The organism is Kitasatospora aureofaciens (assembly GCF_019192735.1).
GTDB lineage: Bacteria > Actinomycetota > Actinomycetes > Streptomycetales > Streptomycetaceae > Kitasatospora > Kitasatospora aureofaciens_A.
In genome coordinates, this window is the sequence record NZ_JAHTKP010000057.1 from 1 (window position 1) to 51,165 (window position 51,165).

Consider the following 51,165-nt stretch of genomic DNA (forward strand, 5'->3'; position numbering starts at 1 on the left):
ACTGGGACAAGGCCATCGCGCACCCCCTGGTGAACTCGCCGTTCTACTCAGAGAGTTGCGCGATGGCTCTCCTATGACCAGGGGTTACTCCAAGATCCTTGCTACACCACTCCACGGGACGCCATCACTCTGCACGGCCCATGCTTCGTACGATGCGAGATGGGCTACAACGGGGACGTACAGGTCGACCTCAGCTGACGGCTGTCCAACCCCATGGCCGTGGACCGTTCTCTCCTTGCAGACAGGCGAGACGGTAGTGGGCTTCCGCTCGGTGTCGGGTCGGATCGGCTGCCGCGTGCTGGAGCGCGAAGCAAGTGACCCGGAGCTCACGGATATTTCGCAGCACTTGGTAACCGGCCCAGACCATCACGTCAGCCCCGTATGCCTCGCAGAAGGCGTCGTATTCGCTGTCCGAAACAGTGCCGAAGGTGCCGTAGCCGACGGCGGTGGCAGTGAGGTCCCACTCGGGAGGCCCGAGAGAGGCCCGTTCGAAGTCCAGCAGATACGAGGTGGTGGGTGTGACGGCGACGTTGCCGCCCCAGGCATCGCCGTGGATGACGCTCGTAGGCAGGCCCGGCGGAAGACTCAGCCATGCCGTCTGGAGTTCGGCTAGGCGGTCGCGCAGCCACTGCCGCTGCGAGTCATTGAGGGTGGCCGCGCCGTCGATCCGGAAGTCCAGCCGGACGAATGGGTCGAGGCGGCCCAACGGGAAATCCGGGACAGGTAGTTCGTGGATGCGATGGAGGAGTGGCGCGATGTCGGCGGCGCGACCGGGTCGGTGTGGCGGTAGCTCGTGCCAGAAGGTCACCGGGTTGCCGTCCACATCCAGCGGCTCTGGCAGGTGATCGAGCGGGCGCACCGCAGGCACCCCGCAGTCGTGCAGCCATCGAGCGACCGCTAGTTCGCGTCGAGCGGCAGTCGACTGCCCGGGGCGGCTGATCCGAGCCACGATCCCATTCAGCAACCGCCACAGCGCGTTCTCCCCGATCCGGATCGGCTCCGCGCCGGTTGCGGACAGGCCGACCATGGCGCACGCCTTGACCAGCAGGGAGTGGGACGCCTCGATGTTGCTGCTCACACTGCCACCGTAGCGGCGATCTGCTCCCGCAGGTCCCGGATGTCGGCGAGGTTGCGGTGGCGATGGGCGACCCGGCCCAACTCGGCCAGCTCGTGATTGGCACGCAGCGAGCGGAGGTCGCTGACCTCGGCGAGTGCGCTGCGACCCTCGGCCAGAGCCTGCTCGGGGTCGCTGGCCGCCATCTGGAGCGTAGCGAGCTTGGTACGGGAGAACGCGCGGGACCTGGCGAAGCCATCGTCGTGACCGTCCACCGCGGCCTGCAGCCGCCGGAGTGCCTCCTGCGGTGGGTGGCCGGCAAGGGCGAGGTCGAACAGGGCGTGGCCGGTGTCGCCATGGTGCTGCGCAATGTCGTAGTACGCCATCCACGGCCCTTCGGCTGCCGGAATGATCGAGGCGAATGATTCGTCGGACGCGCCGATCGCGGCCAGGGTCGGTTGGGTGCGGCCCATCTTGGCCAGGGCTCGGGCGCGGGCGTTGTGGAGCATGGACTGTTCGGCAGGAGAGAGTCGGTCGGCGCGGGCAAGGCCGAGTTCCGCGAGCGTGAGGCCGGTATCGGGATTACCACACCAAGTGGCCTGGCGGGATCGTAGGTTGTAGGAGATGGCGCGCAGTGGCCAGTTGTCCACTTCCTCGGCGCACGAGGTGGCGAATGCGAATAGGCGGTGGGCGTCGTCGTGAGCGAAGGCGTCGAAGGCCGAGGCACCGACAACGGTCGCCAGGCGGCTGACGGCGCCGAACAGCTCAGCCCTCAGCGGAGCAGGGCATCCGCTGTTCAGGAGGCCTGCGGCCCAACGGAGTTGGGCGAGCGCGGTATCGCGAACGACGCCGGCGCCGCCGTAGAGGTTGTCCCAGCTGCGCAGTGTGGTCGCGGCGGCGCGGATCTGCTCGACATCGGCGGTCCGAACTACCACCGGCACCGCAGTCGCCGGGCTGAAGATCAGTAGCTGGGTCAGTGGGCCTGCGGCGAGAGCCGCACTCGTCACGGCAAGGAAATTCCGTCGTTCCATGGGGTCGGACTCGTTCCACTTGAGGGCGGGCGATGGCTCTTCCAGCGTGCCCCCGAGCAGATCCCCTCGGGGAGGCTTGACGGCCCCACCGCGTCGTTTGTCCATTTCCCTTGAGCGGTTGTCCATTTCAGCCTCGGCCAGTGCCACGCTTCGCGAGAGCACTCCACCAGTGTTCAAGGCCGCGTCTAACGCCTGGGCATGGTGAAGCTTGCAGGGCCGCTCTGCCCGCTCGATCTTGCTGATCAGGTCCCCACTCAGGTGGACCAATTGTCCAAGTCCGTCCTGACTCAGTTTTCTGAGCTTCCGCCAGTACTGAAGTTCCGCGCCGAACCAGTGGGCCGCGGAGCGGGTGGGGTCCAGAGGCTTTAGTGGTCGCGGCATTTGATCCCCCAGGGCGTCTCTAGTGGACAGCGACCGCTGTCCGAATGCCGGCACTGGTCGGGCGGCTCACCGGCAGGGCTGAATGTCTCCGAGCGCTCAGCGCCCATTACACACCGCTACAGGTCTGACGTGCGGGTGTTCGGCACATCCGCACGACGAAAGCCCCTGCCCGAGCACCGCAGCCGGACCAAAGGAAGAGGAGATCGTCATGCAACGCGTCAGCACGAAGGTGCGGAACAGCAGCATCACCATCGAGACCGGGCGTCCGCTCCCCACTGATCTCGTCCTGTTGGAACGCAAGGGGATCGGCCACCCGGACACCCTCGCCGACCACCTGGCCGAGGAGCTCTCCCGTGCGTACAGCCGCTACACGCTCGACCGCTTCGGTGCCGTGCTCCACCACAACTTCGACAAGCTCGCCCTGCTCGGCGGCTCCTGCGAGGTCCGCTACGGCGCCGGCCGGATGACGGCCCCGGTGAAGGTGCTGATCAACGGGCGGGCCGCGTACGCCTGCGGAGGCGAGGACATCCCGGTGCGGGAACTGGCGGAACAGGCCGTCCTGGCCTTCTTCCAGGACCGGCTGCCCGAGCTCGCGAGCCACCTCGACCTGATCTTCAACATCACCAGCAACCCCAGCCCCGGCGCGGTCGTGACCGATGAGGGCGGCACCGACCGATCGCGCTGGTTCGCGCCCCGCTCGGTGGACGACCTGCGCGAGCGCCACGTCCTGCTCGCCAACGACACCTCGCTCGGCACCGGCTGGGCGCCGATGGCCCCGTTCGAGCAGTTCGCCCACGCGCTCGTCAACCACCTGTCCGGCGTCAGCGAGTTCACCCAGGCGAACCCGTGGTGCGGCTCCGACGTGAAGCTGATGGGTCACTTCGACGGGACGAAGGCCGAGGCGGTTCTGTGCGTCCCGCAGAAGTCCGCGCACGTTCCCAACCGGGCCGCGTACCTCGCGAACAAGAAGGAGGTCCTGGCCGAGTGTGCCCGGTTCGCGGAGCAGCACCTTCCGGGCGTCGAGGTCACCTTCCTCCTCAACGCCCGCGACGTTCCGGACAAGGACGAGCTCTACCTGACCTACACCGGCAGCTCCATCGAGTCGGGCGACGAAGGGGTTGTAGGTCGCGGCAATCGGGTCAACGGCCTGATCACCCCGCTGCGCCCGATGAACCTGGAAGGGGCCAGCGGCAAGAACCCCGTCTACCACGTCGGGAAGCTGTACAACTTGGCGGCCACCCGGCTGGCCCAGCGCCTGTACGAAGAGACCGGCAGCTACGCCGAAGTGCACCTGGTCAGCGCCACCGGCCAGCGCCTCGACCAGCCTTGGAAGGTCCTGGTCCGGCTCGCGGCCGAGGACCCGGAGATCGAGAAGGTGCAGGCTCAGGTCGCCCTGGCCCTCGGCGGCTTCCCGGAGCTCACCGCCGAACTGGTCCACCACGGCGTCCGGCTCAGCTGATGCGCGCTGAATCGCACACACTCCTGCCCCCGCGCACCGCACGGCAGCGCCTCCGGGAGCACTACGGCCCGGGGGTGCACGGGTGGCTCGCCCACGCCCCCGAGCTCTTCAACGAAGCCTCGCGCCGCTGGCAGTTGACTCTCGACAGCTACCACGACGCCGGCCACGCCTCGCTGCTGATGGTGGCGCGGGAGCAGAACAAAAAGCGCGAGGTCCTGTTGAAGGCATGGCCCGAGCACAGCCGCTACCACAACGAGATGATCGCACTGGGGATCTGGGCAGCCGGGCCGGCCGTCAGGGTGCTCGACCACGCGGACGACCTCGGGATCGCCGCCTTGGAGGTAGTGGCGTCCGTGCCCGGCGGCTCCACCGGACCGGAGAAGGACGAGTACGAGGCAGTGGCCATCGCACTGCGGCAGCTGCATTGTCTCGGCCGAGGCGCGAACACGACGGCCGCAGCGCTTCCCAGCCTCCAGGACTTCCTCGAATGCGAGCTGGTCCCGCGGGTGCACCGCCGCCTGGTGGCGCAACGTCCCCAGCTACCGCTTGACTGGGCGGGGCTCGGAGAGAGGCTGGTCACCCGGTTGCACCCGGACGTGGCACGGGCATCGGTCCTTCACGCGGACGTCTATCGGGAGAACGTCCTCTTCGACCACGATCGGAAGCCCATCCTGGCGGACCCCCTTCCGATGGTCGGTGACGAGATCTTCGACTGGGCGTTCTGGACCGTCTACTACGACCTGGGCACTGGTACCCGGGACCGCTTCGAGATCGCCGCCACCAGCGCCGGCCTCGATCCGCGGCGGCTGCGCCAATGGAGCCTCGCCCTCTGCGTGGACGGGCTCCTCTACTACCGCGAAGTGGAAGACAGCCGCGCCTCCGTGATGGAGCGGGTGATCGCAGGGCTGGCCGGGGGCCTCGATCTCACGGTGGTGCCGGAGAGGAGCGGCCAGGCATGACCACCTACCTCCTGCGCCATGCCAGTACCCGCTACAGCACGGCTCACCGGGTCAACGGCGACCCGACTGTCGATCTTCCACTTGATCCGGAGGGTCGCGTCGCCTGCCGGACCGGTAGCGGCGTCACCGCTGCCGTCCAGCCGCGTATCTGGCTTACCTCGGGTTTCGCCCGGACGAGTGAGACGGCCCGGCTGTTGATGGGCGAGACCGACCAGCCCATCAGGGTCGAGCCTGCCCTCGGCGAAGTGGACTACGGGCAGTTCGAAGGCGGCCCCTTCACGGAGTACGCGCGCTGGCTCGTCGCCGCCGGACCATGGGAGCGTCCGCCCGGTGCTGGTGAGTCCCAGCGTGGAGCCATCCTCAGAATGTTGGTCGGCCTCCGGAGCGCAGTCCCGATGCCCTCACCTCGGGTGGTGGTCGCGCATGGGCTGCTGGCCTCCGTGCTGCGCTGGCAGAGACAGACCTCGCGCGCGAGCCCGGGCCGGACCATGCCGATCTTCTTCGATGAGGTGCCCTGTCTCTACGTGATCAGGATCGAGGACAGCGAACTCGAAGACCTCACTGTGGCCCTGCTCGAACTCCTGGAGGCGGAGGAGATGGAGACCGTGGCATCGGGTGCATGGTCTTCGCGGCCAGAAGACGAGCGCGTGCTTGCTACCTTCGATGGACCATCAGTCCAGCTGGAGGAGAAGAACTCCCATGCATGATCCCCGCGCCCTCATCGAGATGGGCTCCGAGGCGGTCCGCCGCCTCGCCCGCCGCGGCTACACCCTGGATCTCTCTGTGTTGGAGTCTCTTCAGTCCCGCCGATCCCAGCTCATCACCCGCGTGGACGAGCTGCGGGCCGAGTCGAAGCGGGTCGCCCAGGAGGTCCAGCAGGCGGCCCGCCAGGGCGGTGACACCGAGGCGTTGAAGGACCGGGCCCGCGAACTCAAGGAGGAGATCCGCTCGGCCGAGGCGGAGCAGGAGCAGGTGCAGCAGGAATTGCGCGACTTCCTGCTGACCATCCCCAACCTTCCGCTCGACAGCACCCCCGACGGCGACTCGGACGAGCACGCCGTCGAGGTAAGGCGGGTTGGTACGCCGCCGTCCTTCTCCTTCGAGCCGAAGGACCACGTGGACCTCGGTGAGGCCCTCGGCATTCTCGACTTCGCCCGTGCCAGCAAGCTCTCCGGCTCCCGGTTCAGCGTCTCGCGCGGTGCCGGCGCCGCCATCGAGCGCGCCTTGGCCACGCTCTTCCTGGACCTGCACACCAAGCGACACGGCTACGTCGAGCACGCGGTCCCCTACCTCGTCACCCGGCAGACCATGACCGGGACCGGCCAGCTCCCGAAGTTCGAAGAGGACCTCTTCGCCACCGGCATGGGGGAGCGCGAACTCTTCCTGATCCCGACTGCCGAGGTCCCGCTCACCAACCTCTACGCGGACGAGATCATCCCGCCGGCCGAACTTCCCCTGGCCCTCACCGCGTACACCCCGTGCTTCCGCTCGGAGGCCGGCTCGTACGGCCGTGACACCCGCGGCATCCTGCGCCAGCACCAGTTCTCCAAGGTCGAGATGGTCCGCATCTGCGACCCCGACGACTCGCAGGCCGAGCTGGAGAAGATGCTCAGCCACGCCGAAGCCTGCCTCAAGGAACTGGGACTGGCCTATCGGGTCGTCCAGCTCGCCGCAGGAGACCTTGGCTTCTCCGCCCAGATCACCTACGACATCGAGGTCTGGCTGCCCAGCCAGCAGACCTACCGCGAGATCTCTTCCGTCTCGGACTGCGGTGTCTTCCAGGCCCGCCGCGCGGGCATCCGCACCCGGGACGAGCACGGCAAGACCAAGCCCGTCGCCACACTCAACGGCTCCGGGCTGCCCATCGGCCGCACCCTGGCAGCCCTCCTCGAACAGTGCCAGCGGCAGGACGGCTCCATCGTCCTGCCCGAGGCCCTGATGCCCTACCTCGGATTCCGCCGGATCTCGGCGGACGGAACAACGGAGGCATAAGTGTTAGTCGGCATCTGCGACTTCCCCAGCAGTTACATCTTCCCGCCCGCCGGTTACGGCGGGATCGAACGCTGGCTCTGGGCAGTGGCGGAAGGCGCCCGAGCCGCAGGCGCCGACGTACACCTCCTCGGTCCCGGCTGGAGGACCGACCTCGCAGGCGACTGGGCGCTGCGCTCGGTCCGCCTGGAGGAGCTCCAGCCGGGCACCCAAGCCGCACGCGAGCTGCGCACGACCGGCTACGACCTGCTCGTCGTCGGGCATGAGTACCCGTCACATCCTGAGTGGCGGAAGATCTGGGCCGAGCTCGACTGCGACGTTGCGACCTTCCAACACTCACCGGTGTTCCAGCACGCGGCGGACGCGTTCGACGGTCGGCGCTCCAGGCTCTACTGCTACTCGCCGGAGATGGCCGCGCTCTACGCGACGCACACGCCGGCCCTGGAGCACGCCGTCCACCTCGGCCTCGGGGAAGCCGAGCCGCCAGCCGTTCCTGGCCGCGACCTGATATGGGTCGGCCGGATCGACGAAGAGAAGGCGCCGCATCTCGCGGTTCGGGCGGCCCAGTTGCTCGGACGACGGATCAGCATCGTCGGCCCTGTGTTCGACACGGACTACCTGCGCAGGCACCAGGCCCTCCTCTCGGCCGACCACGTCACCTGGGTCGGCGAGCTGGGCGGCGCCGCCAAGGCCGTGGCCTTCTCCGACGCCGCCGCATTCGTCTACACGTGCTCCCGAACCTACGTGGAGGCTGGCGCCGCAGTGTTCGGCGAATCGCTGCGGGCCGGCACCCCGGTCGCGGCGCTCTGCTGGCGGGAAGGCACCTGCGCCGAGGCGGCGATCTGCGACGCCACCGGAGCCGCCGTGTACGCCAACCCGGACAGCGACGACGAGGCGGCCGCCTGCGCCCTTGCTGTGGCGATCGAACAGGCCCTGACGCTGGACGCGCCCGCTGTCCAGGAGATCGGGTTCCAGCGCTTCGACCCGGTTCGCCACTTCCGCGCTCTGGCGACCCGGCCATGCTGATGGCCGACATACCGTCGAGGCAGGTCGGCCTCCTGGACGGCGACCGCCTTGGGCTCGGCCCGAAGTGGGAGATCACCCAAAGCCCCGACGGACGCTTCGACATCCGCCACCGCGACAGAGGAACGCCGTACCGGCCGACGACTCGACCCCACTCGTGGGCCGGCCTGCTGGACCGGCTGGAGAACAGCTTCCGCACGGCAGGCGTGGTACGAGCCAGACCCCTGCCAACGAGGTGCGGCCGGGACACGGAGTTGACGATCTCGGCCGTCCAAGCGCTCGACCCTCTTCTCAAGGACGGCGAGCCGTACGTCCTCCGCCGCGGCTACCTTCCTCAGCCAGTCGTGAGGATGACCGGCGAGAGGAACGCCACCGGCGTCCTCCGAGACGGATTCCTCACTTCGTTCGTCAACGTCTCGCGTATCGAACCCATCACCCAGGATGCCGAGTTCACCGACATCCTCGACCACTGGCTCACGGTGCTCTCTGATATCGGGCTCCACGCCAGGCACATCACCATCCACGGGCGCAACGCCGTGTGGAGACGACGTGAGGTCTGCGGGTTCACCGTGCACTTCCGCCACCTGGACCTGCCGATCGGCGACATCGTCCTGCTCTGGAACGCCGAGGACCCCAGCTGTATGGCGGTTGACCTGGGCTCCGGACTCGAACGCCTCGCGTGGGCACGTACCCGCCAACCCTGGTGGGAGATGGTTCTCGGTCGCTTCGCCACGCCTGGCGCCGCACCCGATACGCTCGATGCGATCCGGACCGCAACCCTCCTCGTCGGCAGCGGCATAAGCCCGGCAGCACGAGGTGCCGGCAGCGTCCTCCGCCGCCTCCTTGCCTGCGTCCCTGAGGATGCCGCGCCGCTTGGAGTGAGCGCCTTGGTCCGCACGAGCCATGGCTACTGGAACCTCACATCGCCGATGGCCGTGCCGTGGCCAGAAGTCGCGTCCGTCATCGAGCGCGAGATCCACCGACCTACGCCACAGGGCAAAGCCCATACCTCATTGCCGCCAACCATCAGGCGCGGCAGCTGAAGGACGTGCTCCTGGGGCCGTCCGCAGCGGTGGCTGCGGACGGCCCCAGCCCCATCGAGGCCTCATGCCGGACCTGGCTCGATCGCAACCGGCCCCGCCGCGAGTGGCTCACTAGGGGGTTCTACCGGAAGGCCGGGAGGTTGCGCGCGACCCACTCGTCGAAGGACCTGGCCGGACGGTGGAGGACGTTCTCCACGTCGGGGCTGATCTCCTGCTCGGCCGGCAGCGGGATGCCGAGGACGTCCAGGGTGCCGCCGATGACCTCCTGCGGCATGAACTGCGCCATGTGGGCGTGGGCCTCCTGGCGGGAGAGCTCCACGAAGGCCACCTCCTCGCCCAGGGCCTCGGAGATCACCGCAGCCTGCCGGCGCGGGCTGATGGCCTCGGGGCCGGTCAGCTCGTACGTACGGCCTGCGTGACCGCCGTCGAGCAGCGCGGGGGCGGCGACCTCGGCGATGTCCGCCGGGTCGATGACGGGCAGCGCGACATCTGCGAACGGGGCGAAGACCGTGCGCTTCGTACGGACCGACTCGGCCCAGGCGAAGGCGTTGGAGGCGAAGCCACCCGGGCGCAGGATCGTGAACTCCACTCCGGACGCGCGCACGGCAGCCTCGAACTCGCGCAGGCGGGTGTGTGAAGGGGCCTCCGGTCGGGTGGAGTTGAGCTGGGAGGAGAGCAGGACGACCCGCTTGACCCCGGCGGCCCCGGCCACGTCCAACAGGGCGTTCGGGCTCTCGCCGTGGCCGTTGAGCTCGCCGCCCAGCAGGATGAAGAAGGCGTCGGCGCCATCGAGGACGGGCCGCATGCTCGCGGCCTCTCCGACGTCGGCCCGGGCGTGCCGGACGCCGGCCGGAAGCCCGGCGGGCTGCGGCTGCCGCGAGACGGCCACGACCTCCTCGCCCGCCTCGGCCAGCAGCGGCACCAGCGTCCGCCCGATGTTGCCGGTCGCACCCGTCACGACGATCATTGCTACCCCCAAGTAAGTTAGTCGGCTGACTTGAAAGACCTTAGCACGGCCCCCTCGGGCGCTGTCTATAGTTGGTTGGGTGACTGACTCAGTGAAGCCCAGGGCGGCGCGGGCGGCCGACAAGCGCCGACGGCTCACGGCCGCGGCAGCCCAGGTCCTGCATGAGCAGGGCGTCGAACGGACCACCCTCGCCGACATCGCGCGCGTGGCCGACGTCCCCGTGGGGAACGTCTACTACTACTTCAAGACCAAGGACGAGCTGGTCCAGGCCGCGCTGTCCGAGCACAGCGCACACCTTGACGAACTCACCGGCCGACTGGACCAGTTGTCCGACCCGCTCGACCGCCTCAAGGCGCTGATCGAAGCCTGGGTGGGGCAGCGCGACCTCGCCGCCCGCTACGGCTGCCCCACCGGCACCCTGGCCGTCGAACTCGACAAGCGCGCGGACGGGAGCCTCGACGCGCAGGCCGGCGCCGTGATCCGACGGCTGCTCGACTGGGCCGGACACCAGTTCCGTGCCCTGGGCCTGCCCGACCCGGACGACCTCGCCGTCACCCTCGTCTCCGCCTACCAGGGCATGTCACTCCTGGCCAACGCCCTGCGCGACCCGGACATCATGACCCGCCAGGGCGCCCGCCTCCTCCACTGGCTCGACTCCCTGAAGGCTCCCGCCCAGACCCCTTGAACCAGGCCCTCCAGCGGGAACTCCGCATCGACCACCCGAACCGAAACCGCGTTTGACGCGCGCACCGCCGTGCCGGCGAGTGGTTCACTGTCGAGGCGGGGCCGGAAGGGCAGTGCGTGGGCTACGTCTGCTCGGACAGGTCGTTGAACCGGTGGTTGCTCTGAAGGAACGTCACTTCTTCGGCAGCAGACCGATGTCGGAGACCGGGCCGAGGTGGGCGAGCTTGTCGGGGTTGGACACGGAGTGGACGGCCTGGATCGCGCCGTTGGCGATCTCAAGTTCGAGCACGCTGGCCACGCGGCCCTCGGCGTCGTACAGGACGGCGCCCGGGCGGCCGTTGACCGTGGCCGGGCTGAGGGAGACGCCGAGCTTCCGGTTCCGGCGGATGCCGCCGATGAGGAGCTGGGCGACGCGGCGCAGGCCGGTGAGTGCCTTGCCGAGAGCGCGGGCCTTGCCGCCGCCGTCGCCGTGGAACACGACGTCCGGCGCGAGCAGGTCGAGCAGCGCGTCCATGTCGCCGCCTGCGGTGGCCTCGAAGAAACGACGGGCGAGTTCCTCGCCTTCCGCACGCCGGGCCGGGGGCGGCGGGGTGTCGGCCGCCTGCGCGGCGGGAGCGATCCGCTTCCTGGCGCGGGCGAAGATCTGCCGGCAGTTCGCCTCGGACTTGCCGACGGCCCTCGCCACCTCCGGGTAGTCGTATCCGAAGGCCTCGCGCAGCATGAACACCGCCCGCTCCGTCGGAGAGAGGGCCTCCAGCAGGACGAGGAACGCCATCGACAGCGAGTCGGCCAGCTCGGCGTACTCGGCGGGCCCCGGCCGGTCGGCGGACACGACGACGGGCTCGGGCAGCCACTCGCCCACGTAGGTCTCCCGCGGTACCCGCGCCGAGCCCAGGTGGTTGATGCCCAGCCGGGTCACCGATGTGGTCAGGTGCGCCTTCAGGTTGGTGATCGTGGTCCCCGACTGGTCCGCCCGGGTCAGGCCGAGGAAAGCGTCCTGGACGATGTCCTCGGCGTCGCCCACGGAACCGGTCATCCCGTAGGCGATGGAGAACAGCAGCGGCCGGTATCCGGCTGCATCCGTCGCAACTGCCGATCCCGGCATGGAACCCCTCCCTCAGCTCGCCCAGCAGGGTATCCGACGACACCCCGGCGGCAGTGACGCACGTCACACCTGCACCTGTCACGGGGCGCCGGGGTGCCCTGTCCTAGAGGGGCGACAGCGGACAACGACAAAGGAGTCCACGATGGAAGCCCGCCTGAACCCCTTCGCCAGCCCGATCATGGGCAAGGTCTTCAAGCACCTCATCGCGGCGAACAAGCTGCTCGCGGAATCGACGCTCCCCTGGGCGACGCAGGAATTCGTGAAGCTGCGCGCCAGCCAGATCAACGGCTGCGGTTTCTGCGTCGACATGCACTTCAAGGACGCCGTTCACGCAGGAGAGGAGGCGACGCGCCTCAACCTGGTCGCGGCCTGGCGGGAGGCCACGGTGTTCACCGACGCCGAGCGCGCCGCCCTGGAGCTGGCGGAGCAGGGCACCCGCCTCGCGGACGCAGCCGGCGGGGTCACGGACGAGGCCTGGGCGAACGCCGCCAAGCACTACGACGAGGAGCAGCTCGCCGCCCTGGTCTCCCTCATCGCCGTCATCAACGCCTTCAACCGCGGCAACGTCATCGCCCGCATGCCCGCCGGCGGCTACCAGCCCGGCCAGCACGCCTGACCGACCAGAGGCCCGTACGTACAAGGGAGAGAGACCAGTGAACCTCGCTCTGTGGATCGTCGCCGGACTGCTGGCCGCCGCCTACCTGCTCGGCGGCGCCTTCAAGGTGATCACGCCGAAGGAGAAGATCGCCGCTGCCGGGCACAGCGGGCAGTGGGTCGAGGACTTCAGCTCCGGCGGAGTGAAGGCCATCGGCGCCCTTGAGGTCCTGGCCGCGGTGGGCCTGATCCTGCCCGCCGTGCTCGACATCGCGCCGGTCCTGGTGCCGCTGGCCGCCCTCGGCCTGGTGGCGATCATGGTCGGTGCGGCGATCACCCGGATCCGGCGCCACGAGTTCAAGCTCATGGTGGTGGACCTGGTCTACATCGCCCTGGCCGGCTTCGTGGTGTGGGGCCGCTTCGGCCCCGAGTCCTTCATCGGCTGATCGGGGCGGCGCCGCTGACCGGGAAGTGATCTTCCCGGTCGGCGGTTTCGGTCGCCACTTGTGGGGAGCAAGTGGCCACCGGGGAAGGGGTGTTGTCCCCGGAAGGGGCCTGTCGCAAGGTCCGGGCAAAGCCGGGACGGGATTGTCCAGGACATGTACGCTGCCGAAGGCGGCGGGGCTCAACTGCCGTCGTAGACAGGTCGCATGCTGCGTAGGGGGGGCGCATGGCCGGTCGCTGGAGGCGTTTGCCCGAGGAGTTGTCCGCCGAGGAGCGGGAACTCGTCGAGGCGCTCAGGGAGATGAAGGACCGCAGCGGGCTGAGTCTGGTCGAGCTCGCGGCGAGGACGCACCACAGCAAGTCGTCCTGGCAGCGCTGGTTCAACGGCGAACGGCCGGTGACCGAGCAGGCGTTGCGGCGACTGGCAGAAGTATCCGGCACCGAACCGGAGTCGGTGCTGCCGGTCTTCGCCGCCGCCATGCTGCGGGTGGCGGACGGTGCGGGCGAGCCTCCCGAGGAAACCCCGGAGGGCGTGGCCGACGAACCGGGCGGCGGATTGCCTCCAAGGCGGCGACAACTTGCCTACGCAGCAATGGCGTTGGCGCTCGTCGCGGCCGTGGCGGGGCTGATGGCCGCACTGTGGCCGGGCCACGCGCCACGGCAGGCGGCGGACGGTCCGACGGCGCCCACGACCGCTACGGCCACGACGACCGCCACCACCGCCCCCAGCGGCTGCCTGGGGGTCTCCTGTTCCGGGCTCGACCCGAAGACCACGGGCTGCGGTACCGATGCCATCACGCTGATCACCGCGAATGTTCAGCGGATGACCATCCATATGCGCTACAGCCCGCACTGCCGAGCCGCCTGGGCCAAGATCACCAACGCCACCCCCGGCGATGCCGCCTCGATCACCGCAGCCCAGGGCGGTCACCAGACGGCCCTGGTGCACTGGGGGTACGACGCGTACTCACCGATGCTCGATGCCTCTGCCTCCAACAGCGGTCTGCAGGTGTGCGGCGAGCAGGGGGCGGCTCGGGGGTGCAGCCAGGTGATCACCGACCCGGCGACCGCGCCGGTGGCACCAGAACTCCTCGCTACGCCGCCCTCGGGCCCCGGCGCCACCGCGAGCACGGCCGGGCCGGAGCACTGAGCCCGGGCAGGGGGCGGCCCCCCGTCGGTCCTGCCGCCGCCCCCCGCCCGGGCATCACTCACCTACGCGTCAGCACACGTAGTTCGGGGACTGGTACCAGTAGTCCAGCGAGCCCCAGGTGTTCGGCCCGACGATGCCGTCCACCGCGAGGCCCGCACAGGCCTGGAACTGGCGGACGGCGGTCTGGGTGGCCGGCCCGAAGCTGCCGTCGATGTTCAGCGGGGTGTGCGTGCCGGGGTCGAGCGACAGGTTCAGCTCGCACTGCAGCTGACTCACCGCGGCACCGCTGGAGCCCCGGCTGAGGGTCGGCTCGGAGTTGGTGTAGTTGCACGCGGAGCTGGCCTGGTCCGGCGTGGCGGTGGTGGCGGCGGCGCTACCGGCCGTCCCGATGGCCGTGGCCAGCACGAGGCCGGCTCCCGCGAGGCTGAGCACGATGCGGTTCTTGCGCATGACGCTTCCCTCCCTGATGCGCCGCACGCCTCTTGCGGCGTGCGGTCGTCGGTGTCCGGCGAGCGAGTGCCCGGCCCGGACAGCAGTAACTCTGCCGCGGTCCGGGGGGTCCCACAGCGTTGGGACGAGGCGGGGGACGACCCGGGGAATGTCCCACGGGGTGGTCCGGCCGGGACCGTTCGGCGGCGCAGCTCAGGGAGCCGAGCCGTCGGACCGCTCGATCGCCGGGCCCGGAGCGGTCCCGCCGGTACGCACACCACCCAGCCCGCCCGCTGCTGGCCCGTCGCCCAAAAACCGACCGATAAGGTGTTAATCCAACATTCATCCATGCCGCATAGCCTCCGGGGGCTAGCCTCATGCTGAACGCCATCGTCCGACCGGGAGGCGAAACCCCCGTGCAAGGCACTGTGACCACACCAGGCGGCTCCGCGGTGGCCGGCGGCCCGGGCGAGGCCTTCCTCCTCGTCGTCGACGACGAGCCCAACATCCGCGAACTGCTCTCCGCCTCCCTGCGCTTCTCCGGCTTCCGGGTCGCCTCCGCCGCGTCCGGCACCGAGGCCCTCCACCTCATCGCCGCCGAACGCCCCGACCTCGTCGTCCTCGACGTGATGCTCCCCGACCTCGACGGTTTCACCGTCGTCGAGAAGCTGCGCGAGCAGACCAGCCGCGGCCGGATCGCCGGCCCCGCGCACGGCCACCCCGGCGACCACCTCCCGGTGCTGTTCCTCACCGCCAAGGACGGCGTCGGCGACAAGGTTCAGGGCCTCGCGGCCGGCGCCGACGACTACGTCACCAAGCCGTTCAGCCTCGAAGAGCTGATCGCCCGGATCCGCGCCATCCTGCGCCGGGCCGGCGGCCCCGCCGAGGACGGCCGGCTCGTCGTCGCCGACCTCAGCCTCGACCCGATCGCCCACGAGGTCACCCGCGGCGGCATCCCGGTCTCGCTCTCCCCGACCGAGTTCAAGCTGCTGCACTACCTGATGGCCAACGTCGGCCGGGTCGTCTCCAAGACGCAGATCCTCGACCACGTCTGGGCCTACGACTTCGGCGGCGACCTCTCCATCGTCGAGTCCTACATCTCCTACGTGCGCCGCAAGCTCGACTCCGGCCCGGCCCACGGCCCCAAGCTGATCCACACCGTGCGCGGCATCGGCTACGCGCTGCGCCGGCCCCCGCAGAGCTGACCCGCACTCGTGCTCACGCGCTTCACCTCCCGGCTGTCGCTGCGCGTCCGGCTGCTCGTACTCGCGCTCGCCCTGGTCACCACCGGGCTCGCGGTCAGCGACACCATCGTGCTCGGCACCGTCCGGGTCCAACTGGTCGAGCAGATCGACGAACAGCTCCAGCGCTACGGGCTGCCGATGTCGCACCGGCCCCCCGCCCGGCTCAGCCCGCCGGACGCCGGGGGGCGGCCCGTCGTCGCCGGCCGGCGCGGGCAGTCGTCCATGCTGCCCAGCCAGTACCTGGTGCAGTACCTCTCCTCCGACGGCAAGGTCCAGGCCGTCATGCGCCAGCCCGTCTCCGACAGCGACCCGGCGCCCCAACTCGCCGGCCTCGACCCGGCCGCCACCGCCCCCGACGTCCCCTTCGACCTGCCCGACCAGCGTGGGCAACGCACCTGGCGGGTGCTCGTCCTGCCGCTCCAGCCGGCGAGGACGCCCGCAGCCGGCACGGGCACGGGCACCGGCACGGGCACGGGCACGGGCACCGGCACCGGCACCGGCACCAGCGCCTACGCCTCGCCGCTCGCCACGCCGGCCTACGTGATGGTGGCCGTCTCCCGCGAGGACATCGACGCGACCATCGGCAAACTCCGCACCTCCTTCCTGGCCATCGGCGGCGCGGTGCTCGTCCTGATCGCCGCCCTCGGCTTCTTCGCCGTCCGGACCGGACTGCGCCCGCTGCGCCGGATCGAGGCCGGCGCCGCCCGGATCGCCGCCGGCGAACTCTCCCACCGGATGCCCGGACTCTCCCCGCGCACCGAGGTCGGACGGCTGTCCATCGCGCTCAACGGCATGCTCACCCAGATCGAGGCCGCCTTCGCCGCCCGCGCCGAGTCCGAGGCCCGGATGCGGCGGTTCGTCGCCGACGCCTCGCACGAACTGCGCACCCCGCTGGCCGGCATCCGCGGCTTCACCGAGCTGTACCGGATGGGCGCGCTGCCCACCGACGAGGACGTCCGCCGGACCATGGCCCGGATCGAGAGCGAGGCCGTCCGGATGGGCGCCCTGGTCGAGGACCTGCTGGTGCTCGCCCGGCTCGACGAGGAACGCCCGCTCGACCTCGCCCCGATGGACCTGCGCACCCTCGCCGCCGACGCGCTGCACGACCTCACCGCCCTCGACCCCACCCGCCCGGTCGCGCTCACCGGCCCGGCCGGCACCGGCGCCCCCGGCGCGGCCCCCGTCCTCGGCGACGAGGCGCGGCTCCGCCAGGTGGTCACCAACCTGGTCGGCAACGCCGTCAAGCACACCCCGCCCGGCACCGCGGTCCGGATCGGGGTCGGCGGCGGCCCCGACGGCGTCTGCCTGCTGGAGGTCGCCGACGCCGGGCCCGGCCTCACCGAGGAGCAGGCCCTGCAGGTCTTCGACCGCTTCTACCGGGTCGATGCCTCCCGCAGCCGCCACGACGGCGGCGGCGCCGGCCTCGGCCTCGCCATCGCCACCGCCCTCACCCGCGCGCACGGCGGGACCCTCACCCTGGACACCGCCCCGGGCGCCGGCGCCACCTTCCGCGTCGAACTGCCCATGACCTCGGCCTCCTGACCTCGATCGGGTGAATGCGAGCCGATCACCCGATCGTCGGCCGTCAGCTGTGCAACGGTTCGGGCGATGAACCCCGAGGCCGAGGAGAGCGTGATGAGCCCTGAGGAACGGCTCTGGGAAGCCTGGAAGCACATCAAGGTCCCGGAATACGCCAGGGTGGAGATCGATGACGACGGCATCACGCTGACGGTCATCGGCGGAGCCCGTCACGCGGCGGTCGGCCGTAGCCTGGCGAACGCGCTGCGCGATCACCTGCGCGACACGGGCTGGGGGCCCGGACACGGCCACGCGGTCATCAGCGGCCGCAAGGCCGTGCAGCCGGATCTCCTCGTGCTGCCCGATGACGTGGAGCAGATCGCGGACCCGGAAGGGCTCGGAGTCCTCGCTTCCGGCGTCGCCCTGGTGGTCGAGATCGTCTGGCCGAGCGCCGAAGGCCGCAACCGGGACCACGTCATCAAGCACCGCGCCTACGCCACCGCCGGCATCCCGGTGTACGTGATCGTCGACGACGACGACCACGGTGGCGCGGTGACCATCCTCACCGACCCGGACACCGAACGCCGGGCCTACAACCGCTCGGCCCGGATCCCGTACGGCGAGGAGGCCCTGATCCCGGAGGGCCCGGCCAAGGGGTTCGTGATCGGCCCCGAGATCACCGGCGAGCGCCGGACACAGAGCTGAAAGGCGAACAATTGGTTTCGTTCCGGCAGGACTTGGCCGAGTGGCGGGTGGCTCTGGTCGCGTGGCGGTTGCTGGTGTTGCAGGGGGCGCATCCGGTGGTGGCGGCGGGGATGGCCGAGCACTCGACGTATCACGCGCATCCGTGGCGGCGGGTGGAGCACACCCTGGGGAGCGGGCGGCGGCTGTTCCAGCAGGACGCGGACACGCTGCGGCGGGAGATCGCCCGGCTGGAGCGGGCGCACAAGCGGATCCGGGGGACGGACGCGGAAGGCCGCGCGTACGACGCGAAGGATCCGGCGACCAGGGCGTGGGTGCTGCTGACGCTGTTCGAAGCCGTCGTCGCCATGCGGCAGTTGGGCGGTGACCCGTACCGGGGCGCTCAACTGGAGGAGGCCTACGCGGAGTTCACCGACGCGATCGCCGCATTCGACCTTGACGGCGAACTCCCGCCCACCGCCGCCGACTTGCCCGGCTACTTCGCCCGAGTGGCGCGCGAGCAGCTGGAGTTCAGTGAGCCGGTGCGCTACCTGCTGTACGACATCCTGCACGAGGCGCCCCGGCCGCGTCGGCTGTGGTTCCTCGGGGACGCGGGGTGGCGCGGGGTGCGGGCGGTGGTCGCCCGGGTGGTGACCGCGCTGACGGTCGCCGACCTGCCGCCCGTCGTCCGGGAGCGCTTCGGGCTGGTCCGCACCCGCCGGGCCGCGCTCCTCTCCGTGCTGCTGCACCGCGGCGTCGGCGCCGTCCTGCGCAGCCTGCCGGACCACCTGCGCTACCGCTCCCCGGAGCAGCGGCCCCCGTCCCGGTGGCGCCCGACGCAGCGGGACACCCGCCGGCCCCGACTGGACCAGTTCTTCCGCGAGGTGCTCGACCAGACCGGCGACGGCTACCTCACGGTGCACGACCTGCGGGCGATGGCCCACAACGTGTGCTGGCAGCTCGAGCTCGACGAGGCCGCCGAGGCCCGGGTCCACGCGGCGTTCGAGGGCTGGTGGGAGCAGCTGCGCGCGAGCATGGACGCCAACGGCGACGGCCAGGTGAGCCGCGAGGAGTTCGTGGCCGCCACCATCGCCGGCTGCGACCGTGACCCCGCCTACCTGGAGGGCGGCCTGCTGCCCGCCCTGCGCGCCGTCTTCGCCGCCGCCGACACCGACGGCAACGGCCACCTGGACGCCGACGAGTACCGCGCGGTCTTCGGCGGCCCCCGGGTGCACCCGGCCGAAATCTCGCACGGCTTCCGCCAGTTGGACACCGACGGGGACGGCCGGATCACCCTGGACGAGTTCCTGCAGGGCTTCACCGCCTTCTTCACCGCCCGCGCCGCCTCCACCGCCGGCACCCAGCTGCTCGGCCGCCCGTAGGACCACGCTCCCCACCCGTAGGATCAGCCCCCATCCCCTGATCTTGCGCGGGAATCCCGGCCTTCAGGCCGGGCGGGAAGCGCATCCTTGGCACGGAGGCGCGCAGCGCCGTAGGTCTCTGCGTCTCTGGGGTGACCGTGCATATTGTCTGTGGTGTGTGGCATGTTGATTACACGTCAGCCCGATGGAGAGGGGGGTGGGTCGGATGATCCGTGCGTACAAGTTCCTCATGCGGCCCACCGTGGGCCAGGCCCAAGCCCTCGGCGAGATGCTGAGGGATCACTGCTCCCTCTATAACGGGGCATTGCAGGAACGCCGCGACGCCTACCGGCACCCGTCGAAGACGAGCGTCAAGTACGGACAGCAGTCCGCGCAGCTCAAGGACATTCGGGCGTTCGACCCGGAGCGTCAGGGCCGCTGGTCGTTCTCCTCCCAGCAGGCCACCTTGCGCCGTCTGGACAAGGCGTTCGCCGCGTTCTTCCGCCGCGTCAAGTCCGGTGACATGCCCGGCTACCCCCGGTTCCGGGGCGTGAACTGGTTTGACACGGTGGAGTTCCCGGCTGACGGGGACGGCTGCCGGTGGGACTCCACCCCGCACGATCCGCAGACGCGGGTGCGGTTCCAGGGTGTCGGCCACGTCAAGGTCAACCAGCACCGGCCGGTGGCCGGCAAGATCAAGACCGTCAGCGTCAAGCGCGAGGGCAAGCGCTGGTATGTGGTGCTGACCGCCGAGCAGGCACAGCCTGAGCCGCTGCCTGCGACCGGCAGCGTTGTCGGCATCGACCTGGGCATAGCGAACTTCCTCGCCGACTCCAACGGCGAGTTCGTCCCCAATCCCCGCCACGGGCGCAAGGCTGCCGCGAAGCTCGAAGCCGCGCAGCAGGCCCTCAGCCGGTGCAAGCGCCGCGGCAACCGGCGACGCAAGGCTGTGGCCAAGGTCGCCGGTCTGCACCGCAAGGTGCGTCGTCAGCGGCTCGACCACGCCCACAAGACCGCACTGGACTTGGTCCGGGCGCATGACTTCATCGCGCACGAAGACCTCAAGATCCGCAATATGAGCAAGGCCCCCGCGCCGAAGCCCGATCCCGAGATGCCGGGCGTTTTCCTGCCCAATGGTGCGGCGGCCAAAGCCGGGCTGAACAAGTCGATCAATGATGCCGGTTGGGGGGTGTTCCTGACGATCCTGCACGCCAAGGCTGAGAGCGCCGGACGGGAAGTGATCGCCGTGGACCCCCGCAACACCTCCCGCACCTGCCCGCGCCCCGAGTGCGGGCACACCGCGAAGGAGAACCGGCCCACACAGGAGAGGTTCCACTGTCAGTCCTGCGGCCACACGGCGCACGCTGACACCGTGGGCGCACTCAACGTTCTACGGGCCGGGCTGGTCCGTCGCGAAGCCCAACCGGCATAGCGAGAAGCCCCGGCGTTCACGCCGGGGAGGAGTCACGGGGGAGAGCTTCCGGGCGGGGGACGTGCTGCGGGTGTCCTGTCCGTTCACCGAGGCGCGGGTCGCGGGGTTCGGGCGCGGGCACGAGTGGAACGGCCAGGTGGCCCTGCCGGTCGACCAGGACGGGGACGGCGGGCTGTTCCGGACCGACCCGGCGCCCGCGCAGCTGCGCCCCGGCGACCCCTGCCGGGTGGGGATCCCGCCGACCGTCGTCCACGTGATCGACGTCGAGCACTACGACCCACCGAGGGAGACCGGCCGGCTGCCCCGGCCGCGGCTGGAGGTGGTGGTGCTCCCCTACGGGGAGTCGCACGACCCCGCGCGGGAGCACCAGGGCGAGGGCCTGAACCCCGGTGACGGCATCCCCGTCCGCTACGAGCTGCTGTTCCGCCCGTACGCCTGCCTGTCGGCGGGGGACGAGGTGGCCGACGCGGCGGGCCGGGCCTGGCGGTTCGACGGTCCGTGGAGCTGGCACCCGTTCGACGGGGTGGCGGACGGGCTCCCGCGCTGGCCGCTGACGCTGCTCACCCGGGGCGGCCGCGAACCCGCCCCGCCGGAGGCGGCGGAGGTGGCCCAGGTGACGGCGGCGGGCGGCCACGACGATGAACTCGCCCGCTGGTCGAAGGCGTTCGGCGCTACGCCCTGAGCGCCGCAAGGGTGTCGGTGACCAGTGTGCGGGCTTCGGTGATCGTCGCCGTCAGGGCCTCCGGAGTGGTGCCGACGGCGGCCAGAAGCCCAGACGCGCGGGCGGCGAACCAGGGCGGGGTGGCGGCGAGGGCGCCCTTCTCGTTGAGGCACCAGCGGCGGGCGTCGGCGTGCAGGGCTTGGACCAGGATGCCGATGGCGCGCGAGAGGCAGAGCGAGACGTGGAGGACGTCGGCCCGTGCGGCGCCCTTGGCGGCTCCGGTGACCAGGAACTCGGCCTCCCAGACGCTCCCCAGGAGAGCCGTCCGGAGAGGCTCGGGGTACGTCCCCATCTCCGCCTGCAGGGCGGCCAGTTCGCCGGTGGGGTCGGCGAGCAGCCGGCCGAGCGCCAACTCCCCCGCGTAGCAAGGCGACCAGAACCCGAGCGGATGTCCGGCCTGGACGCCCACCTCGTAGCGGCCCTCGCGGCAGTCGGCCCAGACACGTTCGACGCGGTCGAGGTCGCGCAGGATCCAGTCGACGGCGTCGCCGTCCACGGTGAGCCAGGCGCCGCCGTTGACCCACGGCCCCCAGCCGCCGGGGCCGGCCACCTCGACGTCCGGCCCGGCGAGGGCGCGCAGGGCGGCGAGGTCGAGCTCGCCGCGGTAGTAGACGCCGAGGTCCCAGTCGGATCCGGGCCGGTGCTCGCCGCGCGCCCGGCTGCCGCCGAGGGCCACCCCGACGACGCCCGGTACCCGGGCAAGCTGTTCGGCCATTCTCGTGATGATCCCCTGCATGCGGGCGAGTCTGGCACGGACGGTCATCGGCCCGCCCGGAATTCCGGCCGCCGTACAGTCGAACCGGCGCTGCTGCCAGGCCCGTTGGCGGCCCGCGAGGCGCTGCCGGAGGAGATCTATGCGGTGGTGCCCGGGCGGATCTCGGCCTAGGATCACAGGTACGGCATCGCGTGTCGGTCACCGGCTGGGTGAGGCATGGAGGTAGCCCGTGAGTGCCTTACGGAGGCATTCCGCACATGGCAGTTCAGTTCGATCACACCATCGTTTCCGCCCGGGACAACCGGGAGTCCGCCGAGTTCCTGGCGAAGATCCTCGGGCTTGAGGTCGGCACCCCGTGGGGGCCGTTCGTCCCGGTGGCCACCGACAACGGGGTCACCCTCGACTTCGTGAGCGCTCCGCCGGAGTCGATCGTCCCGCAGCACTACGCGTTCCTGATCTCGGACGAGGAGTTCGACACGGCCTTCGCCCGGATCGAGGCGGACGGCATCCAGTACTTCGCCGATCCGCGGATGGAACACCCGGGGGAGATCAACCACCACCACGGCGGCCGGGGGCTGTACTTCCTCGACCCGGCCGGGCACGGCATGGAGATCATCACCCGCCCGTACGGGAGTCGCTGAGCAGTCCTGTACGGGAGTCGCCGAGCAGTAGCGTGACCGATGCCCCGCACCGGCGGTGTGGGGCATCGCCGTGTCAAGCGCCGGTTCGTCCAACACCGTGCCGCCGGCAAACCTACCCCGCTTGTGGATCACCTGTAAGGATGATGGATACTGCTCCTTGTGAACGTGTTCACGTTCACAAGCGGGCAAGCTTGCGTGGGTAGGCAGCGGTCTACGGCCATAGATGAAGTTAGTCCGGAATGTGCCCTGAAAGAGGGCCGGTTGGAGAGAGGGCGACGACGTGGAACTGGCAATCGCTCACGAAACCATCGCGCGATGGCAATTCGGCATCACGACCGTCTACCACTTCCTCTTCGTCCCGCTCACCATCAGTCTGGCCGCCGTCGTGGCCGGGCTGGAGACCGCCTGGGTGCGGACGAACAAGGAGAAGTACTTCCACGCCACCAAGTTCTGGGGGAAGCTTTTCCTGATCAACATCGCGATGGGCGTGGTCACGGGAATCGTCCAGGAATTCCAGTTCGGCATGAACTGGTCGGACTACTCCCGGTTCGTCGGTGACGTATTCGGTGCCCCGCTCGCGATGGAGGCGCTGATCGCCTTCTTCTTCGAGTCCACCTTCATCGGTCTGTGGATCTTCGGCTGGGACAAGCTGCCGAAGAAGCTGCACTGCGCCTGCATCTGGATGGTCGCGCTGGGCACGGTGCTCTCCGCCTACTTCATCCTGGCCGCCAACTCCTGGATGCAGCACCCGGTCGGCTACGCGATCGACCCGGCCACCGGGAAGGCGCAGCTCACCGACATCACCAAGGTGCTGTTCCAGAACACCACCCTCACCGTCGTGGCGCACACCCTGACCGCCGCCTTCCTCACCGGCGCCGCCTTCATGGTCGGCATCGCCTCCTTCCACCTCTGGAAGACCAAGCGCAGGCCGGAGACCGCCGACCCCAGGAAGACCGCCGTGATGCGCACCTCGCTGCGGCTCGGCCTGGTGCTCGCCGTGGTCTTCGGCCTAGGCACCGCGCTCAGCGGCGACTCGCTCGCCAAGGTCATGTTCCAGCAGCAGCCGATGAAGATGGCCGCCGCCGAGGCCCTGTGGGACACCCAGTCGCCGGCGCCGTTCTCGATCTTCGCGGTCGGTGACGTCAGCAAGGGCCACAACTCGGTGGAGCTGGAGGTCCCGGGGATACTCTCCTTCCTTGCCAACAGCGACTTCAGCTCCTCCGTCCCCGGCATCAACGACACCGCCAAGGCCGAGGCCGCCAAGTACGGCGGCGACCCGAAGAGCTACATCCCGAGCATCTTCGTCACCTACTGGGGATTCCGCCTCATGATCGGCTTCGGGATGACGTCCTTCGTGGCCGGCCTGATCGGCCTCTGGACCACGCGGAAGAAGAGGTTCCTGCACCCCGAGTTCCGCACCGGCGAGACCGAGGTGCCCCGGCTGATGCTCACCCCTAGGCGCGAGCTCGGCCCGTTCCTCACCAAGTGGAGCTGGCGGATCGGCATCCTGACCATGGGATTCCCGCTGATCGCCAACAGCTTCGGCTGGGTGTTCACCGAGATGGGCCGCCAGCCCTGGGCCGTCTTCGGCCTGATGACCACGGCCAGTGCGGTCTCCCCCAACGTGGGCGTCGGCACCCAGATCGGCGCGCTCGCCACCTTCACCGCGCTGTACGCGGTCCTCGCCGTGATCGAGGTCCGGCTGCTGGTCAAGTACGCCAAGGCCGGCCCGGTGGTGACCGAGCAGCCCCCCGCCGAGGACCCGTCCCTGCGGGGACCGTCCGCGGACGGCGACGCCGACAAGCCGCTCGCCTTCGCCTACTGAGGACCAACGAGGACCAACGAGGACCACTGAGGATCTGACATGCAACTCCACGACGTCTGGTTCGTCCTGATCGCGGTCCTGTGGATCGGCTACTTCTTCCTGGAGGGCTTCGACTTCGGGATCGGCATCCTCACCAAGCCGCTCGCCCGCGACACCGCCGAGCGGCGGGTGCTGATCAACACCATCGGCCCGGTCTGGGACGGTAACGAGGTCTGGCTGCTGACCGCCGGTGGCGCCACCTTCGCGGCCTTCCCCGACTGGTACGCCACCCTGTTCAGCGGCTTCTACATCCCGCTGCTGATCATCCTGGTCTGCCTGATCGTGCGCGGCGTCGCCTTCGAGTACCGGGCCAAGCGGTCCGACGCGCGCTGGCAGCGGAACTGGGAGGAGGCCATCTTCTGGACCTCGCTGGTCCCGGCCTTCCTGTGGGGCGTGGCCTTCGCCAACATCGTGCGCGGCGTCGACATCGACGCGCACAAGAACTACGTCGGCACCTTCTGGGACCTGCTCAACCCGTACGCCCTCCTCGGCGGCCTGGTGACGCTCAGCCTGTTCACCTTCCACGGCGCGGTGTTCGCCGCGCTCAAGACGGTCGGCGGGATCCGCGACCGGGCGCGGACGACGGCCCTGCGGGTCGGCGCGGTCACCGCCGTGCTGGCGCTGGTCTTCCTGATCTGGACCCAGGGTCACAGCGGCAACGGCCGGAGCCTGGCCGCGCTGGTGGTCGCCGTCCTGGCCCTGGCCGGCGCGATGGCGGCGACCCGACTCGGCCGCGAGGGCTGGGCGTTCGTCCTCTCCGGGGCGACCGTCGTGGCCGCGGTCGCGATGCTCTTCCTGGCGCTCTTCCCGAACGTCATGCCGTCCACCCTGAACGACGGCTGGAGCCTGACCGTCGGCAACGCGGCGTCCTCGCCGTACACGCTGAAGCTGATGACCATCGTGGCCGCGGTGTTCACCCCGCTCGTGCTGCTCTACCAGGGCTGGACGTACTGGGTGTTCCGCAAGCGCATCGGCGTCCAGCACATCCCCGGGCACAACCCGGCCGGCGCGCTCGACCAGGCCTGACGCCGTGAAGCCGGTCGACCCCCGACTCCTCGGGTACGCCCGCACCACCCGTGCCTTCCTCGCCGGATCCGTGCTCCTCGGCGGGGCGGGCGCGGCCCTGGTGGTCGCCCAGGCGAGCCTGATCGCCGAGATCGTCGTCCGCGGCTTCCAGCGGCAGGCGACCCTCGGCGAGCTCACCACCCCGCTGGTGCTGCTCGCCCTGACGGCCGTCGGGCGCGGGCTGGTCGGCTGGCTCACCGAACTCACCGCGCACCGGTCCGTCGCCCGGGTGAAGTCCACCCTGCGGCGCCGGCTGCTCGACCACGCCACCGCGCTCGGCCCGTCCTACCTGGCGGGCCGGCGCACCGGCGAACTCACCACCCTCGCCACCCGCGGCATCGACGCGCTCGACGACTACTTCGCCCGCTACCTGCCGCAGTTGGCGCTCGCCGTGGCCGTCCCGGCGATCGTGCTGCTGCGGATCGCCGGCGCCGACCTCACCTCGGCCGCGATCATCGCCGGGACGCTGCCGCTGATCCCGCTGTTCATGGTGCTGATCGGGATGGCCACCCAGTCCCGGATGGACCGGCAGTGGGACACCCTCGCCCGGCTCTCGCACCACTTCCTCGACGTGGTGGCCGGCCTGCCCACCCTCAAGGTGTTCAACCGGGCCCGGGCGCAGGCCGCCACCATCGCCCGGATCACCGCCGACTACCGCCGGGCCACCCTGCGCACCCTGCGGATCGCGTTCATCTCCTCGTTCGCGCTGGAACTGCTCTCCACCCTGTCGGTCGCGCTGGTCGCGGTCTCCATCGGCTTCCGGCTGGTGGACGGCTCGCTCGGCCTGGAGACCGGGTTGCTGATCCTGATCCTCGCCCCCGAGGTGTACTTCCCGATCCGCCAGGTCGGAGCGCTCTACCACTCCAGCGTGGAGGGGCTGACGGCCGCGGACGAGATCTTCCGGGTGCTGGAGACCCCGCTGCCCGCCGCCGGTACGGTGCCCGCGCCCGCGCTCGCCGGGGCGGCCGTCGCTCTTTCCGACGTCGTCGTCCGGCACCCCGGCCGGACCGAGCCCGCGCTGGACGGCGCCGCGCTGACGCTGCGTCCGGGCGCCACCGTCGCCCTCACCGGCCCGAGCGGGGCCGGCAAGTCCACCCTGCTCGCCGTCCTCCTCGGCCTCACCGCGCCGGACGCCGGCACCGTCCGGATCACCGCCGCCGACGGTCGGACGTACGACCTGGCCGAGCTGGACCCGCAGACCTGGCGACGGCAGATCGCCTGGGTGCCGCAGCACCCGCACCTGTTCGCCGGGACGGTCGCGGAGAACCTGCGGCTCTACCGGCCGGAGGCCACCGACGAGGAGCTGTGGACGGCGCTGCGGTCCGCACACGCCGCGGATTTCGTGACACGGCTCGACGCCGTCTTGGGGGAGGACGGCGCCGGGCTCTCCGCCGGGCAGCGGCAGCGGCTCGCGCTCGCCCGGGTGCTGCTCGCCGCCGACCGTCCGCTGGTGCTGCTCGACGAGCCGACCGCCCACCTGGACGGCGCCTCCGAGGCGGCCGTCGTCGACGCCGTCCGGGCGCTGGCCGAGGACCCGGCGCGCACCGTGCTGGTCGTCGCGCACCGGCCCGCGCTGCTGGCCGTCGCGGACGAGCGGGTCCGGCTGGCGGGGGCATCCGTTCCGGTCCTCGCTGCGAACGAGCCCTTGGCGCACAGCGGGCGTCCGGTGGCCGTCACGCCTGTGGAGGACGAGCCCGCCGCCGGCGCCACCACGCCCCGGCTGGCGCTGTCGATCCTGCTCGGCGCACTCGCCCTCGGCTGCGCCGTCGCGCTGATGGCCACCTCCGGCTACCTCATCTCGTACGCCTCCGAGATGCCGCCGGTGCTCTACCTGATGATGGCCGTCACCTCCGTCCGGGCGTTCGGCATCGGCCGCAGCGTCTTCCGGTACGCCGAGCGGCTGGTCTCGCACGACGCCGTGCTGCGCACCCTCGGCACCCTGCGCGCCGCCGTCCACCGGCGGCTCACCGAGCTCGCCCCGGCCGGGCTGCCCGCCTTCCGGCGCGGCGACCTGCTCTCCCGGCTGGTCGCCGACGTCGACGCGATCCAGGACCACTACCTGCGCTGGCGGCTGCCCGCCGCCGTCGCCGGCGTGGTGTCGCTCGCCGCGGCCGCCGCGATGGGCGCCTTCCTGCCCGCCGCGGGCGTGGTCCTCGGCCTCGGGCTGCTGCTCGCGGGCGCGCTGGTGCCTGCGCTGGCCGCCCGCTGGTCGGCCGGCGCCGAACGGCGGCAGGCCCCGGCGCGCGGGCGGCTCTCCACCTCCGTCGTCGACGCCTTCACCGGCACCGCCGAACTCACCGTGGCCGGCGCCCTGCCCGGCCGGCTGGCCGCCGTCCGCACCGCCGACGCCGCCCTGACCCGGCTCGCCGCCCGCTCGGCCGCCACCACCGCGCTCGGCACCGGGCTGATCGCGCTGCTCACCGGGCTGACCGTGACCGCCGCCGCGGCCGTCGGCCTCCGGGGCATACACGGCGGCGCGCTGGCGCCGGTCTGCCTGGCCGTGGTCGTGCTCACCCCGCTGGCCGCGTTCGAGGCCGTCACCGGGATGCCGCTCGCCGTCCAGGCCCGCCTGCGCAGCCGGGCCGCGCAGGCGCGGCTGGACGAGGTGCTGTCGGCCGAGCCCCTGGTCGTCGAGCCCGCGGATCCGGTGGCGCTGCCCGACCAGCCGCTGCCGATCGCGGTGCGCGGGCTGGTCGTCCGGCACCCCGGCCAGGCGGTGGACGCGCTCGCCGGGGTCGACCTCGACCTCACCCCCGGGCGCCGGATCGCCGTCGTCGGCCCGTCCGGCTCCGGCAAGACCACGCTCGCCCAGGCGCTGCTGCGCTTCCTGGAGCCGAGCGCGGGCAGCGTCAGCCTCGCCGCCGATTGTCCACAGGCTGTGGACAGTCGTGCGCTCGCCGGGGACGACGTCCGCCGGGTGATCGGCCTCTGCGCGCAGGACGCCCACGTCTTCGACAGCTCGCTCCGGGAGAACCTGCGCCTCGCCCGGCCGAGCGCGAGCGAGGACGAGCTGCGCGCGGCCCTCGCCGCCGCCCGGCTGCTCGACTGGACGGACGGCCTGCCGGCCGGCCTGGACACCATGGTCGGCGAGCACGGCGCCCGCCTCTCCGGCGGCCAGCGGCAGCGGCTCGCCCTCGCCCGGGCGCTGCTCGCCGACTTCCCGGTACTCGTCCTCGACGAGCCCGCCGAACACCTCGACCTGCCCACCGCCGACGCGCTCACCGCCGACCTGCTCGCCGCCACCGAGGGCCGCACCACCGTCCTGATCACCCACCGGCTGGCCGGGCTGGATGACGGGACGGTCGACGAGGTCCTCGTCCTGGACGGCGGCCGGGTCGTCGAGCGGGGCCGCTGGTCGGAGCTGCTCGCGGACGAGGACGGGCGGCTGCCCGCGATGTGGCGGCGGGAGCGGGAGGCGGACGGGCTGCTGGAGCCGATGGGGACGGCTCGCCAGTCGCGTCACCCTTCGGCTGAAAACCGTACAAACTAGGCTCTTCTTCATGGACCCCACGCCGGACCTCGCCGCCGCCACCCCCGAGCCGACACCTCACCGGGTGCCCGAGATCGCCTCGCTCGGCCTGGACACCCTGGTGACCGAGGTCGCGGAACGCCTGCAGTCGGCCGCCGCCGTCACCGACCGGATGCAACGGCTGCTGGAGGCCGTCGTCTCCATCGGCGCCGGACTGGACCTGCACGCCACCCTGCACCGGATCGCCACCGGCGCCGCCGAACTCGTCGACGCCCGGTACGCGGCCCTCGGCGTGATCGCTCCCGGCGGGCACGGCCTGGCCGACTTCATCCACGTCGGCATCGACGACGAGACCGCCGCCGAGATCGGCGAACTCCCCACCGGGCGCGGCATCCTCGGGGCCCTCATCGACCGCCCCGAACCGCTGCGCCTCGCCGACCTCGGCACCGACCCGCGCTCCTCCGGGTTCCCGCCGCACCACCCGCAGATGAAGACCTTCCTCGGCGAGCCGATCCGGGTCCGCGACGAGGTGTTCGGCAACCTCTATCTGACGGAGAAGAAGGGCGGCGGCGCCTTCACCCCCGAGGACGAGCAGGTGGTGCACGCGCTCGCCGCCGCCGCCGGCGTCGCCATCGAGAACTCCCGTCTGTACGAGGAGGGCCGGCGCCGCGAACGCTGGATCGCGGGCGCCGCCGCCGTCACCACCGCACTGCTCTCCACCGACCAGGCCGAGGTCGCGCTGACCATCGCGGCCGAGCAGGTACGGGAGTTGGCGGACGCGTCGCTCGGCATGATCCTGCTGCCGACCGCCGCGGACGGGGACGACTTCGGCCAGATGCGGGTGGCCCACGCGTCGGGGCAGGCCGCCGAGTTCGTCCGGGGCGAGCTGCTGCCCAAGGACAGCTTCGCCGCCCGGCTGCTGGCGGGCGAGAGCGTCTACCTCGACGACATGTCCAGCGACCCGACCGTGGTGATCCGGCTCGCCCGCAGCTTCGGCCCGTCCATGGCCGTCCCGATGGTCGCCGCCGGCCGGGTGCTCGGCGGGCTCTGCGTCTGGCGCCCGCGCGGCGCCCTGCCGTTCACCGACACCGAGAAGCAGCTCGCCGAGACCTTCGCCTCGCAGGCCGCCCTCGCCCTGCGGCTCGCCGAGGGCCAGCGCGACCAGCAGCGGCTGGCCGTCTTCCAGGACCGCGACCGGATCGCCCGCGACCTGCACGACCTGGTGATCCAGCGGCTGTTCGCCACCGGGATGATGCTGGAGAGCGCCGCCCGCCGGTCCGTCGTCCCCGAGGTGAAGGTCGGCATCGGCAGGGCCGTCGACGAACTGGACGCCACCATCCAGGAAGTCCGCACCACCATCTACGCGCTCCAGCACGACAACCACGGCGACGCCCCCGACACCCTGCGCACCCGCGTGCTCCGCGAGGCCAGCCAGGCCGCGGCGGCGCTCGGCTTCAAGCCCTCGGTGAGCTTCGTCGGGCCGGTGGAGAGCCTGGTCGGCGAGAAGACCGGCCGCCAACTCCTCGCCGCCCTGCGGGAGATGCTGTCCAACACGGCCCGGCACGCCCGCGCCTCCCGGGTCGGCGTCGAGATCGACGCCACCGTCCACCTGGACGACGCGGGCCACCCCGTGAGCGGTGATCCGGAGTCGTTGGACCGCGGCGGACGGCCGGGCGTGCTGCTCACCGTCACCGACGACGGCGTCGGCATCCCCGAGGGCGGCCGGCGCAGCGGACTGCGCAACCTGACCCGCCGCGCCGAGGCCCTCGGCGGCGACGCGTGGCACGAGGCCGGTCCGTACGGGAAGGGCACCATGGTGCGGTGGACCGCGCGGCTCTGATGAGGGGTCCGATGAGGACTCTGCCGAGGACTCCGGGGAGGGTTCGGGGAAGGGCCGTGGACGGGCGGTGAAAGCTGAACGGGAGAGAACTTCCCGACCAACACGGCAAGTTGTGTACTCACGCCCCTTCCGGCGTGTCCGTGTGCACACATAGCTTTGCTCCCGTCGCGGAGGGGAACCGGACGGGGGGAGCAGTGGACGCGTCGGGCCGCGGTCAGGCCGCAGCAGGAGCAACGAGCCGAGGGGGGTTCCGCGCGGAACGGGCGCCGGACGGGCGCTACCGCTGGCAGCTCAAGGCGCCCAACGGCCGGGTGGTCGCCATCACCCCGGCCGCGTTCGAAACCGCCGGCGAGGCCGAGCGCGGCTTCGACGGCCTGCGCGCCGGCGCCACCGAACTCACCGCGCGCATCACCCACGTCCGGGACGGCATCGGCTGGATCTGGGTCGTCCCGGGCTCGCGCAGCCTCCCCGAAGTGCGCTCCAGCCGCGCGTACGAGCGGTACGCCACCTGCCAGAACGCGTTCCGCCGCTTCGTCGTCCTGCTCGCCAAGCAGCCGGCGCGCGAACCGTCGCCTCGCGAACTGCCCGATCATGCTGTGTCGTTGAGACGCCCCGATGGCCGCTGAGCGTCGCGGTCCCCGGCTGCTGATCGTCCCGGCGGCCGACCGCTGCCTCGGCTGGGCGCTGCGCGCGGCCAACGGGCGGCCGTTGGGGGTCGGTGTGTGCACGTACCGGAATGAGGAAGAACTCGCCGATGCGGTACGGGAGTTGCTGATCGAGAGAGCGGCGCTCCGGTGTTCCGTCGGACAGTCCGAGGGGCGTCAGTGGGCCTGGGCCGCCTACCTGCCGGTGCGCAGCACCCGGCCGGGGGCGGCCGACGCCGTTCCGGTGGCGCGCAGTGCGCGTGGGTACCTGCGGCGCGACCAGTGTCAGGCGGGGGTGGAGGGGTTCCTGGCCGGACTGCAGTGGGTGGGACAGGAGTTGCGGCGGTCGGGCCGCGACGGTCGCCGGCCGCTGTAGGGCGCTGTTCTTCGTGCTGTTCCGGTGAAGCGCAGGTTTCCGGCAACCCCCCGCGCCGCCACCTGGAGAAGAACGTCCACGGCCCCTGAGCTGGTTGTTACGGGACTGTCGCGTCCCCGCTGACCAGTCGCTAAACCTCGCCGAACCGACGAGTCGACATTCTCAGGTCCGTCCCGACCACCCTTCCGGCGAAACCTCCCCGCCGGACAGGATCAGCACTGCCGGGCGGGCCGCAGCGGACGCGGCCACCGGCCCCGAACTCCCCCGGAGTGCGGGTTCACGCGATGGACGTCTCTCCCACCGGAGGAAGAGGAACATGCGTAAGACCGCTGCCAAGCTGCTCACCGTTGCCGCCCTGGCGACCTCGGTCGCCACCGTCTTCAGCGGCACCGCCGTGGCCGACCCGGCCGCCGGTGTCACCCCGGCCGCCCAGGACATCGTGGGCGTCGGCTCGGACACCACCCAGGTCCTGCTGAACCAGTTCTCGGCCGACTACAACGCGACGCTCCCGGGCACCGACACCACCACGCCGCGCCTGTACAGCTGGGACGCGACCGGCTCCTCGCCGATCACCACCAAGACCGGTGCCACCCCGATCGCCCGCCCGAACGGCTCCGGCGCCGGCATCAAGGCCCTGGTCGCCAACACCAGCGCGACCGTGGACTTCGCCCGCTCCTCGCGCGCCCCGCAGCCGACCGACGCGCACGGCCTGGACTTCGTCGCGCTCGCCAAGGACGCGGTGACCTGGTCCGCCAAGTCCGGCGGCGACGCCCCGGCGCAGCTGACCGCCGACCAGCTGGCGGCGATCTACAACTGCACGACGACCACCTGGAACCAGATCGACCCGAGCCTGCCCGCCAACACCATCAAGCCGTTCCTGCCGCAGGCCGACTCCGGCACGCGGGCGTTCTTCCTGGGCGCGATCGGCGTTGCCACCCCGGGCTCCTGCGTCGCCAGTGGCCCGGAGGAGAACGAGGGCACCGACTCGCGTCTCAACGACCCCGACGTGGTCTTCCCCTACTCCGTGGCCCACTTCCTCGGCCAGACCGTCGGTGGCCACACCACCACGACCGACGCGCCGGGCAACCTGACCCTGCGCAACATCGTGGTGAACGGCACCGTCCTGACCCCGGTCACCAACAACGTGATCGACACCAACTTCGCCAACTCCCAGTTCGGCCGCGTGGTCTACAACGTGGTCCGCGACGCCGAGTGGACCGCGACCGACCCGCACGGCCAGGCGCTGCAGGCGATCTTCGGCTCCAGCGGCTGGATCTGCACCAGCACCGCCGCCGCCAACGACCTGGCGAGCTACGGCTTCCTGGCCACCCCGGCCTGCGGTGTCGCCACCCTCACCTGAGCCACTCCCACCTGAGCCACCCCCACCTGAGCCACGCGCACCATCCGGCGGCCACGGGCCTCGCGCCCGTGGCCGCCGGCCCGTCACCAGGACCCTCGCAGCGAAACCTTCCTCTCCCAAGGAGACAGCATGTCCCGTACTACCGCCCGGTTCCTCGCCGGCGGCGTCGCGGTCGTTCTCGCCGTGACCGGCCTCAGCGGCGCGGCTGCGGCCGACACCACCGCCACTGCCCCCACCGGTAGCGCCGTGGTGGTCGAGAGCAACGCGTTCCTGCAGTCCGCGGCCACCAACGGCGTGGTGATCGTTCCGCTGCCGAACGCCGGCGTTTCCTACGACACCACCACGGGGCTCTCGACGACCCTCCCGGTGACGGGCGGCAGCGTCAACCTGCGCGGCTACTACGGCAACGTGACGCTCGACGGCAGCCTGCTGTTCGTCGACGTCCTGACCGGCAGGAGCGTGTGCTTCAAGCAGCTCGCGTTCAGCGCCGACAAGTGGCGGCTCACCGGCGTGCCGGACGGCTCCACCACGCCGGTCTCGCTGCTGAAGCCGGCGGGCATCGAGCGCAGCGCCCAGAGCGGTACCACCCAGACCCTGACCGCGACCGGCTTCACGGTCGACCCCACGGGTGCCCAGTTCCTCGACACCCAGCTGAGCACCACGTTCTTCACGGGCGGTCAGTCGGTGGGCTCCTTCTCGCTCACCTTCAACGGCTGAGTACCGTCGGCTGATTGAGTCGTAGGCCCGTGTCGAGAGGCGCGGGCCTACCCGCATGGAGGGATCAACTCCGCTACGGAGTTGCCGCGTTGGGGCCTCGTACACACGGGCGACCGGATCCGGCCACCTGCGGCTGGCCGAATGGATGCGTACCGGAATCGTTGCCCGCTCGCAGCCCGCTCCCCCCTTGTGCCGCGCATTTCGGCGGCGGCGCGGAATCGCACGGAGGTGCCCGCCATGAGAGTCCGACTGCCCGACCGGAGGCATCCGGGGTGGTGGCATCGCCGGCTGCCGGCGACCGCGTTGGTGTGGTCGGTGGTCGTGGCGATCGGGGTGGCGCCGATCGGTCTGGGCACGGCGCCGCAGGCCGTGGCGGCGACCGACTCCGCCGTCACGGCGAAGGGGCCCAAGGTCTGGATCCCGAAGGACAAGAAGTACGGCCCCGAGGGAAAGGTCACCGTCGCGCAGACGAAGAACCTGGTCGACCAGGTGGTCCATGTCAGCTGGAGTGGATTCACCCCGTCGACGGACGCCATGGGAGGGCTGTGGAACAACGGGCCGCAGCGAGCCGTGCGCCAGCCGTACTACCAGGTCAGGGTGTATCAGTGCAGGGGGACAGACCCCAAGATCACCGACTGTTACGACAGCACCTTGTTCAACGCCGACCCGACGGCGGGATTCCAGCAGAAGACGCCGCCTGCGGGGACGACGTTCCCGGACTTCCCGTCCAACATGGCGATTGCGGTCACGGACGGGAACGGCTCGGGATTCGCGGACATCGAGGTCTACACGGCCGACCAGAGCCCCTCCCTCGGCTGTGACGACAAGCACCCGTGTTCGCTGGTGGTCGAGCCCAACTACGGTGGCGACACCGCTTCCTTCACGGACACGACGAGGAAGGGCGTGGTCAACTGCGACGACCACAGCCTGGATCAGGCTCTCGACATGGCGTCCGACCAGGTCCTTCAGGGCTACACCAACAAGTGGACGAAGTTCAAGACGTCCGAGCAGTGCTCCTGGGAGCGTCGTGCTGTCGTGCCGCTGGAGTTCGCGCCGACGCCGGCGGCCTGCTCGGACCGGCGGGCGGCCTTCACGGCGGCCGGCCTTGAGCCGGCGAAGCGGGCGATGCAGCAGTGGCAGGCCGGGTTGTGCCAGGGCAGTGATCCGATATCGCTGCAGTACGGCTTCGCGAACGGCGATTCCCAGTCGCGGGCGGACTTCCTGGCCGGGCGCAAGGACATGGCGCTGACCGCCCGGCCGGACACGCAGGTGCCGCCGCGGCCGTATGTGTACGCGCCGCTGGCGACATCGGGGATCTCCGTGGTGTTCCTTGTGGATGACCCGAAGTCGAGTCGGCAGATCAGGGACATGAGACTGAATGCGCGGCTGATGGCCAAGCTGCTCACGCAGTCCTACGCGCCGCAGGGTTCTGCGCAGGTCGCCTCGGTGGCGGGCAATCCGGGCTGTATCTTCGACGACCCGGAGTTCGTGAAGCTGAACCCGGTGCCGTCGGAGAGCAAGCTCACCTGGCCGACGCTCTGCGCGTACTTCAACTTCAGCCCGACGGTGCTCGGTACGACGGCGGACATGACGTACCAGCTGACGTCGTGGATCGCCTCGGATCCGGACGCGGTGCGGTTCCTGGACGGTGAGCCGGATCCGTGGGGGATGCACGTCGACACGTTCTACCTGCGTCCGGCTTTCTCGGGGTACCCGGTCGACGCCTTCAGCCGGCAGGACTCCTCCGGGCTTGTGAAGGCCAAGGAGGATCCGTTCGACCGCTGGAAGCAGTACGAGTGGAATCCGGTCATGACGGGACTCGTCGACGTGGCGCGCAAGGTGCTTCAGAACAGGCCCAACTGCATCAATGCGCAACGGAACACGGACGGAAGTCACGATCAGTGCCCGGCACTCATGCCCGGCAGGCGGACCCTGTTCGCGATCATGGACACGGCTCAGGCGAAGGCGTACTCGCTCCCCGAGGCGCAGCTGCTCAACCCGGCGGGCGGTTTCGTCCCGCCCGACGCGCCCGGCTTCCAGGCCGCCGTCGCCGACATGACCGTCGACCCGTCCACCGGCGTGCAGTCCATGCCCTACGGCGCGTCCGACACCGCCTTCTCCCGTGACCAGAAGGCCTACCCGCTGACCACCGTCCAGTACGCGATGCTCCCGACCAAGGACGTCCAGGACACGAAGGCGGCGGCGATCGCGAAGTTCATGCGCGCGGTGACCACCACCGGCCAGGTCTACGGCTACGAGCCCGGCCGGCTCGCGCCCGGCTTCCTCGCCCTGACCGCCGCCCAGCGGACCCAGGCGGCGGACGCCATCGGCCACCTGGAGTCGCAGGACGGCAAGCTGCCCGGCAACCAGGCGGCGCCGCCGAACCCGCCCGCGGCCGGTTCCGGTGACGGGGGCGGTTCGACCGCCGCCGGCGGTGCGTCCGGCGGCACGGGCACCGGTCCGGCCGCCGCGCAGGTCAGTGCCAACGGTTCGTCCGGCGGGACCGGGGACGGCTCCTCGGGCAGCACCGGGCTCGGTGCCGGCAGCGGCCTGACCGGCTCCGGTGCGGCGACGGGCGGTGCCGGCGCGCCCGCCGCTCCGGCGCCAGGGGCCAAGCCCTCGGCGACCCCGAGCGGCCCCGGCAAGTCGCTGTCCGCCGCGCCGGTGGCCGCGGGCACACCGGCGGCCGACCGTTCCGGCACCGCCCGCCTACTCCTGCCGATCGCGCTGATCGGCGGCCTGGTGCTGCTGGTCGGGGGTCCGGGGGCGCTGATCCTGGGCGGGACGCCCGCCGGAGAGAAGGCACTGGCCGGCGCCCGGAAGGGCTGGGCGCGGGTGCGTCGTCGCCCCTGACGGAGTGACGTATCGCCGAGGACTCGGCGGGGCCGCCGTTCCGGCCCCGCCGATCCGGCCGTCGATGAAGCCAACGCCCGTGCAGAGGAAGACAGGAGAGCAGACCATGACAGCCGCCGCCGAGCCCGCGGCACCGTACGCCGGGGCGCCGGGCCAACCCGACCGAGGGCCCGACAAGGACGTCCCGCGCATCATCACCGCCCCCGCGACCCCTGGGGACCGGGTGTTCCGCGGGGTGCTGCGGATCGCCGGGTACTCGGTCTTCGCGATCATGGGGCTGATCGCGTTCTTCCTGATCCTGCGGGGCACGGACGCGCTGCGGTCGGTCGGCTGGTCGTTCCTGACCGAGGAGAAGTGGCAGACCGCCGCGCACAACTTCGGCATCGCCGCCGTCCTGCCGAACGGCCTGCTGATCGCCGTCATCGCGCTGGTGATCGCCGTCCCGGTCGCGCTCTCCACCGCGATCTTCATCTCCGAGTACGCGCCCGTGCGCCTGCGCGCCGCGCTGGTCTCGCTGGTCGACCTGATGGCGGCGATCCCGAGCATCATCTACGGCCTGTGGGGGCTCTTCTTCCTCCAGCCGCGCATCATCGGCTTCGTCCGCTGGCTGGCCAACCACTTCGGCGACGCGATCCCCTTCCTCAAGGTGCGCACCGGTGATATCGGGACGTCCTACACCTCGTCCACGTTCATCGCGGGCGTCGTCGTCTCGCTGATGATCATTCCGATCGTCACCTCGCTCAGCCGGGAGGTGTTCTCGCAGGCCCCGCAGGGCGAGCGGGAGGGCGCCTACGCGCTCGGCTCGACCCGCTGGGGGATGGTGCGCACGGTGGTGCTGCCGTTCGGCCGGGGCGGCGTGATCGGCGCGATCATGCTGGGCTTCGGGCGTGCGATGGGCGAGACGATCGCCGTCGCGTTGATCATCTCGCCGAACTTCAAGACCATCACACACATCCTGGAGAACGGCGCCAACTCGATCTCGGCGCTGATCGCGCTGCGCTTCGGCGAGTCGGACGCGCTCTCGCTGTCCGCGCTGATGGCGGCCGGCCTGGTGCTGTTCGCGCTGACCCTGCTGGTCAACGTGGCGGCCGGATTCGTGATCAACCGGTCCCGCTCCGGCGCCTCCACCGCGGACTGAGGCGGCGCACCGGCATGACCCACCCCGTAGAGGCGGCGGACCGACATGACCCACCCCGTGGAAGGGACGACCCGATGACCACGCTCGACCTGCCGCCGGTCGCCGCGTCCGAGCCCGCAGGCCCGGCCGGTCCTGCCGGGGCCGACGCCGACCCGGCACCGCCGCGCCCCGAGATCAAGGTGCGGCTCGGCGGCGTCACCCGCGACGACGTGTTCACCGTGGCCGGCTCGCTGGTCGGCTCGCTCGCGCTGAACTGGATGCTGTACGAGCGGATCCTGCCGTTCAGCGGCGCGTTCGGCTTCCTGGTCTGCTGGTACCTCCTGTTCCTGGCCGGCTACTTCGTGCTCGGCCGGCTCCAGTGGGGCAGGCTCATGGTGCGCGACCGGCTGGTGTCGGTGGTCGCGTGGAGCTCCGGGCTGCTGGTGGTCGCGCTGATCGCCGACCAGATCGGATATGTGGCGAGCCGCGGCTTCGAGGCGGCCCAGCATCTCAACTTCTTCACCGAGTCGATGGAGCAGACCGCCGCGCTGTCCCCGATCACCTCCGGCGGCGCGCTCAACGCGATCGTCGGCTCGCTCGAACAGCTGGGCCTGGCCACGTTGTTCGCGGTGCCGCTGGGCATCGCCGCGGCGATCTTCATGTCCGAGGTCGGCGGCCGGATGGCCCGGCCGGTGCGGACCCTGGTCGAGGCGATGACCGCGCTTCCGTCCATCGTCGCCGGGCTGTTCGTGCTCGGCGTCGTGATCATCACCCTCGGCTTCGACAAGAGCGGCTTCGCCGCCTCGCTGGCCCTGACCGTGATGATGATGCCGATCGTCACCCGGGCCGCCGAGGTGGTCATCCGGCTGGTGCCGGGGACGCTGCGCGAGGCCTCGTACGCGCTCGGGGGCAGCCAGTGGCGGACGGTGTGGAACGTCGTGCTGCCGACCGCTCGTCCTGGCCTCGTGACGGCGGTCGTGCTCGGCATGGCGCGCGGCATCGGCGAGACCTCGCCGGTGCTGCTGACCTCGGGCTTCACCTCGCAGTTCAACGCGGACCCGTTCCACGAGCACCAGGTGTCGCTGCCGCTGTACATCTGGAACTACGTCAAGCAGCCCTACCCCGACATGATCGCGCGCGCCTTCGCCGCCGGCCTGACCCTGATGGTCCTGGTGCTCGTCCTGTTCGTCACCGCGCGCGTGCTCGGCGGGCGCCGCCCCGGCGAGTTGACGCGCCGCCAGCGGCGGCGGATCGACCGGGAGGCGCGGCGGGCCGAGGCCTCCGCGCGCTCCACCGTGCCGACCGCCGTCCAGTCGGCCGCCGTGCACCCGGCCGCCGCGCACGCCGCGACGCCGGCCGCCGTCCACCCGGCCGCCGTCCACCCGGCCGCCGCACTGCCGGGGAGCAGCTGATGTCTCACCCAACCGCCCTCCGTACCAGAGGAGTTCTCATGTCGTGGGAGGCCGCAAGCCGCCCCGTGGCCCGCGTGCTCGCCGTCCTGCTGTCCCTGCTGCTGGTCGCGGCCCCCTCGCTGCTGGGGCAGGGCACGCCGGCGTTCGCGGCGACCGTCGCACTGAGCGCCGACGGCTCCAGCTGGGCCGGTCCGGCCATCGACCAGTGGCGGCAGGACGTCGGGCCGCAGGGCATCCAGATCAGCTTCAACCCGGTCGGCTCGGCGGCGGGCCGCAACGCCTGGACCCTCGGACAGGACGACTTCACCGCCTCGGACGTGCCGTTCCGCTCCACGGACGACACCGGCGTGAACGACGCGGGCCGCCGGAACGGCCAGGGCGGGCGGGAGAACCCGGTCTACGGCTTCTCCTACGTGCCGATCACCGCCGGTGGCACGACCTTCATGTACAACCTGGTGGTCGGCGGCAAGCAGGTCCGCGACCTGCGGCTCTCGCCCCAGACCATCGTGGACATCTTCACCGACAAGATCACCAACTGGAACGATCCGAAGATCACCGCCGACTACGGCCGGGCGCTGCCCAGCCTGCCGATCACCCCGGTGGTCCGCTCCGACGGCTCCGGCGCCACCGCCCAGTTCACCCGCTGGATGGAGCACACCCACCAGGCCCAGTGGGACGACTACTGCAAGTCCGTCAACGGCACGAGCTGCGGTGACTACACCGAGTTCTTCCCGCCGGCCGGCCGGATGGTCGCCCAGAACGGCTCCGACGTCGTCGCCGGCTACATCAAGGCCTCGTCCGGCCTCGGCACCATCGGCTACGACGAGTACGCCTTCGCCAAGCGCAGCAACTGGCCGGTCGTGAAGGTGCTCAACCAGGCCGGCTACTACTCGCTGCCGACCGCCTCCAACGTCGCGGTGGCACTCACGGCGGCCAAGATCCGCGGCGTCGACGACAACACCCCGTCGACCGACCCGAACTACCTCCAGCAGAACCTCGACGGCGTCTACACCATGGACGACCCGCGCTCGTACCCGATCTCCAGCTACAGCTACGTGATCGTGCCGCGCGGCGGGGCGGCGCTGCCGGTCCCGCCGAAGTTCAGCAACGACAAGGGCGGCGCCCTCAGCCGCTTCCTCGCCTACGTGCTCTGCGAGGGCCAGGGCGAGGCGGACGGCCTCGGCTACTCGCCGATCCCGCGCGGCCTGGTGCGCGGCGGGCTGCTGCAGGGCAGGAACATCCCCGGCAACGCCAGCCCGGTCGACCCGGACACCCTCTCCAACTGCGCCAACCCGACCTTCAACTCGGCCGGTGAGCTGACCGTCCTCAAGAACGCGCCGCAGCCGAGCCCGTGCGACAAGCAGGGCGCGCCGCTGGACTGCACCGTGCAGAACGGCGAGGCGGTCAAGACCGGTTCCGGCTCGGGCGGTGGCGGCACCGGCGGCGGGGCGGCCGGTGGCTCCGGCAGTGCGGGCGGTGCCGGTGGCAGCGGCAAGACCGGCAACAAGACCCCGGGCGCGGGCGGCACCGCCGGTGGGGCCGGCGGTACGGCGGCCGGCGGCGCCGGTGACGGGGGCGCCCAGGGCGGCGCGGCCGTCGACCCGAACGCCGCCGGCGGGGCCCAGGGCGACCAGCCCACCGACGACGCGATCGACCCGCAGACCGGGCAGGTGGTCGCCCGTGGCCGGGGCGGCGGCGTCGGCGACGTCCCGGCGAACGTGGTCGACGTGGCAGGCAAGCCCGACGACTGGATGCTGAGCACGCTCACCGCGCTGGAACTGCTCGCCGTCGTCCTCGTCCCGCCGCTGCTCGGCCGCCGGCTGCTGCGCCGCCGCAACTCGGGCGGCACGTCGTGACGGCCCCGGTGCTGGAGACGCCGGCCGCCCCCGCGCGGCCGGTGGCGCCCGCGAGCGCACCGCCCGTCCGGGCCGAGAAGGCGACCGTGACGCCCGCGCGGCGGCGGTTCCTCCAGGGCGCCTGGGCGGTCAGCCTGCTGGCCGCGCTGGTGCTGGGCTTCGTCGGATACCTGTTCACGCTCTCGTACGTCCAGGAGCGGCACTACCAGTCCACCGCGTACAAGACCTTCCGGGACCAGCTGGCCCGGGCGGTCGCCCCGACCGGCCCCGCGCCGGACGGGGAGCCGGTGGCGCTGCTGGACATCCCGGCGATCGGCCTGCACCAGGCCGTCGTCGTCGAGGGCACCACCGGCCGGGACCTCATGCGCGGGCCCGGCCACCGGCGGGACACCGCACTGCCCGGCCAGGGCGGCGTCGCGGTGGTGTTCGGCCGCGGGGCCACCTTCGGGGCGCCGTTCGCCGAGTTGTCCAGGCTCCGGGCCGGCGACAAGATCGAGACCACCACCGGGCAGGGCAAGTTCACCTACACCGTCAACGTGTACGGCGACGGCGACAACCCGATCGTGGACCCGGCCCGCAACCGGCTGGTCCTGGTCACCGGCGACTCCGACTGGATCCCCGGCTCCACCGTGATGATCGGCGCCCGGCTGGACGGCGACCCGGAGCAGAACCCCGGCGGCCGGCCCGCGACCGTCCCGTACGACAAGGCGCTGGCCGCGGACAAGGGCGCGCTGGCCACGCTGCAGCTGTGGTCGCTCGGGCTGCTCGGCGCGGTGGTCGCCGCGCTGCTGCTGGCCCGGTACTGGCGCCGCTCGGCCGCCTACCTGAGCCTCGCGCCGGTTGTCGGCGCGGTGCTCTGGGCGGTCTACGAGAACGCCGCCGCCCTGCTGCCCAACCTCTACTGACGCGCGCCCGGAGGACCGTACCGATGACGGATGCACCGATGACCGACACCCCGCCGCTCCAGGCGCCGCCCGCTCCGGCCGCGGCGGGGGCGCCGCCCGTTCCGCCTCATGGGACCGACCCGGCCGCGGACACCCTCACCCTGCCGCCCGTCTCCGCGCAGGCCCGGCCCGCCCCGCGACCCGGCGACGGCCCGCTTGCTGGGCTGGAGACCCGGGACGTCTCCGCCTGGTTCGGCGCGCGCAAGGTGCTGGAGCGGGTCTCGCTGGCGATGCCGGCCGGGGAGGTCACCGCGCTGATCGGCCCGTCCGGCTGCGGCAAGTCCACCTACCTGCGGATCCTCAACCGGATGCACGAGATGGTGCGCGGCGCCGCGCTCGCCGGCGAGGTGCTGCTGGACGGCGACGACGTCTACCGCCTCGACCGGCGCCCCGCCGAGGTGCGGCGCCGGATCGGCATGGTGTTCCAGCGGCCCAACCCGTTCCCGGCGATGTCCATCCAGGACAACGTCTCCAGCGGGCTGAAGCTGGCCGGGATCAAGGTGTCCAAGGAGGAGCGCCGGCACCTCGTGGAGACCAGCCTGCGCCGGGCCGGACTCTGGGACGAGGTGGCCACCCGGCTGCACACCCCGGGCGGCGCGCTCTCCGGCGGGCAGCAGCAACGCCTGTGCATCGCACGGTCGTTGGCCGTCTCGCCGGACATCCTGCTGATGGACGAGCCGTGCTCGGCGCTCGACCCGACCTCCACCCGGCGTGTCGAGGAGACCATCGCCGAGCTGCGCGGACGGCTCACCATCGTGATCGTCACGCACAACATGCAGCAGGCGCAGCGGGTTTCGCAGACCTGCGCGTTCTTCCTGGCCACCCACGACACCCCGGGCCGGATCGTCGAGGCCGGGCCGACCGGGCAGATCTTCGGCAGCCCGCGCGACCAGCGCACCTCGGACTACGTCAACGGGCGCTTCGGCTAGGGGAGTTGCTCGACTAGCCGAGTCGCAGGAGCTGCTCCAGCACCGCCGCGACGCCGTCCTGCTCGTTGCTCACCGTGTGCAGCGGCACCGCCGCCAGCACCTGCGGGTGTGCGTTGGCGACGGCGTACGCGGTGCCGGCCCAGGCCAGCATCTCCAGGTCGTTCGGCATGTCGCCGAACGCGACCACCTCGCTGCGGTCGATCCCGTGCCCGGCGCACCAGCCGGCCAGCGCGCTGGCCTTGGTGACGCCGGGCGCGCTGATCTCCAGCAGCGGGATCGGCGCGGAGCGGGTGATCTCGGCGAGGTGCCCGGCCGCCTCCCGGGCCTCGCTCAGCAGCTTGTCCGGGTCGAGGTCCGGGTGCTTGGCGAGCAGCTTGAACAGGCCGCGCACCGGGCCGCCGGTGCCCAGCAGCTCCTCCGCCGGGCCGATCGGGTGGTCCACGTCCTCGCCCCACATCGGCACCTCGTACCCGGGCTCGCGGGCGAACCCGGCCGGGTACTCGAAGGCGAACGCGGTGCCGGGCAGTTTGGCCCGCAGGATCCCGACCACGGCCAGCGCGGTCTCCTCCGGCAGCGGGAAGGACTCCAGCAGCTCACCGCGCCGCACGTCGACGATCGCGCCGCCGTTGGAGCAGATCGCCACCCCGTGCCCGCCGATGTGCGGGCTGACCTGCTGCATCCAGCGCGGCGGCCGCCCGGTGACGAACACCACCTGCACCCCGACCGCCTCCGCCGCCGCGAGCGCCGCGGCGGTGCGTTCGGTGACGGTGCCGCCGCTGCACAGCAGGGTGCCGTCCAGGTCGGTGGCGATGAGGCGGGGGATGCGGGGTTCGGTCACCGGTCCATCTTCGCCCATGGGCGCCGTCCGGTCACCGCCGAGGGCGCCGGTCCCTTCTCGGCCCTTCCATCGGTCCGCTATAGCCCTTTATCGGCCCTCTTCGGTCCTCCAGGCACCGTTTCCGGCCGATTCGCGCCCGGTGGGAGTGTCCCGCTTCCGTCCGGCGGGCAGAACTGCCCACGGTCACCCCGTCGGCAGGAAGAGCCATGCCCACTCGCCAGCTCCGAGACGAGACTCCCCCGACCGCCCCTCCCGTCGCCCGCGCCGCCACGCGCGAGCCCGTCCTGCTCGGCGACGTGCTCTTCCAGACGCTCGCCGAGATCGCCCGCCGCGCCCCGGACGGGCCCGCCGAGCCGGAGCCGAGGCTCCCGGCCCAGCGCACCCGCCCGCACCCCTAGCGCAGCGGAGCCCGCTCAGCCGAGCTGGGCGAGGCCCTCGGTGGCGATCTTCTCGAAGACGGCGAGGTCGTTGGCGAAGACCGAGTCCGGCACCGGCCAGTGGATCACCAGCTCGGTGATCCCCAGCTCCTGGTACCTGCCCGCCCAGTCGACGAACGCGTCCAGCGACTGCAGCGGCTGCTCCGCCGTCGAGCCCTGGAGCAGCACCTTCTCCAGCGTCGCCACGTCCCGGCCGGTGGCCTCGCAGGCCACGGTCAGCTTCTCGATCTGCTTCTTGATCACCTCTGGCGCCTGCTCGACCGGCACGTCCGCGGGCCCGCGCGGGTCGCCGTACGTCACCCAGCCCTGCCCGTACTCGGCCGCCAGCCGCAGCCCGCGCGGCCCGGTCGCGGCCACGTAGAACGGCACCCGCGGCGTCTGCACGCAGCCGGGGATGTTCCGCGCCTCGACCGCCGAGTAGTACGCGCCGGTCTCGGTCGTCGCGTCCTGGCGCAGCAGCTTGTCGAGCAGCGGCAGGAACTCCCCGAACCGGTCCGCCCGCTCCTTCGGCGACCACGCCTCCTGCCCCATCGCCGTCGCGTCGAAGCCCGTCCCGCCGGCCCCGATCCCCAGCGTCAGCCGCCCGCCGGACACATCGTCCAGCGTGACCAGCTCCTTCGCCAGCGTCACCGGGTGCCGGAAGTTCGGCGAGGTCACCAGCGTGCCGAGGCGGATCCGCTCGGTCGCACAGGCGGCGGCGGTCAGGGTCGGGATCGCCCCGAACCAGGCCTCCTCCCGGAAGGACCGCCACGAGAGGTGGTCATAGGTGTACGCGGCGTGGAACCCGAGCTCCTCGGCCCGCCGCCAGATCTTCTGTCCCTCGTTCCACCGGTGGATGGGGAGGATGACCGTACTCAGTCGCATGCCACCGACCCTACGGGAGCGATCGTCGTGAGCCCCGATCATCGAGGCAGGCCGAACCTCCGGATCAGCACGCTGCGTAGCGTAGTGGACCAACAAGCTCGCGCAGTGGCCGCTACCGCACCCGGCTGCCCCACGGGCCGCCCGGCGAGATACTTCCTCCCGCACCTGCGCGAGTACCGCTGCGGGTCCGCCGGCCCGCTCTCCGCCCGGCGCTGCGGCACAGCCCCGCACCGATCAACCCGGTCGAGCGAAGTACTCCCGATCCGCCTCCACCGTCCAGGGCGATGTCGATAGCCTGCCCCGCAGTACACCGTCGTCTGTTCTCCACGAAGGTCCGCCATGTCACCCGTGTCCCGCAACCGCAGGTCGAACACCAAGAAGCAGCAGGGCAACAAGAAGCGTTCGGGCAACCCGGCTTCCCCGAAGAACATCCCCACCCCGCGCGAGCGGCTGGACCTCTCGGACCTCCACAGCGGCAACCCCTTCGGGCACCCGTCCGGCCTGTCGTTCCTGCAGCGGCTCGCGGGCGCGGGGTCCGCACGACCCGACTGGTTCGGGCCGTCCATCGAAGGGCTCCTCGACGAGGCCGAGGTGTTGCTCGACGCCCAGGGCCCGCGTCAGCTGGAGGACATGACGGCTCACCTGCTGGGAGCACACGTCCACAAGGCCGTCCAGGACGAGCACTCCCTCTTCCTCGGCGACTGGGTCGAGGAACTGATCGACGTGGCGGAGCGAGAGGCACGGGAACAGCTGGCCGACGGGGCGCCCGGCGGCCGGGCTGCCTGCCTGCTCCTGCACGGCCTGACTTCGGTCGGCTCACCTGCGGTCGCGCACATGGCGGATGCGGCACTGTCCCGGCTGCACCCGGTCGTGCACGGCACAGACACCGGGGAGCACTGGCCGGACTGGCTCGGCTCGGCAGCGAAGCCGCTGATGACCGGAGACGTGTGGACGATGCGCGACGTGTACGGCTCACGGATCGGCGTCATCGCGGCCACCAGCTACCCGAACGGTGCCGACCCGGCTGTCTACCTCTTCGACGTCGACGCCTGCGGCTTCGTCGTGCTCGCCGGAGGCGGCACCTTCGACGACGCGGACCAGGCCGCCGCAGCCTGGTGCACCGCAGTTGGCGCGGCGGCCGCCGACTGCGTCCCGCAACCACTCGACAAGGCTGACACGGAAGCGCTGCGCTGCCTCATCGAGGTGGACCTGAGTGAGATCACCATCCATGGGACGGAGTCGCGGGCGGTGTGGGACGAGTGGTTCCGTGCCCTGCGGCGCATCCACGACCTGTCCGACGCCCTGCAGCGGCACGGCAGCTCACTGCCGACGCCCCTCAACCTCTACCAGGACATCGACGTCACGCCGACGGTGGACGCGTTCTCCGCCTGGCTGTGGCACGAGCACGGCGAGGAACCCGAACCGGAGGCCGTGGGCGCGCTGGTCGGCGAGTGGCTGGAGGGTGCCTTGCCCGACACCGCCGACTCGGTGTCACCACATCGGATCGAGCACCAACTCGGTCTGATCAACGACTGGATCCCCGACCATCCGGCCACCATCGGAGCCAAGCGGCTGCTGCCGCACTGGGTGCGATTCCTCGCGCAGCGGGCGAACATCCCCGACACTGCGGCCGCCGCCGCCCTCGCGACTCTGGCCACCGCGTCCGGGGGTGGCCACCGGGCTGCCGAGCACTGCCGCGACGTGCACTGATCCCGTGAGCACGTGGCCGAGCTCGGCGGCTGCTGCCCGCATGGATCTCGCGGGACCAGGGCGTACTGACGCTTCACGACGGTGGACAGGCCGACGACATGGCCAAGCTCTGCGGCACCCGCGTCCGACTCGTCGCGATCTGAGAGCGGGACTCGGACGCTCCCGACAAGCGGTTTGGCAGGTCAGGCTGCGATAGGTGAACGAGGCTTGACCGAGGTCACCGGCGTGCCCAGGCGGACCCGCTCGGTGGCCGTCCCCCGTCACCGTCGGGACCCGCCCGAACCACTGCTCGTCCGCGGCCGACCTGCCGGGTGCCCGGCAAGGCCTGGGGCCGGTGAGGGGAGCCCGGGCGCGGGGGCTGACGGTGGGAGGCGCTAGTCTGTCCGCCGCACCGTATATCTGATCATGTGTCACACGGGGGTTAGTCATCATGTTCCACTCCAGGAGACTGCTCGCCACCGCCCTGGTCGCGACCGCCGCGTTCGGGCTCGCCGCGTGCGGGCCGGACAACTCGTCCGACCAGGCCAAGGGCGGCGACTCCAGCGCGGCCGCCACCACGGCGCCCACGGCCACCGCGCCCGCCACCGGTGCGGCCACCGGTGCGGCCTCGCCGACCGGGAAGCCGGCGCCCACCGGCAAGCCGTCCGGCGGCGCCGACAACGGGCCGGAGGGCTTCTGCACCCACGACCCGCTGCCGGCCGGGCAGAAGTGGATCGTCCCGGTCAAGGGCACCACTGCGACGACCCTGGCCTACAAGGACACCAAGGACGTCTGCGGGGTGAACGACGTCGGCTTCGAGCCGACCGGCGCCGACAAGACCGCGCCGTTCGCGCCCACCGTCAAGGGGCACCTGAGCTCGGTGGTGAAGCCGCCGAAGGACGTCACCGTGGACGACCTGGTCAAGCACATCAACGAGTGCATCGCCGCGCCGCACAACGACAAGGGCTTCTACCCCTGCCAGAACAACGACTTCAAGGTCGCGATCGACGCGTCCGGCAAGGTCACCGAGATGTGGGAGCGCGCGGTCTCCTGAGGCGTCCCCGCTCGGCCGTCACGGGCGAGCACAGCAAAAGAGCAGGATGGGCGGATCGGCGGTCGGCGCCGGTCCGCCCATTGCGTTTGCATCACGGCGTGTCCGATTCATCGAACATTGGGTGGGAGTGCGGCGATTAACTTTGTTGGCAGTGCTCTCAGTGGACTCTCATAATTCCTGCTGAGACGCGTGACGGACGGTCTGGAGCCGCAGGGGGGCGGTTCGCGAGAGGCCCGCGCGCGCGACATTCCACATTTCCCCGGGGGAGTTCCTTGTCCGCGCCCGAAAACGAATCCGCCGCCGAGCAGCCGACTGCCGCTCAACCTGCCGTTTCCGGCCAGGAGTTGACCGTGGAAGCGGCCGCCGGACCGGTACCGGGAGCCGCGCCCGCGCGCCGGCTGCCGCGCGCCGTCGGCGTCGCGCTGGCCACCGCCGGGCTGCTCGCCGTCACGGCGGCCAGCGCCGCGGTGACCGTCGCCGTCGGCAAGCCGGACGGCCGCCCGGCCGCCGCCGCGCCCGCGCCGACCGTCGCCGCCTCGGCCTCGGTGAGCGCCGCTGCGAGCCCGAGCCCGACGCCCACCGCCGTGCCGGTGCCGGTGCCGGTGCCGGTGCCGGTGCCGACCGCCGTCCCGACCACGCCCAAGCCCGCCAGCACCGTCAAGGGCACGGTCGACGGCGGCAAGCACGAGGGCGACCTGCGCTACTTCCTGCTCCCGATCCCCGACGGCGGCGAGTCGTACGGGCCCGCGGACGGGATGACCATGAGCAACGACGACGTCGCCGACCAGTTCGGCAAGCAGGACGGGATCATGGACATCCTCGGTTCGTACGGGTACAAGGAGGGCGCCTCCCGGATGTACCGCACGGCCGACGGCAAGGCCGAAGTGACCGTCACCCTGCTGCACTTCGGCTCGACCGCGATGGCGACCGCGTTCGTCAAGGGCTACACGGTGAAGTCGCAGGACCCGATCGACATCGACGGCGACCCGAACGCCCACGGCTACGTGAAGAAGCCCAGGCAGCAGGCGTACACCGGGTCGATGACCGGTATCTCCAGCCAGGGCGACGTCCAGTACACGATCGACGTCGAGGTGAAGGGGACGCCGGACAAGGCGCTGCTGAGCGACCTGATGAAGCGGCAGCGCGAGTGGCTCGCCTCCGGCGGCTGAGCCCGCGCCGCCGCCCGTCCCCCGACGTCACCCCTTTCTCTTCTGGAGCCACCTCGTGACCACCGAATCCGTGGAGCCGTCCTCCGGCGACGCGTCTCGGCCCGCCGTTCCGGCGGTTCCGGCCGTTCCTCCGCAGCCCGAAACCGCGCCCCCCGCTATCCCGTTCACCGCCGAGGCGTTCACCGCCGAACCGGCTGACGCCTTCTCGCCCGACGTGCTGTCGGCCGGGCCCGAGCGCGCGCCCCGCGCCCCGCGCCGTCCCCGGCCGGTGCTGCTGGCGGTGTGCGGCCTGGTGCTGGGCGTGCTGGGCGGTGGTGGCGTGGGCTACGCCATCCAGGCCCAGCGCCCGCAGACGCCGCTGCCGCCGATCCAGGTCGCGCGGCCCTCCTACCCGGCCGAGGTGGTCGACCCGACCGCCTTCGCCGCCGAGCAGCCCAAGCCGCCGGCCATCGACGGCGACCTGCGCAAGCTGCTGATCAGCGCCCCGGACGGCAGCACCCCCTGGGGCGAGTACCCGGACAAGCCGAGCTGGCTGTCGGTCGGCGAGCTCGCCGACCGCAGCGGCGACTCGATCCACCAGTTCAAGGACCTGAACTCGCGGGGGTTCCGGCGCGCCGTCGAGATCGACTGGAAGAAGGACGACGTCAAGTACCGCGTGTCGCTGATCCAGTTCACGCCGGACCGCGCCAGTGAGGCGAAGTCACGCTCGGCCTTCTACTACAAGCAGCCGTTCGCCGAGGGCGTCAACGGCGGGTACCAGGTGGACGACGAGCCCTCGCACTGGGCCGAGAGCACCGACCAGTACTACTACGGGCACGCCGTCGCCCAGCGCGGCACGGTGCTGATGGAGGTCGAGGTCTTCGGCACCAAGCCCGTGAATCCCGATGTCGTGAAGGACATCGCCAAGCAGCAGTGGGAGCGGCTGGTATGAGCGACAGCACCGTGACCGGGGCCCCGACCCCCGAGCCGACGCCGACCGCGGTCGAGCAGCCGGCCGTTCCGCCCACCACGTCGGCCGTTCCGCCCACCACGTCGGCCGTTCCGCCCACCACGTCGACCGTTCCGCCGACCGCGTCGACCGTTCCGCCGACCGCGCCCGCCTTGGAGCACGAGCTGCCCGTCGGCGAGCTGCCCACCGCCGAGCAGCCCGCCACCCCGCCCGTGCCCCGCCCGGCCTCCCGCTTCCTCCTCCGCGCGGGCGCCGCGACGGTCGCGGCGGCGCTGGTCGGCGTGGCCATCGGCATCGGCATCATCAAGACCCAGTACGACGACCCCGCCCCGGCCACCGCCGCCGGGCCGTCCGCCGCGCCCGCCCCGACCGCGACCGCGACGCCGTTCGGCGCCAGGTCCAACGGCAACCACTTCGGTTCGCTGCGCGACCTGCTGCTGCCCGTCCCGGCCGGCTACGAGCTCGGCCCCGACGAGGGCGGCTACGGCAACGACGCCGAGATCGGCGCCGAGCAGCTGTCCGCCGAACTGGACGACCAACTCCAGCAGATCCCCAAGGACAAGCGCGACAAGCTGCGCGCCTACTGGGAGGGCCTGCACGTCAAGGCCACCGGTGTGCGGACGTACCGGACCAGCGCGGACGACCTGGTGATCGGCCTGAAGCTGCGCCAGTTCAACCAGCAGGAGGTGCAGAAGCTCAACGAGTACACCGCGGTCTTCACCGGCGACACCGGCCTGTTCCGGATCGGCCCGGAGATCCCGGGCCACCCGGAGGCGCACTGCTACCTGATGCCTGCGCCGCCGTCCGCGCCGATCGACTACCTGGAGTGCTCGGCCGCCGAGGGCGACCTCCTGGTGGTCGCAAACGCCGAGGGTGTCGCGCCGCTGCCCAAGGACAAGATCGTCGCCCTCTTCACCATGCAGCTCGACCGCCTCGCCCGCCCGGGAGCGTCCGTATGACCGACCACGCCACCCCGCAGGACAACGCGGGCACCCCGATGCCGGCCGCCCCGAGCACGCCGGCCGCCCCGAGCACGCCGGCCGCCCCGAGCACGCCGGCCGCCCCGAGCGCGCCGCCGCCCGCAGCCCCAGATC

Annotated in this window: 45 protein-coding genes and 1 pseudogene; 37 read left to right on the forward strand and 9 right to left on the reverse strand. The window is 71.4% G+C overall.

The window, feature by feature from the left end:
• Positions 1-190: 190 nt before the first annotated feature.
• From KV557_RS33405 to KV557_RS45145, 3 genes and pseudogenes are all read right to left on the reverse strand, one after another.
• Positions 191-1,078 carry a phosphotransferase family protein gene (locus KV557_RS33405; protein WP_308130195.1) on the reverse strand — a complete coding sequence of 296 codons (888 nt, stop codon included), beginning with the start codon at positions 1,076-1,078 and terminating at the stop codon, positions 191-193.
• Positions 1,075-2,232: an XRE family transcriptional regulator gene (locus KV557_RS33410; RefSeq protein WP_445156346.1), complete on the reverse strand. Its 1,158-nt coding sequence runs from the start codon at positions 2,230-2,232 to the stop codon at positions 1,075-1,077. The genes KV557_RS33405 and KV557_RS33410 overlap by 4 nt, the downstream gene beginning before the upstream one ends.
• A 21-nt stretch (positions 2,233-2,253) precedes the next feature.
• Positions 2,254-2,466 (reverse strand): annotated as a pseudogene (locus KV557_RS45145) (helix-turn-helix domain-containing protein); the annotation flags it as partial.
• Positions 2,467-2,674: 208 nt separating this feature from the next.
• Here KV557_RS45145 and KV557_RS33415 point away from each other — a divergent pair.
• From KV557_RS33415 to KV557_RS33440, 6 genes are all read left to right on the forward strand, one after another.
• On the forward strand, positions 2,675-3,925 hold the full coding sequence (locus KV557_RS33415; protein ID WP_218205319.1) for a methionine adenosyltransferase: 1,251 nt from the start codon (positions 2,675-2,677) through the stop codon (positions 3,923-3,925).
• A 74-nt stretch (positions 3,926-3,999) separates the two neighbouring features.
• A complete protein-coding gene (locus tag KV557_RS33420; protein WP_218205320.1) occupies positions 4,000-4,884 on the forward strand; it encodes an aminoglycoside phosphotransferase family protein in 885 nt (294 codons plus the stop codon).
• A complete protein-coding gene (locus tag KV557_RS33425; RefSeq protein ID WP_218205321.1) occupies positions 4,881-5,591 on the forward strand; it encodes a histidine phosphatase family protein in 711 nt (236 codons plus the stop codon). The genes KV557_RS33420 and KV557_RS33425 overlap by 4 nt, the downstream gene beginning before the upstream one ends.
• Positions 5,584-6,876: a serine--tRNA ligase gene (serS, locus tag KV557_RS33430; RefSeq protein ID WP_218205322.1), complete on the forward strand. Its 1,293-nt coding sequence runs from the start codon at positions 5,584-5,586 to the stop codon at positions 6,874-6,876. The genes KV557_RS33425 and serS overlap by 8 nt, the downstream gene beginning before the upstream one ends.
• Positions 6,877-7,899, forward strand: a complete 1,023-nt coding sequence (locus tag KV557_RS44620) for a glycosyltransferase (protein WP_218205323.1) — start codon at positions 6,877-6,879, stop codon at positions 7,897-7,899.
• Positions 7,893-8,939 (forward strand): hypothetical protein, encoded by a 1,047-nt coding sequence (locus KV557_RS33440; protein ID WP_218205324.1) that lies wholly within the window; start codon positions 7,893-7,895, stop codon positions 8,937-8,939. Before KV557_RS44620 ends, KV557_RS33440 begins: the two co-directional genes overlap by 7 nt.
• Before the next feature lie 121 nt (positions 8,940-9,060).
• On the opposite strand, the gene KV557_RS33445 is transcribed toward KV557_RS33440, so the two are convergent.
• The gene (locus KV557_RS33445) at positions 9,061-9,906 is read right to left on the reverse strand and encodes an SDR family oxidoreductase (RefSeq protein WP_218205325.1); all 846 of its coding nucleotides are present in this window, start codon (positions 9,904-9,906) and stop codon (positions 9,061-9,063) included.
• A gap of 79 nt (positions 9,907-9,985) precedes the next feature.
• Between KV557_RS33445 and KV557_RS33450 the strand changes: the two genes are divergently transcribed.
• Positions 9,986-10,591, forward strand: a complete 606-nt coding sequence (locus KV557_RS33450) for a TetR/AcrR family transcriptional regulator (protein ID WP_218205326.1) — start codon at positions 9,986-9,988, stop codon at positions 10,589-10,591.
• 171 nt (positions 10,592-10,762) lie between these two features.
• On the opposite strand, the gene sigJ is transcribed toward KV557_RS33450, so the two are convergent.
• Complete coding sequence (sigJ, locus tag KV557_RS33455; protein ID WP_218205327.1) at positions 10,763-11,695, reverse strand: RNA polymerase sigma factor SigJ; 933 nt, start codon at positions 11,693-11,695, stop codon at positions 10,763-10,765.
• A gap of 142 nt (positions 11,696-11,837) precedes the next feature.
• Between sigJ and KV557_RS33460 the strand changes: the two genes are divergently transcribed.
• The 3 genes from KV557_RS33460 to KV557_RS33470 all read left to right on the forward strand — a co-directional run bounded on the left by KV557_RS33460 (position 11,838) and on the right by KV557_RS33470 (position 13,883).
• The gene (locus tag KV557_RS33460; protein WP_218205328.1) at positions 11,838-12,311 is read left to right on the forward strand and encodes a carboxymuconolactone decarboxylase family protein; all 474 of its coding nucleotides are present in this window, start codon (positions 11,838-11,840) and stop codon (positions 12,309-12,311) included.
• A 37-nt stretch (positions 12,312-12,348) separates the two neighbouring features.
• Entirely contained in the window at positions 12,349-12,735 is a 387-nt protein-coding gene (locus tag KV557_RS33465) for a DoxX family protein (RefSeq protein ID WP_218205329.1), read from the forward strand.
• Positions 12,736-12,959: 224 nt separating this feature from the next.
• Positions 12,960-13,883, forward strand: coding sequence for a DUF2690 domain-containing protein (locus KV557_RS33470; protein WP_218205330.1), 924 nt, complete (start codon positions 12,960-12,962; stop codon positions 13,881-13,883).
• A gap of 69 nt (positions 13,884-13,952) precedes the next feature.
• Here KV557_RS33470 and KV557_RS33475 read toward each other — a convergent pair whose 3' ends face one another.
• Entirely contained in the window at positions 13,953-14,333 is a 381-nt protein-coding gene (locus KV557_RS33475) for a peptidoglycan-binding domain-containing protein (RefSeq protein ID WP_218205331.1), read from the reverse strand.
• A gap of 356 nt (positions 14,334-14,689) precedes the next feature.
• On the opposite strand from KV557_RS33475, the gene KV557_RS33480 reads away from it, so the two are divergent.
• From KV557_RS33480 to KV557_RS33505, 6 genes are all read left to right on the forward strand, one after another.
• Complete coding sequence (locus KV557_RS33480) at positions 14,690-15,517, forward strand: response regulator transcription factor (RefSeq protein WP_218205332.1); 828 nt, start codon at positions 14,690-14,692, stop codon at positions 15,515-15,517.
• A gap of 9 nt (positions 15,518-15,526) precedes the next feature.
• Entirely contained in the window at positions 15,527-17,098 is a 1,572-nt protein-coding gene (locus KV557_RS33485; protein WP_308130197.1) for a sensor histidine kinase, read from the forward strand.
• Positions 17,099-17,191: 93 nt separating this feature from the next.
• Positions 17,192-17,779 carry a Uma2 family endonuclease gene (locus KV557_RS33490; RefSeq protein WP_218205333.1) on the forward strand — a complete coding sequence of 196 codons (588 nt, stop codon included), beginning with the start codon at positions 17,192-17,194 and terminating at the stop codon, positions 17,777-17,779.
• A gap of 11 nt (positions 17,780-17,790) precedes the next feature.
• Positions 17,791-19,137, forward strand: coding sequence for an EF-hand domain-containing protein (locus tag KV557_RS33495; RefSeq protein ID WP_256178337.1), 1,347 nt, complete (start codon positions 17,791-17,793; stop codon positions 19,135-19,137).
• 205 nt (positions 19,138-19,342) lie between these two features.
• On the forward strand, positions 19,343-20,548 hold the full coding sequence (locus KV557_RS33500; protein ID WP_218205334.1) for an RNA-guided endonuclease InsQ/TnpB family protein: 1,206 nt from the start codon (positions 19,343-19,345) through the stop codon (positions 20,546-20,548).
• Positions 20,549-20,618: 70 nt separating this feature from the next.
• The gene (locus tag KV557_RS33505; RefSeq protein ID WP_308130198.1) at positions 20,619-21,230 is read left to right on the forward strand and encodes a hypothetical protein; all 612 of its coding nucleotides are present in this window, start codon (positions 20,619-20,621) and stop codon (positions 21,228-21,230) included.
• Here KV557_RS33505 and KV557_RS33510 read toward each other — a convergent pair.
• Entirely contained in the window at positions 21,220-22,005 is a 786-nt protein-coding gene (locus tag KV557_RS33510) for a nucleotidyltransferase domain-containing protein (protein ID WP_218205336.1), read from the reverse strand. The two genes, KV557_RS33505 and KV557_RS33510, sit on opposite strands and share 11 nt — an antisense overlap.
• A gap of 236 nt (positions 22,006-22,241) precedes the next feature.
• Here KV557_RS33510 and KV557_RS33515 point away from each other — a divergent pair, with 236 nt between their 5' ends.
• From KV557_RS33515 to KV557_RS33585, 15 genes are all read left to right on the forward strand, one after another.
• Positions 22,242-22,625 carry a VOC family protein gene (locus KV557_RS33515; RefSeq protein ID WP_218205337.1) on the forward strand — a complete coding sequence of 128 codons (384 nt, stop codon included), beginning with the start codon at positions 22,242-22,244 and terminating at the stop codon, positions 22,623-22,625.
• A gap of 280 nt (positions 22,626-22,905) precedes the next feature.
• On the forward strand, positions 22,906-24,450 hold the full coding sequence (locus KV557_RS33520) for a cytochrome ubiquinol oxidase subunit I (RefSeq protein WP_218205338.1): 1,545 nt from the start codon (positions 22,906-22,908) through the stop codon (positions 24,448-24,450).
• A gap of 39 nt (positions 24,451-24,489) precedes the next feature.
• The gene (cydB, locus tag KV557_RS33525; RefSeq protein ID WP_218205339.1) at positions 24,490-25,515 is read left to right on the forward strand and encodes a cytochrome d ubiquinol oxidase subunit II; all 1,026 of its coding nucleotides are present in this window, start codon (positions 24,490-24,492) and stop codon (positions 25,513-25,515) included.
• A 4-nt stretch (positions 25,516-25,519) separates the two neighbouring features.
• Positions 25,520-29,044: a thiol reductant ABC exporter subunit CydD gene (cydD, locus tag KV557_RS33530; RefSeq protein WP_218205340.1), complete on the forward strand. Its 3,525-nt coding sequence runs from the start codon at positions 25,520-25,522 to the stop codon at positions 29,042-29,044.
• A gap of 10 nt (positions 29,045-29,054) precedes the next feature.
• On the forward strand, positions 29,055-30,863 hold the full coding sequence (locus KV557_RS33535) for a sensor histidine kinase (RefSeq protein ID WP_218205341.1): 1,809 nt from the start codon (positions 29,055-29,057) through the stop codon (positions 30,861-30,863).
• A 194-nt stretch (positions 30,864-31,057) separates the two neighbouring features.
• Positions 31,058-31,489 carry a hypothetical protein gene (locus tag KV557_RS33540; RefSeq protein ID WP_218205342.1) on the forward strand — a complete coding sequence of 144 codons (432 nt, stop codon included), beginning with the start codon at positions 31,058-31,060 and terminating at the stop codon, positions 31,487-31,489.
• Positions 31,479-31,883, forward strand: a complete 405-nt coding sequence (locus KV557_RS33545) for a hypothetical protein (RefSeq protein ID WP_218205343.1) — start codon at positions 31,479-31,481, stop codon at positions 31,881-31,883. Before KV557_RS33540 ends, KV557_RS33545 begins: the two co-directional genes overlap by 11 nt.
• Before the next feature lie 316 nt (positions 31,884-32,199).
• Complete coding sequence (locus tag KV557_RS44230; RefSeq protein ID WP_218205344.1) at positions 32,200-33,243, forward strand: PstS family phosphate ABC transporter substrate-binding protein; 1,044 nt, start codon at positions 32,200-32,202, stop codon at positions 33,241-33,243.
• 129 nt (positions 33,244-33,372) lie between these two features.
• Positions 33,373-33,960, forward strand: a complete 588-nt coding sequence (locus KV557_RS33555) for a hypothetical protein (RefSeq protein ID WP_218205345.1) — start codon at positions 33,373-33,375, stop codon at positions 33,958-33,960.
• A gap of 237 nt (positions 33,961-34,197) precedes the next feature.
• Positions 34,198-36,813, forward strand: coding sequence for a hypothetical protein (locus KV557_RS33560; protein ID WP_218205346.1), 2,616 nt, complete (start codon positions 34,198-34,200; stop codon positions 36,811-36,813).
• Between the two features lie 106 nt (positions 36,814-36,919).
• Positions 36,920-37,951 carry a phosphate ABC transporter permease subunit PstC gene (pstC, locus tag KV557_RS33565; protein ID WP_218205347.1) on the forward strand — a complete coding sequence of 344 codons (1,032 nt, stop codon included), beginning with the start codon at positions 36,920-36,922 and terminating at the stop codon, positions 37,949-37,951.
• Between the two features lie 74 nt (positions 37,952-38,025).
• Positions 38,026-39,342, forward strand: a complete 1,317-nt coding sequence (gene pstA, locus KV557_RS33570; protein ID WP_218205348.1) for a phosphate ABC transporter permease PstA — start codon at positions 38,026-38,028, stop codon at positions 39,340-39,342.
• A gap of 38 nt (positions 39,343-39,380) precedes the next feature.
• Complete coding sequence (locus KV557_RS33575; RefSeq protein ID WP_218205349.1) at positions 39,381-41,198, forward strand: substrate-binding domain-containing protein; 1,818 nt, start codon at positions 39,381-39,383, stop codon at positions 41,196-41,198.
• Positions 41,195-42,103: a sortase gene (locus tag KV557_RS33580; protein WP_218205350.1), complete on the forward strand. Its 909-nt coding sequence runs from the start codon at positions 41,195-41,197 to the stop codon at positions 42,101-42,103. The genes KV557_RS33575 and KV557_RS33580 overlap by 4 nt, the downstream gene beginning before the upstream one ends.
• A 23-nt stretch (positions 42,104-42,126) precedes the next feature.
• Positions 42,127-43,071: a phosphate ABC transporter ATP-binding protein gene (locus KV557_RS33585; protein ID WP_256178339.1), complete on the forward strand. Its 945-nt coding sequence runs from the start codon at positions 42,127-42,129 to the stop codon at positions 43,069-43,071.
• A gap of 13 nt (positions 43,072-43,084) precedes the next feature.
• Here KV557_RS33585 and KV557_RS33590 read toward each other — a convergent pair whose 3' ends face one another.
• Entirely contained in the window at positions 43,085-43,927 is an 843-nt protein-coding gene (locus KV557_RS33590) for an HAD family hydrolase (protein WP_218205351.1), read from the reverse strand.
• 188 nt (positions 43,928-44,115) lie between these two features.
• On the opposite strand from KV557_RS33590, the gene KV557_RS33595 reads away from it, so the two are divergent.
• Complete coding sequence (locus tag KV557_RS33595; protein WP_218205352.1) at positions 44,116-44,307, forward strand: hypothetical protein; 192 nt, start codon at positions 44,116-44,118, stop codon at positions 44,305-44,307.
• 15 nt (positions 44,308-44,322) lie between these two features.
• Here KV557_RS33595 and KV557_RS33600 read toward each other — a convergent pair whose 3' ends face one another.
• Positions 44,323-45,210 carry an LLM class flavin-dependent oxidoreductase gene (locus KV557_RS33600; RefSeq protein ID WP_218205353.1) on the reverse strand — a complete coding sequence of 296 codons (888 nt, stop codon included), beginning with the start codon at positions 45,208-45,210 and terminating at the stop codon, positions 44,323-44,325.
• Positions 45,211-45,549: 339 nt separating this feature from the next.
• Between KV557_RS33600 and KV557_RS33605 the strand changes: the two genes are divergently transcribed.
• The 5 genes from KV557_RS33605 to KV557_RS33625 all read left to right on the forward strand — a co-directional run bounded on the left by KV557_RS33605 (position 45,550) and on the right by KV557_RS33625 (position 51,030).
• Positions 45,550-46,920, forward strand: coding sequence for a hypothetical protein (locus KV557_RS33605; protein ID WP_218205354.1), 1,371 nt, complete (start codon positions 45,550-45,552; stop codon positions 46,918-46,920).
• 430 nt (positions 46,921-47,350) lie between these two features.
• On the forward strand, positions 47,351-47,953 hold the full coding sequence (locus KV557_RS33610) for a hypothetical protein (RefSeq protein WP_218205355.1): 603 nt from the start codon (positions 47,351-47,353) through the stop codon (positions 47,951-47,953).
• 350 nt (positions 47,954-48,303) lie between these two features.
• Complete coding sequence (locus tag KV557_RS33615) at positions 48,304-49,122, forward strand: hypothetical protein (RefSeq protein WP_218205356.1); 819 nt, start codon at positions 48,304-48,306, stop codon at positions 49,120-49,122.
• Positions 49,123-49,177: 55 nt separating this feature from the next.
• On the forward strand, positions 49,178-50,053 hold the full coding sequence (locus KV557_RS33620) for a hypothetical protein (RefSeq protein WP_218205357.1): 876 nt from the start codon (positions 49,178-49,180) through the stop codon (positions 50,051-50,053).
• On the forward strand, positions 50,050-51,030 hold the full coding sequence (locus tag KV557_RS33625; RefSeq protein WP_218205358.1) for a hypothetical protein: 981 nt from the start codon (positions 50,050-50,052) through the stop codon (positions 51,028-51,030). Before KV557_RS33620 ends, KV557_RS33625 begins: the two co-directional genes overlap by 4 nt.
• Positions 51,031-51,165: the final 135 nt, after the last annotated feature.

Excerpts from the sequence above, each read along its gene's own strand:
- KV557_RS33415 (WP_218205319.1), top strand. The coding sequence starts at position 2,675 with ATGCAACGCGTCAGCACGAAGGTGCGGAACAGCAGCATCACCATCGAG.
- KV557_RS33425 (WP_218205321.1), top strand. The coding sequence starts at position 4,881 with ATGACCACCTACCTCCTGCGCCATGCCAGTACCCGCTACAGCACGGCT.
- serS (WP_218205322.1), top strand. The coding sequence starts at position 5,584 with ATGCATGATCCCCGCGCCCTCATCGAGATGGGCTCCGAGGCGGTCCGC.
- KV557_RS33440 (WP_218205324.1), top strand. The coding sequence starts at position 7,893 with ATGCTGATGGCCGACATACCGTCGAGGCAGGTCGGCCTCCTGGACGGC.
- KV557_RS33445 (WP_218205325.1), bottom strand. The coding sequence starts at position 9,906 with ATGATCGTCGTGACGGGTGCGACCGGCAACATCGGGCGGACGCTGGTG.
- sigJ (WP_218205327.1), bottom strand. The coding sequence starts at position 11,695 with ATGCCGGGATCGGCAGTTGCGACGGATGCAGCCGGATACCGGCCGCTG.
- KV557_RS33460 (WP_218205328.1), top strand. The coding sequence starts at position 11,838 with ATGGAAGCCCGCCTGAACCCCTTCGCCAGCCCGATCATGGGCAAGGTC.
- KV557_RS33470 (WP_218205330.1), top strand. The coding sequence starts at position 12,960 with ATGGCCGGTCGCTGGAGGCGTTTGCCCGAGGAGTTGTCCGCCGAGGAG.
- KV557_RS33475 (WP_218205331.1), bottom strand. The coding sequence starts at position 14,333 with ATGCGCAAGAACCGCATCGTGCTCAGCCTCGCGGGAGCCGGCCTCGTG.
- KV557_RS33480 (WP_218205332.1), top strand. The coding sequence starts at position 14,690 with ATGCTGAACGCCATCGTCCGACCGGGAGGCGAAACCCCCGTGCAAGGC.
- KV557_RS33490 (WP_218205333.1), top strand. The coding sequence starts at position 17,192 with ATGAGCCCTGAGGAACGGCTCTGGGAAGCCTGGAAGCACATCAAGGTC.
- KV557_RS33500 (WP_218205334.1), top strand. The coding sequence starts at position 19,343 with ATGATCCGTGCGTACAAGTTCCTCATGCGGCCCACCGTGGGCCAGGCC.
- KV557_RS33510 (WP_218205336.1), bottom strand. The coding sequence starts at position 22,005 with ATGCAGGGGATCATCACGAGAATGGCCGAACAGCTTGCCCGGGTACCG.
- KV557_RS33515 (WP_218205337.1), top strand. The coding sequence starts at position 22,242 with ATGGCAGTTCAGTTCGATCACACCATCGTTTCCGCCCGGGACAACCGG.
- cydB (WP_218205339.1), top strand. The coding sequence starts at position 24,490 with ATGCAACTCCACGACGTCTGGTTCGTCCTGATCGCGGTCCTGTGGATC.
- KV557_RS33535 (WP_218205341.1), top strand. The coding sequence starts at position 29,055 with ATGGACCCCACGCCGGACCTCGCCGCCGCCACCCCCGAGCCGACACCT.
- KV557_RS33545 (WP_218205343.1), top strand. The coding sequence starts at position 31,479 with ATGGCCGCTGAGCGTCGCGGTCCCCGGCTGCTGATCGTCCCGGCGGCC.
- KV557_RS44230 (WP_218205344.1), top strand. The coding sequence starts at position 32,200 with ATGCGTAAGACCGCTGCCAAGCTGCTCACCGTTGCCGCCCTGGCGACC.
- KV557_RS33555 (WP_218205345.1), top strand. The coding sequence starts at position 33,373 with ATGTCCCGTACTACCGCCCGGTTCCTCGCCGGCGGCGTCGCGGTCGTT.
- KV557_RS33560 (WP_218205346.1), top strand. The coding sequence starts at position 34,198 with ATGAGAGTCCGACTGCCCGACCGGAGGCATCCGGGGTGGTGGCATCGC.
- pstC (WP_218205347.1), top strand. The coding sequence starts at position 36,920 with ATGACAGCCGCCGCCGAGCCCGCGGCACCGTACGCCGGGGCGCCGGGC.
- pstA (WP_218205348.1), top strand. The coding sequence starts at position 38,026 with ATGACCACGCTCGACCTGCCGCCGGTCGCCGCGTCCGAGCCCGCAGGC.
- KV557_RS33575 (WP_218205349.1), top strand. The coding sequence starts at position 39,381 with ATGTCGTGGGAGGCCGCAAGCCGCCCCGTGGCCCGCGTGCTCGCCGTC.
- KV557_RS33585 (WP_256178339.1), top strand. The coding sequence starts at position 42,127 with ATGACGGATGCACCGATGACCGACACCCCGCCGCTCCAGGCGCCGCCC.
- KV557_RS33590 (WP_218205351.1), bottom strand. The coding sequence starts at position 43,927 with ATGGGCGAAGATGGACCGGTGACCGAACCCCGCATCCCCCGCCTCATC.
- KV557_RS33595 (WP_218205352.1), top strand. The coding sequence starts at position 44,116 with ATGCCCACTCGCCAGCTCCGAGACGAGACTCCCCCGACCGCCCCTCCC.
- KV557_RS33600 (WP_218205353.1), bottom strand. The coding sequence starts at position 45,210 with ATGCGACTGAGTACGGTCATCCTCCCCATCCACCGGTGGAACGAGGGA.
- KV557_RS33605 (WP_218205354.1), top strand. The coding sequence starts at position 45,550 with ATGTCACCCGTGTCCCGCAACCGCAGGTCGAACACCAAGAAGCAGCAG.
- KV557_RS33610 (WP_218205355.1), top strand. The coding sequence starts at position 47,351 with ATGTTCCACTCCAGGAGACTGCTCGCCACCGCCCTGGTCGCGACCGCC.
- KV557_RS33625 (WP_218205358.1), top strand. The coding sequence starts at position 50,050 with ATGAGCGACAGCACCGTGACCGGGGCCCCGACCCCCGAGCCGACGCCG.